The organism is Streptomyces sp. NPDC088147 (assembly GCF_044741565.1).
Taxonomy (GTDB): Bacteria; Actinomycetota; Actinomycetes; order Streptomycetales; family Streptomycetaceae; genus Streptomyces.
On the sequence record NZ_JBIUSY010000013.1, the window covers coordinates 1 to 57038 of the forward strand.

At 70.0% G+C, this 57038-nt stretch carries 47 protein-coding genes, 5 pseudogenes and 2 riboswitches (1 of these 54 running past the window's edge); of the genes and pseudogenes, 29 read left to right on the forward strand and 23 right to left on the reverse strand.

Features of this window, described 5'->3' with window-relative positions; all coding sequences use genetic code 11:
- Positions 1-205: 205 nt before the first annotated feature.
- The 10 genes from ACIOGX_RS35130 (at position 206) to ACIOGX_RS35175 (ending at position 10185) form a co-directional block, all read left to right on the forward strand.
- Positions 206-814: a CDP-alcohol phosphatidyltransferase family protein gene (locus tag ACIOGX_RS35130; RefSeq protein ID WP_129771643.1), complete on the forward strand. Its 609-nt coding sequence runs from the start codon at positions 206-208 to the stop codon at positions 812-814.
- A gap of 113 nt (positions 815-927) precedes the next feature.
- A complete protein-coding gene (locus ACIOGX_RS35135; RefSeq protein WP_356518176.1) occupies positions 928-3423 on the forward strand; it encodes a mannose-1-phosphate guanyltransferase in 2496 nt (831 codons plus the stop codon).
- A gap of 110 nt (positions 3424-3533) precedes the next feature.
- Complete coding sequence (locus tag ACIOGX_RS35140; protein WP_401762618.1) at positions 3534-4463, forward strand: DUF881 domain-containing protein; 930 nt, start codon at positions 3534-3536, stop codon at positions 4461-4463.
- On the forward strand, positions 4460-4792 hold the full coding sequence (locus tag ACIOGX_RS35145) for a small basic family protein (RefSeq protein WP_023543062.1): 333 nt from the start codon (positions 4460-4462) through the stop codon (positions 4790-4792). The genes ACIOGX_RS35140 and ACIOGX_RS35145 overlap by 4 nt, the downstream gene beginning before the upstream one ends.
- 5 nt (positions 4793-4797) lie before the next feature.
- Positions 4798-5586 (forward strand): DUF881 domain-containing protein, encoded by a 789-nt coding sequence (locus ACIOGX_RS35150; RefSeq protein ID WP_356518180.1) that lies wholly within the window; start codon positions 4798-4800, stop codon positions 5584-5586.
- 82 nt (positions 5587-5668) lie between these two features.
- Positions 5669-6553 carry an FHA domain-containing protein gene (locus tag ACIOGX_RS35155; RefSeq protein ID WP_356518283.1) on the forward strand — a complete coding sequence of 295 codons (885 nt, stop codon included), beginning with the start codon at positions 5669-5671 and terminating at the stop codon, positions 6551-6553.
- 16 nt (positions 6554-6569) lie between these two features.
- A complete protein-coding gene (locus ACIOGX_RS35160) occupies positions 6570-7307 on the forward strand; it encodes a MerR family transcriptional regulator (protein ID WP_356518182.1) in 738 nt (245 codons plus the stop codon).
- A gap of 53 nt (positions 7308-7360) precedes the next feature.
- A complete protein-coding gene (locus tag ACIOGX_RS35165; protein WP_006123076.1) occupies positions 7361-7834 on the forward strand; it encodes a bifunctional nuclease family protein in 474 nt (157 codons plus the stop codon).
- 179 nt (positions 7835-8013) lie between these two features.
- Positions 8014-8583 carry a MerR family transcriptional regulator gene (locus tag ACIOGX_RS35170; RefSeq protein WP_129771638.1) on the forward strand — a complete coding sequence of 190 codons (570 nt, stop codon included), beginning with the start codon at positions 8014-8016 and terminating at the stop codon, positions 8581-8583.
- Positions 8584-8631: 48 nt separating this feature from the next.
- The gene (locus ACIOGX_RS35175; protein WP_401918772.1) at positions 8632-10185 is read left to right on the forward strand and encodes a DNA polymerase IV; all 1554 of its coding nucleotides are present in this window, start codon (positions 8632-8634) and stop codon (positions 10183-10185) included.
- Here ACIOGX_RS35175 and ACIOGX_RS35180 read toward each other — a convergent pair.
- Complete coding sequence (locus ACIOGX_RS35180) at positions 10080-10478, reverse strand: PRC-barrel domain-containing protein (RefSeq protein ID WP_351419684.1); 399 nt, start codon at positions 10476-10478, stop codon at positions 10080-10082. The two genes, ACIOGX_RS35175 and ACIOGX_RS35180, sit on opposite strands and share 106 nt — an antisense overlap.
- A gap of 123 nt (positions 10479-10601) precedes the next feature.
- A riboswitch (glycine riboswitch) is annotated at positions 10602-10699 on the forward strand.
- Between the two features lie 177 nt (positions 10700-10876).
- Between ACIOGX_RS35180 and gcvP the strand changes: the two genes are divergently transcribed.
- Positions 10877-13762 carry an aminomethyl-transferring glycine dehydrogenase gene (gene gcvP, locus ACIOGX_RS35185; protein ID WP_356518187.1) on the forward strand — a complete coding sequence of 962 codons (2886 nt, stop codon included), beginning with the start codon at positions 10877-10879 and terminating at the stop codon, positions 13760-13762.
- A gap of 131 nt (positions 13763-13893) precedes the next feature.
- Here the strand turns inward: gcvP and ACIOGX_RS35190 are convergent, their stop codons facing one another.
- Both ACIOGX_RS35190 and ACIOGX_RS35195 read right to left on the reverse strand, forming a co-directional pair.
- A complete protein-coding gene (locus ACIOGX_RS35190) occupies positions 13894-14100 on the reverse strand; it encodes a DUF5999 family protein (RefSeq protein WP_030353035.1) in 207 nt (68 codons plus the stop codon).
- Positions 14101-14414: 314 nt separating this feature from the next.
- A complete protein-coding gene (locus ACIOGX_RS35195) occupies positions 14415-15023 on the reverse strand; it encodes a hypothetical protein (protein ID WP_356518189.1) in 609 nt (202 codons plus the stop codon).
- A gap of 503 nt (positions 15024-15526) precedes the next feature.
- Here ACIOGX_RS35195 and ACIOGX_RS35200 point away from each other — a divergent pair.
- Positions 15527-17083 (forward strand): glutamate--cysteine ligase, encoded by a 1557-nt coding sequence (locus ACIOGX_RS35200; RefSeq protein WP_401918775.1) that lies wholly within the window; start codon positions 15527-15529, stop codon positions 17081-17083.
- 84 nt (positions 17084-17167) lie between these two features.
- On the opposite strand, the gene ACIOGX_RS35205 is transcribed toward ACIOGX_RS35200, so the two are convergent.
- Positions 17168-18970, reverse strand: coding sequence for a substrate-binding domain-containing protein (locus ACIOGX_RS35205; protein WP_401918777.1), 1803 nt, complete (start codon positions 18968-18970; stop codon positions 17168-17170).
- A 182-nt stretch (positions 18971-19152) separates the two neighbouring features.
- Here ACIOGX_RS35205 and ACIOGX_RS35210 point away from each other — a divergent pair, with 182 nt between their 5' ends.
- Positions 19153-19953 (forward strand): CPBP family intramembrane glutamic endopeptidase, encoded by an 801-nt coding sequence (locus ACIOGX_RS35210; protein ID WP_401918779.1) that lies wholly within the window; start codon positions 19153-19155, stop codon positions 19951-19953.
- 166 nt (positions 19954-20119) lie between these two features.
- Here the strand turns inward: ACIOGX_RS35210 and ACIOGX_RS35215 are convergent, their stop codons facing one another.
- Both ACIOGX_RS35215 and ACIOGX_RS35220 read right to left on the reverse strand, forming a co-directional pair.
- Entirely contained in the window at positions 20120-20941 is an 822-nt protein-coding gene (locus ACIOGX_RS35215) for a PhzF family phenazine biosynthesis protein (protein WP_401918781.1), read from the reverse strand.
- 184 nt (positions 20942-21125) lie between these two features.
- Entirely contained in the window at positions 21126-21770 is a 645-nt protein-coding gene (locus ACIOGX_RS35220) for a hypothetical protein (RefSeq protein ID WP_401918783.1), read from the reverse strand.
- Between the two features lie 316 nt (positions 21771-22086).
- Here ACIOGX_RS35220 and ACIOGX_RS35225 point away from each other — a divergent pair, with 316 nt between their 5' ends.
- The 5 genes from ACIOGX_RS35225 to ACIOGX_RS35245 all read left to right on the forward strand — a co-directional run bounded on the left by ACIOGX_RS35225 (position 22087) and on the right by ACIOGX_RS35245 (position 26725).
- A complete protein-coding gene (locus tag ACIOGX_RS35225; protein WP_401918785.1) occupies positions 22087-22740 on the forward strand; it encodes a class I SAM-dependent methyltransferase in 654 nt (217 codons plus the stop codon).
- A 213-nt stretch (positions 22741-22953) separates the two neighbouring features.
- Positions 22954-23580, forward strand: a complete 627-nt coding sequence (locus ACIOGX_RS35230) for a PadR family transcriptional regulator (RefSeq protein ID WP_383973681.1) — start codon at positions 22954-22956, stop codon at positions 23578-23580.
- Positions 23581-23932: 352 nt separating this feature from the next.
- Positions 23933-24484, forward strand: a complete 552-nt coding sequence (locus ACIOGX_RS35235; RefSeq protein ID WP_401762574.1) for a Clp protease N-terminal domain-containing protein — start codon at positions 23933-23935, stop codon at positions 24482-24484.
- A gap of 106 nt (positions 24485-24590) precedes the next feature.
- The gene (locus ACIOGX_RS35240; RefSeq protein WP_401918787.1) at positions 24591-25574 is read left to right on the forward strand and encodes an EamA family transporter; all 984 of its coding nucleotides are present in this window, start codon (positions 24591-24593) and stop codon (positions 25572-25574) included.
- A 185-nt stretch (positions 25575-25759) separates the two neighbouring features.
- Positions 25760-26725 carry a DMT family transporter gene (locus ACIOGX_RS35245; protein WP_384770839.1) on the forward strand — a complete coding sequence of 322 codons (966 nt, stop codon included), beginning with the start codon at positions 25760-25762 and terminating at the stop codon, positions 26723-26725.
- A gap of 103 nt (positions 26726-26828) precedes the next feature.
- Here the strand turns inward: ACIOGX_RS35245 and ACIOGX_RS35250 are convergent, their stop codons facing one another.
- Positions 26829-27530, reverse strand: coding sequence for a pyridoxamine 5'-phosphate oxidase family protein (locus ACIOGX_RS35250; protein ID WP_401918789.1), 702 nt, complete (start codon positions 27528-27530; stop codon positions 26829-26831).
- A gap of 35 nt (positions 27531-27565) precedes the next feature.
- On the opposite strand from ACIOGX_RS35250, the gene ACIOGX_RS35255 reads away from it, so the two are divergent.
- Positions 27566-28897, forward strand: a complete 1332-nt coding sequence (locus ACIOGX_RS35255) for an aminotransferase class I/II-fold pyridoxal phosphate-dependent enzyme (RefSeq protein ID WP_401918791.1) — start codon at positions 27566-27568, stop codon at positions 28895-28897.
- Positions 28898-28986: 89 nt separating this feature from the next.
- Here the strand turns inward: ACIOGX_RS35255 and ACIOGX_RS35260 are convergent.
- Positions 28987-29444 (reverse strand): annotated as a pseudogene (locus ACIOGX_RS35260) (EamA family transporter); the annotation flags it as partial.
- Positions 29445-29600: 156 nt separating this feature from the next.
- On the opposite strand from ACIOGX_RS35260, the gene ACIOGX_RS35265 reads away from it, so the two are divergent.
- Entirely contained in the window at positions 29601-30497 is an 897-nt protein-coding gene (locus ACIOGX_RS35265) for a polysaccharide deacetylase family protein (protein ID WP_401918793.1), read from the forward strand.
- 54 nt (positions 30498-30551) lie between these two features.
- Here the strand turns inward: ACIOGX_RS35265 and ACIOGX_RS35270 are convergent.
- Positions 30552-30764: pseudogene (locus ACIOGX_RS35270) on the reverse strand (ATP-binding protein); the annotation flags it as partial.
- A gap of 193 nt (positions 30765-30957) precedes the next feature.
- The gene (locus tag ACIOGX_RS35275; protein WP_401918795.1) at positions 30958-32178 is read right to left on the reverse strand and encodes a hypothetical protein; all 1221 of its coding nucleotides are present in this window, start codon (positions 32176-32178) and stop codon (positions 30958-30960) included.
- A gap of 201 nt (positions 32179-32379) precedes the next feature.
- On the opposite strand from ACIOGX_RS35275, the gene ACIOGX_RS35280 reads away from it, so the two are divergent.
- Positions 32380-33297, forward strand: coding sequence for a LysR family transcriptional regulator (locus tag ACIOGX_RS35280; RefSeq protein ID WP_401918797.1), 918 nt, complete (start codon positions 32380-32382; stop codon positions 33295-33297).
- Between the two features lie 217 nt (positions 33298-33514).
- Here the strand turns inward: ACIOGX_RS35280 and ACIOGX_RS35285 are convergent, their stop codons facing one another.
- From ACIOGX_RS35285 to ACIOGX_RS35305, 5 genes are all read right to left on the reverse strand, one after another.
- Positions 33515-34006, reverse strand: coding sequence for a Rieske (2Fe-2S) protein (locus tag ACIOGX_RS35285; protein WP_356518221.1), 492 nt, complete (start codon positions 34004-34006; stop codon positions 33515-33517).
- An 80-nt stretch (positions 34007-34086) separates the two neighbouring features.
- A complete protein-coding gene (locus ACIOGX_RS35290; protein ID WP_401918799.1) occupies positions 34087-36192 on the reverse strand; it encodes a prolyl oligopeptidase family serine peptidase in 2106 nt (701 codons plus the stop codon).
- A 106-nt stretch (positions 36193-36298) separates the two neighbouring features.
- The gene (locus ACIOGX_RS35295; protein WP_401918801.1) at positions 36299-36991 is read right to left on the reverse strand and encodes an SDR family NAD(P)-dependent oxidoreductase; all 693 of its coding nucleotides are present in this window, start codon (positions 36989-36991) and stop codon (positions 36299-36301) included.
- Between the two features lie 179 nt (positions 36992-37170).
- The gene (locus ACIOGX_RS35300) at positions 37171-37902 is read right to left on the reverse strand and encodes an SDR family NAD(P)-dependent oxidoreductase (RefSeq protein ID WP_401918803.1); all 732 of its coding nucleotides are present in this window, start codon (positions 37900-37902) and stop codon (positions 37171-37173) included.
- 93 nt (positions 37903-37995) lie between these two features.
- Positions 37996-38835 (reverse strand): helix-turn-helix transcriptional regulator, encoded by an 840-nt coding sequence (locus tag ACIOGX_RS35305; protein WP_401918805.1) that lies wholly within the window; start codon positions 38833-38835, stop codon positions 37996-37998.
- Positions 38836-39412: 577 nt separating this feature from the next.
- Here ACIOGX_RS35305 and ACIOGX_RS35310 point away from each other — a divergent pair.
- Complete coding sequence (locus tag ACIOGX_RS35310) at positions 39413-40546, forward strand: NAD(P)/FAD-dependent oxidoreductase (protein ID WP_401918807.1); 1134 nt, start codon at positions 39413-39415, stop codon at positions 40544-40546.
- A gap of 206 nt (positions 40547-40752) precedes the next feature.
- Here ACIOGX_RS35310 and ACIOGX_RS35315 read toward each other — a convergent pair whose 3' ends face one another.
- Positions 40753-41277 (reverse strand): DUF302 domain-containing protein, encoded by a 525-nt coding sequence (locus ACIOGX_RS35315; protein ID WP_387015716.1) that lies wholly within the window; start codon positions 41275-41277, stop codon positions 40753-40755.
- 474 nt (positions 41278-41751) lie between these two features.
- Positions 41752-41887, forward strand: a riboswitch (cobalamin riboswitch).
- A gap of 435 nt (positions 41888-42322) precedes the next feature.
- Between ACIOGX_RS35315 and ACIOGX_RS35320 the strand changes: the two genes are divergently transcribed.
- Complete coding sequence (locus ACIOGX_RS35320) at positions 42323-43849, forward strand: RNA-guided endonuclease TnpB family protein (protein ID WP_401918809.1); 1527 nt, start codon at positions 42323-42325, stop codon at positions 43847-43849.
- Positions 43850-44192: 343 nt separating this feature from the next.
- On the opposite strand, the pseudogene ACIOGX_RS35325 reads toward ACIOGX_RS35320, so the two are convergent.
- Together ACIOGX_RS35325 and ACIOGX_RS35330 are read right to left on the reverse strand one after the other, a co-directional pair.
- Positions 44193-45006 (reverse strand): annotated as a pseudogene (locus ACIOGX_RS35325) (helix-turn-helix domain-containing protein).
- Positions 45007-45112: 106 nt separating this feature from the next.
- A pseudogene (locus ACIOGX_RS35330) lies at positions 45113-45923 on the reverse strand (alpha/beta fold hydrolase).
- Positions 45924-46434: 511 nt separating this feature from the next.
- On the opposite strand from ACIOGX_RS35330, the gene ACIOGX_RS35335 reads away from it, so the two are divergent.
- Together ACIOGX_RS35335 and ACIOGX_RS35340 are read left to right on the forward strand one after the other, a co-directional pair.
- Complete coding sequence (locus ACIOGX_RS35335) at positions 46435-47349, forward strand: NADP-dependent oxidoreductase (RefSeq protein WP_401918811.1); 915 nt, start codon at positions 46435-46437, stop codon at positions 47347-47349.
- 36 nt (positions 47350-47385) lie between these two features.
- Positions 47386-47865 (forward strand): MarR family winged helix-turn-helix transcriptional regulator, encoded by a 480-nt coding sequence (locus ACIOGX_RS35340; protein ID WP_401918813.1) that lies wholly within the window; start codon positions 47386-47388, stop codon positions 47863-47865.
- Positions 47866-47893: 28 nt separating this feature from the next.
- Here ACIOGX_RS35340 and ACIOGX_RS35345 read toward each other — a convergent pair.
- Positions 47894-48209: pseudogene (locus ACIOGX_RS35345) on the reverse strand (hypothetical protein); the annotation flags it as partial.
- A gap of 469 nt (positions 48210-48678) precedes the next feature.
- Here ACIOGX_RS35345 and ACIOGX_RS35350 point away from each other — a divergent pair.
- The 3 genes from ACIOGX_RS35350 to ACIOGX_RS35360 all read left to right on the forward strand — a co-directional run bounded on the left by ACIOGX_RS35350 (position 48679) and on the right by ACIOGX_RS35360 (position 52098).
- On the forward strand, positions 48679-49068 hold the full coding sequence (locus tag ACIOGX_RS35350) for a hypothetical protein (protein ID WP_401918815.1): 390 nt from the start codon (positions 48679-48681) through the stop codon (positions 49066-49068).
- 103 nt (positions 49069-49171) lie between these two features.
- Positions 49172-49849: an ABC transporter ATP-binding protein gene (locus tag ACIOGX_RS35355; protein ID WP_401918888.1), complete on the forward strand. Its 678-nt coding sequence runs from the start codon at positions 49172-49174 to the stop codon at positions 49847-49849.
- A gap of 227 nt (positions 49850-50076) precedes the next feature.
- Positions 50077-52098, forward strand: a complete 2022-nt coding sequence (locus ACIOGX_RS35360) for an ABC transporter permease (RefSeq protein WP_401918817.1) — start codon at positions 50077-50079, stop codon at positions 52096-52098.
- 619 nt (positions 52099-52717) lie between these two features.
- Here ACIOGX_RS35360 and ACIOGX_RS35365 read toward each other — a convergent pair.
- The gene (locus ACIOGX_RS35365; protein WP_401918819.1) at positions 52718-53557 is read right to left on the reverse strand and encodes a methyltransferase domain-containing protein; all 840 of its coding nucleotides are present in this window, start codon (positions 53555-53557) and stop codon (positions 52718-52720) included.
- Between the two features lie 467 nt (positions 53558-54024).
- On the opposite strand from ACIOGX_RS35365, the gene ACIOGX_RS35370 reads away from it, so the two are divergent.
- Positions 54025-54555: a hypothetical protein gene (locus ACIOGX_RS35370; protein WP_401918821.1), complete on the forward strand. Its 531-nt coding sequence runs from the start codon at positions 54025-54027 to the stop codon at positions 54553-54555.
- 69 nt (positions 54556-54624) lie between these two features.
- Here the strand turns inward: ACIOGX_RS35370 and ACIOGX_RS35375 are convergent, their stop codons facing one another.
- The 3 genes from ACIOGX_RS35375 to ACIOGX_RS35385 all read right to left on the reverse strand — a co-directional run.
- On the reverse strand, positions 54625-55299 hold the full coding sequence (locus tag ACIOGX_RS35375; RefSeq protein WP_384770881.1) for a hypothetical protein: 675 nt from the start codon (positions 55297-55299) through the stop codon (positions 54625-54627).
- 911 nt (positions 55300-56210) lie between these two features.
- Positions 56211-56381, reverse strand: coding sequence for a hypothetical protein (locus ACIOGX_RS35380; protein WP_401918823.1), 171 nt, complete (start codon positions 56379-56381; stop codon positions 56211-56213).
- A gap of 202 nt (positions 56382-56583) precedes the next feature.
- A protein-coding gene (locus ACIOGX_RS35385) for an ATP-binding cassette domain-containing protein (RefSeq protein WP_384770888.1) crosses the window boundary here: on the reverse strand, positions 56584-57038 show its 3' portion. The gene runs 1486 nt beyond the window's last position; 455 of the gene's 1941 nt are visible here — the last part of the coding sequence; its start codon lies beyond the right edge, outside the window — the gene reads right to left on this strand; it ends in the stop codon at positions 56584-56586.

Consider the following 57038-nt stretch of genomic DNA (forward strand, 5'->3'; position numbering starts at 1 on the left):
GGTACTGCAGGGGGGACCCTGTGGGAGAGTAGGACGCCGCCGAACAATTTTTGATGGGAATGCCCCGCACCTTTGGTGCGGGGCATTTCTGCGTTCGGGGGAACACTCACTTTTGCCCTTTTCCTCACCCCCCTGCGTCGGTGTGCCGGCCCTGAGGGTAGGGTCAGGAGGCATCGTTGGCACGTTCCACACAGGAGGCCCCCGGGTGGAGGTCCAGGAGACTCGCGTTCAGACGGACCGGGTGCTCACCATCCCCAACATCCTCAGCATGGCCCGCCTCGTCGGCGTACCGCTCTTCCTGTGGCTGATCCTGCGCCCCGAGTTCGGCGGGCCGAAGAGCGATGGATGGGCCTTGCTGGTGCTCATGCTGAGCGGCGTCAGCGACTATCTCGACGGCAAGCTCGCCCGCCGCTGGAACCAGATCAGCAGCCTGGGGCGACTTCTCGACCCCGCGGCCGACCGGCTCTACATCCTTTCCACCCTGGTTGGCCTCACCTGGCGGGAGATTCTTCCCCTCTGGCTCACCGCGGCCCTCGTGGCCCGGGAACTGATGCTTCTGGTCATGGTGGCCATCCTTCGCAGGCACGGCTATCCGCCTCCCCAGGTGAACTTCCTGGGCAAGGCGGCTACCTTCAACTTGATGTACGCCTTCCCGCTGCTGCTCCTCAGTGACGGAAGCGGCTGGCTTGCGTCACTCGCTGAAGTTTTCGGATGGGCGTTCGCTATTTGGGGTACAAGTCTCTATTGGTGGGCAGGGATCCTGTATGTGGTCCAGGTCCGTCGGCTTGTCAAGGCGGACAACGTGGCCGACTGAACTCGTCGATGTGGTGCCGCGCAGTGTCGCCGGCCCGCGCCCGACGTCAATGGGGCCTCTGTCCAGACGGGTGAAGTCGGCGAGACCGTCTCTTCAAGGAGGACGCTTCCGACATGAAGGCCGTCGTGATGGCCGGTGGCGAAGGTACTCGACTTCGCCCCATGACCTCAAGCATGCCCAAGCCGCTCCTGCCGGTCGTCAATCGACCGATCATGGAGCATGTGCTGCGGTTGCTCAAGCGCCATGGGCTCAGTGAGACCGTCGTAACCGTGCAATTCCTCGCCTCTCTCGTCAAGAATTATTTCGGTGACGGTGAAGAGCTGGGCATGGAACTGACCTATGCCAACGAGGAGAAGCCGCTCGGCACCGCGGGGAGTGTGAAGAACGCGGAGGAGGCACTGAAGGACGACGCCTTCCTCGTTATTTCCGGTGACGCGCTCACCGATTTCGATCTGACCGACCTCATCGCCTTCCACAAGGAAAAGGGCGCACTGGTGACGGTGTGTCTGACCCGGGTGCCGAATCCTCTGGAATTCGGCATCACGATCGTGGACGAAGAGGGAAAGGTCGAGCGCTTCCTGGAGAAGCCCACCTGGGGACAGGTCTTCTCGGACACCGTGAACACGGGCATCTACGTGATGGAGCCCGAGGTCTTCGACTATGTCGAGGCCGACGTGTCGGTGGACTGGTCCGGTGATGTCTTCCCTCAGCTGATGAAGGAGGGCAAGAAGGTCTACGGCTATATCGCCGAGGGCTACTGGGAGGACGTCGGCACGCACGAGAGCTACGTCAAGGCCCAGGCCGATGTGCTCGAAGGCAAGGTCGACGTCGATATCGACGGCTTCGAGATCTCACCGGGCGTGTGGATCGCCGAAGGCGCCGAGGTCCATCCCGACGCCGTTCTGCGCGGGCCGCTGTACATCGGTGACTACGCCAAGGTCGAGGCCGACGCGGAGATTCGCGAGCACACCGTCGTCGGATCCAATGTCGTCGTCAAGACCGGCGCGTTCCTCCATAAAGCCGTCGTCCACGACAACGTCTACATCGGGCAGCACAGCAATCTGCGCGGCTGTGTGATCGGCAAGAACACGGACATCATGCGCGCCGCCCGGATCGAGGACGGCGCGGTCATCGGCGACGAGTGTCTCGTCGGCGAGGAATCGATCATCCAGGGCAATGTGCGGGTCTACCCGTTCAAGACCATCGAAGCCGGCGCCTTCGTCAACACATCGGTGATCTGGGAGTCCAGGGGGCAGGCGCATCTCTTCGGAGCGCGCGGTGTCTCCGGCATCCTGAACGTCGAGATCACGCCAGAAGTGGCGGTACGGCTCGCGGGGGCGTACGCCACGACCCTGAAGAAGGGCTCCACCGTCACCACGGCGCGTGACCACTCACGTGGTGCCCGTGCGCTCAAGCGCGCCGTCATCTCGTCATTGCAGTCCAGCGCCATCGACGTACGGGACCTGGAGAATGTCCCGCTGCCGGTGGCCCGGCAGCAGACAGCCCGGGGCAGCGCCGGCGGCATCATGATCCGTACCACGCCCGGGGTCCCGGACTCCGTGGACATCATGTTCTTCGACGAGCGCGGCGCCGACCTGTCGCAGGGCGGTCAGCGCAAGCTGGACCGGGTGTACGCGCGACAGGAGTACCGGCGCGCGTTCCCCGGGGAGATCGGAGATCTGCACTTCCCGGCCAGCGTCTTCGACTCGTACACGGGCTCGCTGCTGCGCAATGTCGATACGACCGGGATCGCGGAGGCCGGGCTGAAGGTCGTGGTCGACGCGTCCAACGGCAGCGCCGGTCTCGTGCTGCCCAGCCTTCTGGGCCGGCTCGGCGTCGACGCGCTGACCATCAACCCCGGCCTCGACGAGTCCCGGCCGACCGAGACGGCCGAGTCGCGCCGTTCGGGCCTCGTCAGGCTCGGTGAGATCGTCGCCTCGGCGCGGGCCGCGTTCGGGGTGCGGTTCGACCCCGTCGGCGAGCGGCTGTCACTGGTCGACGAGCGGGGCAGGATCATCGAGGACGACCGCGCCCTGCTGGTCCTGCTCGATCTCGTCGCGGCCGAGCGCCGCAGCGGCCGGGTGGCGCTGCCCGTGACCACCACGAGGATCGCCGAGCAGGTCGCCGCGTACCACGGCACGCAGGTGGAGTGGACGACCACCTCGCCGGACGATCTGACCCGGGTGGGCCGTGAGGAGACCACGATCTTCGGCGGCGACGGGCGTGGAGCCTTCATCGTGCCGGAGTTCAGCAGTGTCCTGGACGGTACGGCCGCCTTCGTGCGGCTGATCGGTCTGGTGGCGCGTACGCAGCTCACGCTGAGCCAGATCGACGCCCGTATCCCGCGTGCCCATGTGCTGCGCCGGGATCTGGCGACGCCCTGGGCCGTCAAGGGGCTGGTCATGCGCAGCGTCGTCGAGGCGGCCGGAGACCGGCAGGTGGACACGACGGACGGGGTGCGTGTGGTGGAGGCCGACGGCCGCTGGGTGATGGTGCTGCCCGACCCGGCCGAGGCCGTCACTCATCTGTGGGCGGAAGGTCCCGACGACGCGTCGGCGCAGGCGCTGCTCGACGAGTGGTCGTCGGTCGTGGACAGCGCAGGTCACTAGGGCCCTACGCGGGTGTGACACCGGTGTGCCGTACGGCGTGATCGACGGCCGTACGGCGCGCCGGTGGGGCCATTCGGCGGTAGCGGCCCCGACGTGCGACGATGTGCGTCATGTCGCAGCAGCCCCCCATTCGGAGCACCGGCTCTCCGCCGCCGCGCCCCGACGCGTCGATGTCGCTGCTGAACAATGTGATGGACCACAGCCTCGACGAGGGCTACGCGGAGGCGGCGGCGCGCAGAGACGCGGAGGAAGGCGGTCTGCCGCGCACGCTCAAGGCGAAGCTCGGCCTCGCCGCGGGGCTGGTGCTGGCGGCTTTCGTGGTCACCGTCGGCGCGGCCCAGGCGCGGATCTCGGCGCCCGTGGTGGCCAAGGAGCGCGAGGAACTCATCAGCCGGATCGACGCGGAGACCGCCACGGCGGACACGCTGGAGAGCGCGGTCGAGAAGCTGCGCGCCGAGGTGGGTGAACGCCAGCGCGCGGCCCTGCGGGCTCACGGCGGCGACCAGGGCGAGCTGGTCGCTCTGCTCGCGGGTGCGACGCCGGTGCACGGTCCTGGTGTGCAGCTCGTGGTGGACGACGCCAAGGACGCCGAGTCCGGTGGTGACGGGCCGCGGGAGAGCAGCGGCTTCTCCGACACGGGCCGGGTGCGCGACCGCGATATGCAGCGCGTCGTCAACGGGCTGTGGGAGTCGGGCGCGGAAGCGATCGCGATCAATGGACAGCGGCTGACCTCGCTGTCCGCGATCCGGGCCGCGGGCGACGCCATACTGGTCGACAACAGACCGCTGGTGCCGCCGTACACGGTGCTCGCGGTGGGGGACGGGAAGAAGCTGAGCACCGCGTTCCAGGACAGCGCCGACGGTCAGTATCTGCACGCGCTCCAGGAGAACTTCGGTATTCGCACCAGCATCTCGGATCAGGAAGAGGTGCGTCTGCCTGCCGCGCCGAGCCTGATCGTACGTACAGCAGAGCCGAAGGCCGCCGACGCCGGGAAGGGCAACGGACAGGGCGCGGCCAACACCGGGAAGGGCACATCGTGATCGCCGTACTGGGCCTCGTCGTGGGAGTCGTGGTCGGATTGTTGGTCCGGCCCGAGGTGCCGGCGGTGGTCGAGCCCTATCTGCCGATTGCCGTCGTCGCCGCGCTCGACGCGGTCTTCGGGGGACTGCGCGCCATGCTCGACGGGATCTTCGTCGACAAGGTCTTCGTCGTCTCGTTCCTGTCGAACGTGGTCGTGGCCGCGCTGATCGTGTTCCTGGGCGACAAACTGGGCGTGGGCGCGCAGTTGTCCACCGGCGTGGTCGTCGTGTTCGGTATCCGTATCTTCTCCAACGCTGCCGCGATCCGCCGGCATGTGTTCCGGGCGTGAGGCCGATGAACGGCGGAGAGAACCCCAGGAACGAGAACGGTACGGGCGGCCCGTCGGAGCCGGAGAGCCAACAGCTCACGGGGCGTCAGAGGTTGGCCGCGGGGCTGTGGCCGCCGAGGGTCACCCGGGCCCAGCTGATCGTCGCCGTCCTGCTGTTCGTGCTCGGACTCGGGCTCGCCATCCAGGTCACCTCGAACAACGACGACAGCGCGCTGCGGGGCGCCCGTCAGGAGGACCTGGTGCGCATCCTCGACGAACTCGACAACCGTACGCAGCGCCTTGAGGACGAGAAGCAGCGTCTCGACGCCCAGCGCACCGAGTTGGAGACCAGCTCGGACCAGGCGGAGGAGGCGCGCAAGCAGACGCGGGAGAAGGAGCAGCAGCTGGGCATCCTGGCCGGCACGGTCGCGGCGCAGGGGCCCGGCATCACGCTGGCCATCGACGATCCCAGCGGCACGGTGGAGCCGGACATGCTGCTCGACGCGATCCAGGAGCTGCGGGCGGCGGGCGCCGAGGCCATCCAGGTCAATGACGTGCGGGTGGTCGCCGATACATACTTCTCGGGTACGGGGGGTGACGTTCAGGTGGATGGCAACCGAGTCGCCGCCCCGTACGTCTTCAAGGTCATCGGTAAGCCGCAGGATCTGGAGCCCGCCCTCAATATTCCGGGCGGAGTGGTCCAGACGCTGGAGAAGGAGCAGGCCACAGCCACGGTGACGCGTGCTGAGAAGATCATCGTGGACGCCTTGCGACCGGCGAAGCGTCCTGACTACGCTCGGTCGTCGTCGCAGTGAGGCAGGGGTGCATGGCAGCCGCCGTACGCGGGCATGAGGTTGCGGGGGGTCGGCGCACGATCAGCGTGGTGCGTGGTGGAAACTGTCCGGTGGATACGGACGTTGTCAAGATGTCCGGGTCGGCAGGTGTGTTCATTCAGGGTTCGTCCTGCCCCACGGGCGGGTCTGTTTCGGTCAAGGGGAATCGCCCGTGAAGTTGTTTGCGAAGTTGTTCGGCAAGAGCGCACGCGAGGAGAGCGGCACCGCCCGCCATCGCGCGTCGCGCCATGGCCAGAGCGAGGAGTCGGGCGGCGAGCGTCCGCTCTTCCGCGACCAGGTGGGTGGCGAGGCGCCCGGCGCGTCGTCTGTTGACCCTGCTGGTCCCGGCCGCATAGGTTTCGAGGACTCATCTGTCCCCGGGGGGCAGTCGCGGCAGGAGGATCCCTCTATGTCGGCCTTGCCTGTATGCACGAGGTGCGGACACCGGAACGCCGAAGCCAGCCGGTTCTGCTCCAACTGTGGCGCGCCACTGCGGGGCGGAGCGCCCGCGGAGCGCGCTTCGGAGACCACCTCGACGATCTCCATCTCGGGTCTTGAGGCGTATGACTCCGAGGTGACCGGTCAGACGTCGCTTCCCTCGCTCACGCCGGAGGCGCAGGCGGCGGTCGACGCGCTGCCGACGGGGTCGGCGCTCCTGGTGGTGCGCCGCGGTCCGAATTCGGGCAGCCGCTTCCTGCTGGACGGCGAGCTGACCACGGCCGGCCGTCATCCGGAGAGCGACATCTTCCTGGACGATGTGACCGTGTCGCGGCGCCATGTGGAGTTCCGCAGGGGTGCCGATGGCCGCTTCACCGTCTCGGACGTGGGCAGTCTGAACGGTACGTACGTCAATCGTGAGCGGATCGATTCGGTCCTGCTGGCGAACGGCGACGAGGTCCAGATCGGTAAGTACCGGCTGGTCTTCTACGCGAGCCAGCGGGGCGTGTGACCCTCAGGGAAGGTCCATGCTGCGCACACCGAAGGGCGGTGCCGGATCCGGTACCGCCCCCACGGGCGGGCCGCTGCTGAGCATCGGCGCGGTGCTCGCCCGGCTGCGGGACGAGTTTCCCGGCATCTCCATCTCCAAGATCCGGTTTCTGGAGGCGGAGGGCCTGGTCGAGCCGGACAGGACCCCCTCCGGTTACCGGAAGTTCAGTGACGGGGATGTCGAGCGGCTGGCCCGGGTGCTGCGGATGCAGCGCGACCACTATCTGCCCCTGAAGGTCATCAGGGAGCAGCTGGACGCCCTGGGGCGCGGCGAGCACGTCCAGCTGCCGAGTCCGCAGCGCGGGCCGCTGAGCGCCGTCCCGGAGGCGGAGCCCGGGGTTCAGACCGCCGCGCGAGTCGGCCGTGACGAGCTGCTGGCCGCCGCCGGGGTCGGTGAGAGTCTGCTCGACGAGTGGGAATCGTACGGTCTCATCACGCCGTTGCCGGACGGCGGCTACGACGCCGGGGCCGTCACCGTGGCCCGGCTCGTCTCGGATCTCGGACGATTCGGTCTGGAGCCCCGGCATCTGCGGGTCATGAAGGCGGCCGCGGAACGCGAGGCCGGACTGGTCGAACAGGTCGTGTCGCCGCTGCGCCGGCACCGTAATCCGCAGACCAGGGCCCATGCCGAGGCGACCACCAAGGAGCTGGCCGCGCTCTCCACACGGCTTCACGCGGCTCTGGTCCGGACCGCCCTCGGGGTCCTGCCGGACTGATCATGGGGGAGTCCGACTACCCAAACCTGCCGGGCACGTCCTAGGGTTGCTGTGTGAACGAGCTCGACGTTGTGGGTGTCCGGGTGGAAATGCCCTCCAACCAACCGATCGTGCTCCTGCGTGAAGTGGGAGGCGACCGGTACCTCCCCATTTGGATCGGACCGGGGGAGGCGACCGCCATTGCCTTCGCCCAGCAGGGCATGGCCCCGGCCCGGCCGCTGACCCATGACCTCTTCAAGGACGTGCTGGAAGCGGTGGGCCAGGAGCTCACCGAAGTCCGGATCACGGACCTTCGTGAAGGGGTCTTCTATGCGGAGCTGGTCTTCGCGAGCGGGGTCGAGGTGAGCGCCAGGCCGTCCGATGCCATAGCGCTCGCGCTGCGCACGGGCACGCCGATCTATGGCAGTGACGGGGTTCTGGACGATGCCGGCATCGCCATCCCGGACGAGCAGGAGGACGAGGTGGAGAAGTTCCGCGAGTTCCTCGACCAGATCTCTCCGGAGGACTTCGGGACCAACAGCCAGTGAGCGGCCGGTGAGCGCTGCGCCGGGCTCTGTCAGCGCATTCGGTCAGTCTTTCCCCGAAAAGGGGCACGCGAAACCACACTCAGGGTGATTATCACTCGGCGTGGCGAGTGTGGCGATCGTTGACGCACCCCTGGTGACTGCCTACCTTCGACAGGGCAGGTCAAGGACGGAGGGTCGGCGTGAGAAGCAGCGGCGACAGTACGGCGGCGGGCGGTCCGTATCCGCTTCACGGCAGTACCCCCGACCCCGGTGCGGAGACGGTCGGATACCGGGGTCCGACCGCGTGCGCGGCGGCGGGGATCACGTACCGCCAGTTGGACTACTGGGCACGCACGGGGCTCGTCGAGCCGAGTGTCCGCCCGGCGTACGGGTCGGGCACCCAGCGGCTCTACAGCTTCCGGGACGTGGTCGTCCTCAAGATCGTGAAGCGGTTCCTGGACACCGGGGTCGCTCTGCAGAACATCAGGGCGGCCGTCCAGCATCTGCGGGCGGGCGGCTTCCAGGATCTGGACCGGGTGACGCTCATGAGCGACGGCGCGACCGTCTACGAGTGCTCCTCGCCCGACGAGGTCGTGAGCCTGCTCCAGGGGGGCCAGGGGGTCTTCGGGATCGCGGTCGGTGTGGTGTGGCGGGATGTCGAGGCCGCGCTGTCCCAGCTCCATGGGGAGCGGATCGACACCGGCGAGACACTGATCGGCAACAACCCCGCCGATGAACTGGCCAGACGGCGGCGGGACCGGGCTGTCTGACCCGCGTCCCCGGGCCGATTGTCAGTGGCGTGAGGGAACATCGGTGGTGTGAGATCCGCGCCGACGATCCTGCATCTGGACATGGATGCCTTCTTCGCCGCCGCCGAGCAGGCGGCGAAGCCGAGTCTGCGCGGAAAGCCGGTGGTGGTCGGCGGTCTGGGGCCGCGTGGGGTGGTCTCCACGGCCTCGTACGAGGCGAGACGCTTCGGGGTGCACTCGGCGATGCCGATGGCCCAGGCGAGGCGTCTGGCGCCGAACGCCGCCTATCTCGTGCCGCGCTTCGCGCTCTACCGCGCGGTCAGCGAGCAGGTCATGGAGCTGCTGGGGAGGCTCTCGCCGCTGGTGGAGCCGCTGAGCCTGGACGAGGCGTTCGTGGACCTGGAGGCGGGCGGCTCGGCCGATGACACGGCCTCGGCGCTGGCGGCGGGTGAGCGGCTGCGCAGGGACATCAGGGCGGTGACGGGGCTCAGTGGTTCGGTGGGGCTCGCGGGGTCCAAGATGCTGGCGAAGATCGGCTCCGAGCAGGCCAAGCCGGACGGCCTCGTGCTCATAGAGCCCGGTACGGAGCGCGCGCTGCTGGGCCCCATGCCGGTGCGCACGCTGCCCGGGGTCGGGCCCGCGACCGGGGACCATCTGCGCCGGGCGGGCATGACCACGGTCGCCGAGCTGGCCGAAGCGGGTGAGGACGAGCTCGTACGGCTGCTGGGGAAGGCGCACGGCGCCTCGCTGTACCGGATGGCGCTGGGGCGTGACGACCGGGCCGTGGTGTCCGAGCGCGATGCCAAGTCCGTGTCGGTCGAGGACACCTTCGATGTCGATCTGCACGACCGGGTCCGGGTGCGTACGGAAGTGGACAGGCTCGCCGACCGGTGCGTCGAGCGGCTGCGGGCGGCCGGGCGTTCGGGGCGGACCGTCGTCCTCAAGGTGCGGCGGTACGACTTCTCGACCCTGACGCGCTCGGAGACCCTGCGCGGGCCCACGGACGACCCGGGGGTGGTGCGGGAGGCCGCGGGGCGGCTGCTGGAGTCGGTGGACACCACGGGCGGGGTGCGGCTGCTCGGAGTGGGGGTGACCGGGCTCGCGGACTTCACGCAGGAGGACCTCTTCGCCCAGGCGGCGGCCGAGGAGTCCGCCGCCGCCCCGCACGCGCCGGCGGACGAGCGGGAGCACGAGCCGGTGGGCGCGGGCGCGGCGGGGACCGCGGGCGCGGCTGGGGGAGGGGCGGTCGGCGACGGGACGGCGGTGCCCGGAGCGGCCGGGAGCGGCGGCGGGCCCGTGGAGGTACCGGAAGTGCCCGCCGAGCGGCGTTTCCCGGCGGGACACGATGTACGTCATCGGGAGTTCGGTGCGGGGTGGGTGCAGGGCAGCGGGTTGCGGAGAGTCACCGTACGGTTCGAGGAGCCGGGTTCCGCGCCGGGACGGGTGCGGACCTTCTGGGCCGACGACCCTGATCTGGAGCTGTCCGAGCCGCTGCCCCTGGTGCCGGCGGTGGCGGGTCAGTCGTCCTGGCCGGCCAGCCGTCCGAAGTCGCGTTCGGAGTCACGGTCGGACAGCGACGCGGGCCGTTCGGGTGACTCGGGGTCCGGGAGGGCCAGGCCGTAGTGGTGGTACAGCTGGAGTTCCTGGTCGGGGGAGAGATGCCGGCCGACACCGAAATCGGGGGCGTCCCGGATCAGCGCCCGCTCGAACGGGATCCGCAGACCGTCCTGGGACAGGGTGCTGGGGGCGAGGGGAACGAAGGCGTCGCGGCTGAAGAGTCCGGTACGGACGGCGGCCCACTCGGGGATTCCGGTGGCGTCGTCGAGATACACCTCGTCCACAGTCCCGAGCTTATGGCCGTTGCGGTCGAACGCCTTGCGGCCTATCAGACTGCGCGGATCAATGTCGGTCTCCACGGTCCCTCCAACTGGTCGCAACTGCTCGCAACTGCTTGTGAATACTACAAAAGTGCAGAACTCGGACGTCGGCCACTCGAAAGTTGTGCCGAAGGCCGCGCTGGTAGGCTGGCAAGCGGCTGCTGACCCCGTGCGGGAGAGTCCTCCGGAGAGAAGGCCGGAGGCGCCGAAGGAGCAAATCCTCCCCGGAATCTCTCAGGCCCCCGTACCGCACGGACGAGGTCACTCTGGAAAGCAGGGCGGGCGTCGGACGGCACCCGCTCTCACCGACGGTGAAAGCCGGGCCGCCTCAGGGCGGGCCGGTGAAGCTCTCAGGTCGAGATGACAGAGGGGGAGGCCGTTCGGGCACCCGTGTCTCGGTGCCCTTCACAGGTCGCGTCGACCAGGAGGCCTCCGCAATGACCGTCAACCGCATTCCGCTCTCCCAGCTGGAGCGAGGCACCCCCTTCGAGCAGCGCCACATCGGACCCGACGCGCCGGCGCAGGCGAAGATGCTGGCGCAGGTCGGCTACGGCTCGCTCGACGAGCTGACCGCCGCCGCGGTGCCGGACGTCATCAAGAGCACGGAGGCGCTGCGTCTTCCGGGAGCGCGCACCGAGGCCGAGGTGCTGGCCGAGCTGCGCTCCCTCGCGGACCGCAACCAGGTGCTCGCGCCGATGATCGGGCTCGGCTACTACGGCACGTACACGCCGTCGGTGATCCTGCGCAATGTCATGGAGAACCCGGCCTGGTACACCGCGTACACGCCGTACCAGCCGGAGATCTCCCAGGGCCGGCTCGAGGCGCTGCTCAACTTCCAGACGGTCGTGGCCGAGCTGACCGGTCTGCCGACCTCGGGCGCCTCGCTGCTGGACGAGGGCACCGCGGCGGCGGAGGCCATGGCGCTCGCCCGCCGGGTCGGCAAGGTCAAGGGCGGCGTCTTCCTGGTGGACGCCGACGCTCTGCCGCAGACCATCGCCGTGATCGAGACCCGCGCCGAGCCGACCGGTGTCGAGGTCGTCGTCGCGGACCTGAGCGAGGGCATCCCGGCCGAGGTGGCCGAGCGCGGGGTCTTCGGCGTGCTGCTCCAGTACCCGGGCGCCTCGGGGGCCGTACGGGACATCAGGCCCGTGGTCGAGCAGGCGCACGGCCTCGGCGCGATCGTCACCGTCGCCGCCGATCTGCTCGCGCTGACGCTCCTCACCTCACCGGGTGAGCTGGGCGCCGACATCGCGGTCGGCACCACCCAGCGCTTCGGGGTCCCGATGGGCTTCGGCGGACCGCACGCCGGATTCATGGCCGTACGCGAGAAGTTCGCGCGCAGCCTGCCGGGCCGGCTCGTCGGGGTTTCCGTCGACGCCGACGGCAACAAGGCGTACCGGCTGGCGCTCCAGACCCGCGAGCAGCACATCCGCCGCGAGAAGGCCACCAGCAACATCTGCACCGCGCAGGTGCTGCTCGCCGTCATGGCCGGGATGTACGCGGTGTACCACGGCCCCGAGGGGCTGCGGTCCATCGCGCGCCGCACCCACCGCTACGCCACGCTGCTCGCCGAGGGGCTGCGCGCCGGCGGCGTCGAGATCGTGCACGGCGCCTACTTCGACACGCTGACCGTACGCGTCCCGGGCCGCGCCGCCGAGATGGTCGCCGCCGCCCGTGAGGGCGGGGTCAACCTCCATCTGGCCGACGCCGATCATGTCTCCATCGCCTGCGACGAGACCACCGGCCGTACGCAACTGGCCGCCGTGTGGACCGCCTTCGGCGTGAGCGGGGACATCGAGGCGCTGGACGAGGCCACCGGGGAGGCGCTGCCCGACGGGCTGCTGCGGACCGACGACTATCTGACGCACCCCGTCTTCCACCAGTACCGCTCCGAGACCGCGATGCTGCGCTACCTGCGCCGGCTCGCGGACCGCGACTACGCGCTGGACCGCGGCATGATCCCGCTCGGCTCCTGCACGATGAAGCTGAACGCGACGACCGAGATGGAGCCGGTCACCTGGCCCGAGTTCGGCGCGCTGCACCCCTTCGCGCCGGCCGACCAGGCGCAGGGCTATCTGACGCTGATCAGGGAGCTGGAGGAGCGGCTCGCCGAGGTCACCGGCTACGACGCGGTCTCCCTCCAGCCCAACGCCGGTTCACAGGGCGAGCTGGCGGGCCTGCTGGCGGTACGGGCGTACCACCGGGCCAACGGCGACACCGGACGCACCGTCTGTCTCATCCCGTCCTCCGCGCACGGCACGAACGCGGCGAGCGCGGTGATGGCCGGCATGAAGGTCGTCGTCGTCAAGACCCGTGAGGACGGCGATGTCGACGTCGAGGACCTGCACGCCAAGATCGCCCAGCACGGCGCCGAGTTGGCCGTCCTGATGGTCACCTACCCGTCCACGCACGGGGTGTTCGAGGAGCACATCGGTGACATCTGCGCGGCCGTGCACGACGCGGGCGGCCAGGTGTACGTCGACGGCGCGAACCTCAACGCGCTGGTGGGTCTGGCGAAGCCGGGCAGGTTCGGTTCGGACGTGTCGCATCTGAATCTGCACAAGACGTTCTGCATCCCGCACGGCGGCGGCGGTCCCGGCGTCGGCCCGGTCGGGGTACGGGCCCACCTCGCCCCGTATCTGCCCAACCACCCGCTCCAGCCGGCGGCCGGGCCCGCGACGGGCGTCGGACCGATCTCGGCGGCTCCGTGGGGCTCGGCCGGCATTCTGCCGATCTCCTGGGCGTATGTGCGGCTGATGGGCGGCGAGGGCCTCAAGCGCGCGACGCAGGTGGCCGTGCTCGCCGCCAACTACATCGCCAAGCGCCTGGAGCCGCACTACCCGGTGCTCTACACCGGTCCGAACGGACTGGTGGCCCATGAGTGCATCGTGGATCTGCGGCCGCTCTCCAAGGCGACCGGCGTCAGCGTCGACGACATCGCGAAGCGGCTGATCGACTACGGCTTCCACGCGCCGACGATGTCGTTCCCGGTGGCGGGGACGCTGATGATCGAGCCCACCGAGAGCGAGGACCTGACCGAGATCGACCGCTTCTGCGAGGCGATGATCGCGATTCGCGCGGAGATCGAGAAGGTCGCGTCGGGCGAGTGGTCCGCGGACGACAACCCGCTGTCCAACGCCCCGCACACGGCCGCCGCGCTGGGCGGTGCGTGGGAGCACGCGTACAGCCGCGACGAGGCGGTCTTCCCCGCCGGGGTCTCGGCGGCGGACAAGTACTGGCCGCCGGTGCGCCGTATCGACGGTGCCTTCGGGGACCGCAATCTGGTCTGTTCCTGCCCGCCGTTGGACGCGTACGACAACTGACGGCCGGGCCCTGTCCGACTGACACGGAGCGGTCGGCTCGCGGGGCCGGACATGCGTCGGGGCCGGTGCGGAGGAAGGTCTCCGGGCCGGCCCCAGTCATTCCGGCGGCGTTCGGACGCCACCGGGCGGCATCAGGCCGCCGTCACCACCTGTTCGGTCCGCAGCGGCCGGTGCGGGGCGATGATCTTCCCGTCGGGCAGCAGCTCGCCGGTGTCCTCGAAGAGGAGAACGCCATTGCACAGCAGACTCCAGCCCTGCTCCGGATGGTGAGCCATCAGTCGGGCGGCGTCGCGGTCGGCGGAGTCGGCTGTGGGACAGGCTGGTTGGTGCTGGCACATGGGCGAGTTCTTTCGCTGTGTCGTAGTGAGTGTCCTGCGGCTCGATTCGGTCAAGGCCGCCCCCCGGTTTCGTCTGGTCCAGTCCTAGTGTTGCCCTACGGACGGCAATCCGCAGGGATTTCGCGACAGCGCTTCCTTCTGCTTAAGGACGTGTCACCCAGCCGGACGGTTCAGTTCAACTTGGCTGTCTTTTCGGGTGGTTCGGGGTGGCCGGACCGGGCTAGCCCGGATGAGCAGAAAGGTACCCCGCGACCATAGCGGCCGCGGGGTACGGGAGGAGTGCGCGACGCGGGCGCGCTGCCCGCGCCCCGGTTTCAGGCCGGCGTACGCAGGAGAGGCGCGGGCGCGAGCCGCAGTCCGATCATGGGCAGCAACTCGGCGACGCGGTGCGGACGGTGGGCCGCGATGCCCGGCGGGGCCGGCGCGAGAGGCACCAGGATGTCGGCCGGCGCGGGGGTCCCCGTGGAAGCGTCCGCTTCCGTGTCCCCGTGCAGCCAGAGCGTCAGCATGTAGAGCTCGGGCACCGAGAGCAGCCGGGGCTGGTACGCGATTCCCAGGGACTCCGCCTGCCGTACGGCCCGCTCCGTCGCGGTCACGTACGGCCCCTCGAAGAAGCGCGAGAAGGCCCAGCCGTCCGCGGTGAGCATCGTGTCCGCCGCCGCGACGGCGTGGTCACCGCTGCGGATCAGGAAGCGCCAGCCGGCCAGCCTGGTGCGTGGCGTACGTCCGGCCGGAGCGGTCGTCCGGGCTGCCGGGGTGACATGGTCGAGCACATGGACGGGCAGCGGGAGTTCTGGACTCAGGGGTCCCTTGACGGACTGCAGAGCGGGGGTGCGGGCATCGCGCACGGCGGTAGGGGAACCGAGTGCCGCGAGAACGCTGCGCAGGGCGGGCGCGGGGGCCGGGGGAACATGCAGCGGCATGGTGGGTTGCCTCTCACTCAGGAGACAGGGGTGACGCGTGAGGTGGAGCATGGGCGGGTGCGGACGTCGCTGTCAGCATGCGGGGTCAGAGGTGGGCGCATGGCTGTACGGCCGATGCCGACTCTCTGCCTCGTATACGGGAGTTTATACGACACGTGTTCGTGTCATGTTTCTGCTAGCTGTCCTGCATATTGCGGACAAGGCACTATTAAGTCCATCTCCTGCGTAGTTTCTGCTGATAAGCGCGGAACGCAGGCGTCTGGCCTGGGGCGTTTGATCCGCCGCGGACGGCCGAAACTCGTCGGCGTTTTTCGCGGCCGGTCGGGCAGTGGATACAGAACACCACGCCATGCCATAGGAATGTGCCGCACGACCGATGTCCACACTGTACCCGGTACACGGCGTCGGTGGGACGTTACGGATCACTCCGTGTGGGCATTATCGATCGTGACGCGAGCGCCCGGTGCCGCGGGCAGCCCACTCGATCGAGGAGGGACACTTCGATGGGTGAGAAGGTCGAGGCGGGCGGTTCCGGACTGTCCGATCGGCAGAAATACCGCAGAAAGCTGCAGCAGTGCCTGGCGGTGCTGGGGCGGCTCCTGGCGGAGGAGGGGTTCGATCGACCCAAGAATCTGATGGGTCTGGAGATCGAACTGAATCTCGCGGGGTCCGACGGGATGCCCCGGATGATGAATGCCGAGGTGCTGAAGCGTATCGCGAGCGGTGATTTCCAGACCGAACTCGGAATGTTCAACATGGAAGTGAACGTGGCTCCGCACCGGCTGGGCGGACGGGTTCTCGACCAGCTGGCCGAAGAACTCCGTACCGGCCTCGGATATGCCCACCGCAAAGCGAGCGAGGTGGACGCGGGGATCGTGATGATCGGAATTCTCCCGACCCTCACCCGGCATGACGTGGTGTCCGCGAATCTCTCCGACGTCGACCGCTACACCCTGCTCAACGAACAGATGCTGGCGGCCAGGGGCGAGGATTTCACCCTCGACATCGAAGGGGTCGAGCGGCTTACGTGCACCTCGTCGTCGATCACTCCCGAGGCCGCCTGCACCTCCGTACAGCTCCATCTCCAGGTGACGCCCGACCGGTTCGCCGATGTGTGGAACGCCGCCCAGGCGATGGCATCGGTGCAGGTGGCACTCGGTGCCAATGCGCCGTTCCTGTTCGGCCGGGAGCTGTGGCGGGAGTCCAGGCCGCCGCTCTTCGAACAGGCCACCGACACCCGGCCGCCGGAGCTGAAGGCCCAGGGGGTGCGCCCCAGAACCTGGTTCGGGGAGCGCTGGATCGAATCCGCGTACGACCTCTTCGAGGAGAATCTGCGCTACTTCCCGCCGCTGCTGCCGATCTGCGACGACGAGGACCCGCTGCGGGTGCTCGACGGCGGTGGGGTGCCGGAACTCCAGGAACTGGCGCTGCACAACGGCACGGTCTACCGCTGGAACCGGCCGGTGTACGAGGTCGCCGACGGCGTCCCGCATCTGCGGGTGGAGAACCGCGTGCTGCCCGCGGGCCCCACCGTCACCGACGTGATCGCCAACACCGCCTTCTACTACGGGCTGGTGCGTGCGCTCGCCGAGGACGCCAGGCCGGTGTGGAGCCGGCTGTCCTTCGCCGACGCGGCGGCCAACTTCGACCTCGCCTGCCGCCATGGCATCGACGCGGAGCTGCGCTGGCCGCGCCCCGGCCGGGCCACCGGTCTGACGACCGTGCCGGTGGTGAAGCTCGTACGTGACGAGCTGCTGCCGCTCGCCGCCGCCGGTCTGGACGCGTGGCAGATCGAGCCGGCCGACCGCGACTTCTATCTCGGGGTGATCGAGGAGCGCTGCAAGCGGCGGATGAACGGGGCCGCGTGGCAGGTGGACACCTTCCACCGGGCGCTGGAGGCCGGTCTCGAACGGGACGCCGCGCTGGCGGCCATGACCCGCCGCTACTGCGAGCTGATGCACCAGGGCGAGCCGGTGCACAGCTGGCCGCTGGGGTTCCCGGGGTCCTCCGGAGACGGATCGGCTGAGCGACGGGATCGGCTGAGCGACGGGATCGGCTGAGCGCGGGATCGGCTGAGCCGTGCCGCGTACGGTCCGTCGGCGCGCGGGCCGTACGCCGCTGAGCACGCCCCCCGCGGGCCGTGCTCAGCGGCGGTCGGCCGCCGTCGCGTCGGGCCCGGTCAGTCCGGCCGACAGCATGACCGCCCGGAGCATCACGGTCTGGATCTCGGCGGGATCGCTCACCTCGTAGCCCGCGCCCCCGGTGGCCCTGGCGATCGTGTCGACCTCGTTCCGGTCGGCGTCGGGGCCCACCGCGATCGCGATCAGCGGCACCGGACGGCGGGGGTCCACGACGGTCTTCAGCCGTTTGATCAGCTCGGCCCGTGAGATCGAGTCGTCGTCCTTGTTGGAGCCGTCGGTGAGGATGACGAGCGCGTTGAACTTCCCGCCGACGTATGTGGCCACGGCTTCCCGGTAGGCGGCCAGCGTCGTGTCGTACAGACCGGTGTCGCCGCCCGGCACGGGTTCGAGCGCGGTGAAGGCGTCCGAGAGCCGGTCCCGGTGGGTGGCGCCGTCCTTCACCGGCTTGCCCAGCCGGGCCGTTCGCTCCAGCTCGCGGTAGTCCTTGGCGCCGTCCAGCCGGGTGGAGAACTCCCACAGACCGATCTCGTCCTCGGGCGTGAACCCCGCGAGAGCCCGGAGCAGCGAGGCTTTCGTGACGTCCATCCGGCTCTGGCCGTCCCGGCCGGGCACGGCCGCCGCCATGGAACCCGAGGTGTCCACGACCGTCGTCAGCCGCGCGCTCTGCACCGTCACCGTCCACAGGCCGAGCGCGCGCTGAAGTGCCTCCGAGGACGGCGGCCCCGCGTCCTTCCCGTCGTACGGCTGGGGCGCGAGGCCGCCCGCCGTACGCACCAGGGCGGAGTCCAGCGCCGTGTCCGCCCCCCGGAAGCCGTGCTCCCGGAGCGTGCGGTACGCGGCCTCGTCGCCGAGCAGCGCCATGAACCGCATGGCGGCGCGGCTCTGGTCGGTGGTCAGCTCGGTCTCGTCGACGATGCTGTACGGGTAGTCGAGTACGGGCGCGCCGTCCGTGGGGTAGAAGAGATGGAGGCCCGCGGAGCCGTTGCCTTCGGAGTTGTGGGTGAACGCGGCCTGTTCGGAGAGCAGCACCGCCTCGTTGCGGCGGGGATTGCCCTTCTCCGCGCCCGAGTCGTCGCGCGCCAGCGTCTCCAGCACCCGCGTGTCGGTGTCGGAGACGCGCTGCGTGAGGAGTTCGGCGGTGGCGGCGGTACGGGTGTCGCCGTCGGCGCCCTCCTGCCGCGAGGACTCGGCGATGCTGCTGAGCGCGAGCAGCCCCGTGGCACTGCGGGCGGGGTCGCCCGAGCCGAGCAGCAGCCCGTCGTCGCCGGTCGCGGTCGCGGCCAGTTCGGCCCATGTATAGCGCTCGCGGGGCCAGCCCAGGGCACGCGCGGCCGTGGGTACGGTGGCCAGTGTCACCGGAGAGAGGGCGACCGTCCCGGCCGGGGTCAGCGAGATGCCGTCGCCCAGTCCCTTGGCCCGCTCCACCCAGACGTCGGAGTCGGGCACCCATACCTGGTAGCCGGGCGGCCCGGAGCCGTCGGCGAGCGCGGCGGCGACCTGGTAGTTCTCGCGTGCCTCGACCCGTACGTCGAGACAGTGGCCGTCGGTGGTCACCCGGTCCTGCCGCGCGCGGTCCGCGATGGCGCGCAGCGCGGGGGCGATATCGGGGGAGGCCGCCAGATCCAGCCGTACCGGGGCGTCCGCGCAGGGGTCCGCGAAGGAGAGGAGACCGCTCTGTGCCACCACCCCTGTCCCCGCCGCCACGGCCAGGACCAGCCCGGTGGCGATGGAGACGGTGCGACGGCGCGGAGAACGGGCCCTGCCCGTGCCGGTCGCCTTCGCATCGGGCAAGCTGTGACGTCCCATGACGGTGGCGCCCCTCCTTCATGAAGGGTGTACAAGGGCTGGCAGAGTGGACGAGAACGAGCCTCGCCACGCGAACGGCGAATTGCTCCCCCGGCCTGTCGCGCGCGATCTTCGTACCTGCATTCGAGACCCTAGCGGCACCGCGTGGGGCATGAGGCGGGATTACCCAACTGGAGGCAGGTGTGCAGGCGGAGGCGGGCCTGGAGGACGGTTCCCATCCCCGGGAGGCCATCTCACGCGGGACATTGCGGTCCGAGACCGTACTCGTACTGGCGCTCTCGCTCGGCGCGAGCGGAGTGTCGGCGCTGATCAGCTTCATCGGCTCGCTGACCAGACCGGAGGCGCTGAGCGACCAGGCGGCGAAGCTCAACGCATCGGCGGCGCCCGGCCGGCCGTGGCTCGACCTCACCTGGCAGCTCTTCGGGATCTGCACGGCGCTGGTGCCCGTCCTGCTGGTCGCGCATCTGCTGACGCGGGAGGGCAGCGGGCTGCGCGCCATCGGCTTCGACGGCTGGCGGCCCTGGCCCGACCTGGGGCGCGGCACACTGATCGCGGCCGGTATCGGGAGCGCCGGGCTCGCGTTCTATCTGGCGATGCAGGAGGCGGGCTTCAACCTGACCGTGGAGCCGGAATCGCTGCCCGATGTGTGGTGGAAGTTTCCGGTGCTGATCCTCTCCGCGGCGCAGAACTCCGTGCTGGAGGAGGTCATCGTCGTCGGCTATCTGCTGCGCAGACTCGGTCAGCTGGGGTGGACGCCGATGGCCGCGCTGGTGGCCAGCTCCGTGCTGCGCGGCTCGTACCACCTGTACCAGGGGATCGGCGGCTTCATCGGCAACATGGTGATGGGCGTCGTGTTCGTCCTGCTGTACCGGCGCTGGGGGCGGGTCGGGCCGCTGGTGGTGGCCCACACACTGCTCGACATCGGGGCGTTCGTCGGGTACGCGCTGCTGGCCGGGAAGGTGGGCTGGCTGCCCACGGTGTAGCCGCGCGTGGCGGTGGTTCGCGTCGGGCGTCGGTGTCCGGCGGACGAGGTGGTGAGGGATGGGGCGTACGGGCATCTCGTGCCCGTACGCCCTGTAGGCCCCGTACACCCCGTCCCCCCCCGTACGCCCCGTATGCCCCGTACGCCGTGGTCGGGGGGAGCTGTGGTCAGGGGGAACTGAGCAGCTCGCCGTCGATGACCGTCACGGCACGCCCGGTGAGCAGGGTTCGTTCTCCGCGCAGTGCGGTGTGGACGAGGCCGGTACGGGCGGAGGCCTGGAGGCCGGTCAGTTCGGTACGGCCCAGGCGCGCCGACCAGAACGGGGCGAGCGCCGTATGGGCGCTGCCGGTCACCGGGTCCTCGTCGATCCCGACAGCGGGGAAGAAGCCGCGAGAGACGAAGTCGTAGCCCCGGCCCCGGTCCTCGGCGGCGGCGGTGGCGATGACGCCGCGCCGGGAGAGCGCGGCGAGCGAGGCGTGGTCGGGGGTGAGCGCACGTACGGCCCGCTCGTCGGCCAGCTCGACCAGCAGATCGCCGATGTGCTCCGAGGTGTTGTGGACCGCGACCGGCTCGGCGCCCAGCGCGTCCGCGAGCCCGTCCGGGACCGGTACGGGCGTCAGCGCGGACGTCGGGAAGTCGAGGGTGAGCGAGCCGTCCTCGTGCGCGACGGCGCCGAGGACCCCGGAGCGGGTGGCGAAGCGCAGGGCGCCGCTCGCGCGTCCGGTGGAGCGCAGTACGTGCGCGGTGGCCAGGGTCGCGTGGCCGCACAGATCCACCTCGGTGGCCGGGGTGAACCAGCGCAGCGCCCAGTCGGCGTCGCCGCCCGGCGGCAGGGGATGGGCGTAGGCGGTCTCCGACAGGTTCACCTCGGCGGCGACCCGCTGGAGCCAGCCGTCGTCCGGGAAGCGGGCGGAGTCCAGGAGCAGGACCCCGGCGGGGTTGCCCGTGAAGGGGCGGTCGGCGAAGGCGTCGACGATTCGAATACGCATGGACGGAGCGTAGAAGGTACGGAAAGACCGGCGGCGGTGTGTTCTCGAAGAACCCAGGTCGCCGGACCCGGGGCGCGGAACCCAGGTCGCCAGGGGCCGGCGGAGTGCCACCCGCGCGTACGACGCCACGCCGGAGGGCGCCGCGTCGCGTACCGCGCGGTGCCCTCCGGCGGATCCGTCCGGATCAGGCGCTGAGCAGGAGCCAGCCCCCGCGACCGCCGCACATGCTCGCGTTGTACGCGTCGGTACGGAAGCCGGGCGGTATGGGCACGCCGGGACAGATGTACTGGCCGACACGGGCCACTTGCTGGAACCAGATACCGATGTTGCCGCAGCCTGTGCTGATGTAGCCGGTGAGCACGTACCCGGTGGGGATCGGCGAGCCCGCACAGACCCACTGGCCGTCCCGGGCCAGCTGCATGAACCAGGTGTCGATGTTGCTGTTACAGCCGTTGGCGGTGTGCAGGGTGAGCACGTAGCCGGGAGGGATCGGCGAGGTGGCACAGATCCAGATCCCGTCCTGCGCGGGCTGCATGTACCAGGAGCCGGCGCCGTTGCACCCGTTCGCCGCGCGGCTGGTGATCACGTAACCCGGCGGTATGGGGGTACCGGGGCAGACCCACCCGGGGGCCGCCTCGGCGGCGGCGACCGGCGCCGCCTGGGGCGCCTGGGGAGCCTTGGACGTCTGGGGAGCCGCACTGGCCGTGCCGGCGGCCGTGCCGGTGAGGACGGCCGCCAGCAGCGCGACCACCCCCATCGCGGCGGTGAGCCGCTTCCGGAGCGCCACCACTAAGGAACGACCGAGCGGATGGCGATACACGATCTTCACTTCACACCAGTCCAATCAACGAGTCGGCGAGGCGCCGCACGACGGTCGTGTGGCGCCGGGCTGTGGAGCAGCCATGACCTTAGTGGGAACCGAATCGCCGGGAGGGAAACTGGCTCGTCTCAGTGACGTTGGACCGTTCTCACCGACACTTGACGGGTCGCCGGCCCTGGATACCTCGTGCGAATCGTCGGGGTAGTGGCCTCCGGAGAGGGCGAACTCCGGGGCGACGGCGATGAAGGCCGACAGTGTCAGTGGCGACCAAGCCGACGAGCCGAGCGCACGTGGCTCCGACCGAACCCGGACGAGAGGAACCCGCATGAACGACGACGCTCTCCTGGCAGAGCAAATGGCCTACTACAAGGCCGGTGCGGCCGAGTACGACCGGCCCTACGCGGAGTGCGAAGACCTCCAGAAATTACTGGCCGCCGTCGACGACCTCCCGATTGCCGGCGATGTGCTGGAACTGGCCTGCGGAACGGGCCAATGGACGCCGAGGCTCGCCGCGCGGGCGCAGTCCGTGACGGCTGTCGACGCGTCACCCGAAGTGCTGGCCCTCGCCCGTGCGCGCACCGCATCCCCCACCGTCCAGTTCGTCGAGGCGGACCTGTTCGACTGGCAGCCACCACGACGCTACGACACCGTGTTCTTCGCCTTCTGGCTCTCCCATGTCCCGCCGACACGGTTGGCCGGCTTCTGGAACACCGTCGCCACCGCGCTCGCGCCGGGCGGCAGAGCGATCTTCATCGACGACGGCCCCGCCGCAGCCGCCTACGAGGAAGTCCTCGCGGACCAGCCGACCCCGACCGCGCTTCGCCGACTCGACGACGGCAGCCAGTACCGCATCGTGAAGGTGTTCCACGATGGCCGGACGCTCACGGACGACCTCACAGCTCAGGGGTGGTCGGTCCGCATCCGGCCCATGGCCGGGAACTTCATCGGCATCGCGGAACCGCCGACCACCGCCGGCTGAGACGCGGCCCTGTCACACCGACCCGCACCGCGCGGCCGCCGCAGGCGAACCAGGTCACCTGAGACACAGACCGGATCGACAGAGACCGGATCGGCAGCGACCAGATCGACAGAGACGGGACAAGAAACTGAGAAGCTTCCTGCTTGCCGAGCGACCTGTTCCGATATATCGTTGACGCATCGCGACAGATCAACGATGCAAGGAGTGAGAGCGATGCGTTCACATGGACATGACCATGGACACGAGCACGGGCGCGGACACGGTCCGGGGCCCGGCGGCTGCGGACCCGGCCAGCCGGGCCGCGGTGACTTCGAGGGGCGGCGCGGGGCCTTCGGGCCGTTCGGGCCCGGCTTCGGGGGGCCCTTCGGCGGTGGCCGCGGGCGCGGCGGTGGCAGGGGGCGGGCGCGGCGCGGTGATGTGCGCGCGTCGATCCTGGCCCTGCTGAAGGACCGGCCCATGCACGGTTACGAGATGATCCAGGAGATCGGCGAGCGCAGCGGCGGGGCCTGGCGCCCCAGCCCCGGCTCGGTGTACCCGACGCTCCAGCTGCTGGAGGACGAGGGGCTGATCACCAGCCAGAGCGAGGGCGGCAAGAAGCTGTTCACGCTCACCGAGACCGGGCGCGCGGAAGCCGAATCGGGGCCCGAGGCTCCGTGGGAAGAGGCCGGCCGGGGCATCGACTGGGACACGATGAACGAGATCCGTCAGGCCGGCTTCGGGCTGATGGAGGCGTTCGGGCAGGTCTGGAAGACCGGTACGCCCGAGCAGCGCCAGAAGGCTCTGGCGGTCATCACCGAATCGCGCAAGAAGCTCTATCTGATCCTCGCCGATGAGGACTGAGCGCGCTTCGGTGCGTAGCGGAGGCCCCGCGGCCATGCCTGTACCCGAGGCGCCGCGGGGCCTCTTCGTGTTCCCGCCCGCCGCGTCTCCGTCAGTCGCGTCTCCGCCCGCCGCGTCTCCGTCAGTCGCGTCTCCGCCCGGCGATTCCCCGCCCGCCGTGCCCCTGTCCGTCGCGCGCCCGTGTCCCTGTCCGTCGCGCGGAAGCAAGGCGGCGCGCTTCCCCGGGGGAGATGAGGGGGGCGATCTCATTCGCAAGGAGGACGACCGGTCCGGAGGTGCCCAACTCCGGTGGGACGCGGAAATGCTCCCCGGCGGGGATGTTCCGGGACCCTGGGACTGATGGGGTGAGAGGGTGCAGAGCCCATCTCCGGGGGTGCCGGAACAGTCCGCACCGAACCGACCCGATACCGCGTCCGCACGCGCCGATGTCGAGGCCCGGCTGACCCCGGAGCTGGCGTCCGTCGTCTCGGGCGCGCGCAGAAGGGCGCACCGCGACGGTGACCGGCAGATCGACACCGCCCATCTGCTGCACTCACTGCTGGAGACGGACCCCGAGGTACGGGCTGTGTTCGGCGGTGGCCGCCAACTGGCGCGGGTGCTGGGCTATCTCGTCCAGCGGAGCATCGGCTACGGGCTGCGCTGGCAGGGAACCGTGGAGGACTCCGGGGCCGTGCCCGTGATACCGGGCCGTCCGGTGACGGGCTGGTCGCCCCCGGCCGTCACCGCCATGGCGGGCGCGCTGGAACGCGCCGAGCGGCGTGGTGAGCCACGGGCCGGCGGACTCGATCTGCTCGCCGCGCTCTCCGCCGACCGGGAGTGCCGCGCGGTCGACGTCCTCGAACGGGCCGGAGTGGACGCGCGGTCGCTGTCCGGCCGACTGTCCGGTACGTCACGGTCGGTCTGACCACGGGCGATTCGGCCCGTCGCGTCATGCCGTCCCGGCGGACCTCGTCTGTCTCGACAGGTGTCATGAAGGTGACGCTCCTGACGTCGGCTGTCATGATGACGTCATGCGCATGTCTCAGGGGAGGAGCGTCGGCCTGGGCCTTGCCCTGGCGTCGGCGTTCGCGTTCGGCGGTTCGGGCGTGGCGGCCAAGCCGCTGATCGAGGCGGGGCTCGACCCGCTCCATGTCGTGTGGCTACGGGTCACCGGCGCCGCCCTGGTCATGCTTCCGGTGGCCTGGCGCCATCGGGCGCTGGTACGGCAACGGCCCGTGCTGCTCGCCGGATTCGGCCTGCTGGCCGTCGCGGGCGTACAGGCCTGCTACTTCGCCGCGATCTCCCGTATCCCCGTCGGGGTCGCGCTGCTCATCGAGTATCTGGCCCCCGCGCTCGTCCTCCTCTGGGTGCGGTTCGTCCAGCGGCGGCCCGTGACCCGCGCCGCCGCGGTCGGGGTCGTTCTCGCTGTGGGCGGACTCGCCTGTGTGGTCGAGGTCTGGGCCGGGCTGGGGTTCGACCCGGTGGGCGTACTTCTCGCGCTCGCCGCCGCCTGCTGTCAGGTCGGCTACTTCGTCCTCTCCGACCAGGGCGCCGACGGGGAGAACGCGGCCGATCCGCTGGGCGTGATCGCGTACGGACTGCTCGTCGGGGCCGTCGTGCTGACGGTGGTCGCCCGGCCCTGGGGCATGGACTGGTCGCTGCTCAGCGGGAGCGCGGACATGGGCGGATCGAGCGTGGCCGCGGCCCTGCTGCTCGGCTGGATCGTGCTGATCGCCACGGTGCTCGCGTACGTGACCGGAGTGATCTCCGTACGCCGGCTCTCGCCGCAGGTGGCGGGCGTGGTGGCGTGCCTGGAGGCGGTCGTCGCGACCGTACTGGCCTGGGTGCTGCTGCGGGAGCATCTCTCCGCGCCGCAGATCATCGGCGGCGTCGTGGTGCTGATCGGCGCGTTCATCGCCCAGTCGTCGACGCCGAAGGCGCCTTCCGGGCCGATGGCGAGCGGTACGGGGACGGGCGACCCGGCGCGGTTGTCCACCGGACACACCACGACGTAGGGTGCCGATCATGCACTTGACCGTTCTTCCGCCTCCCGCGTCGTAACGCGGGCGGCCATCCGCTGACGAAGACCGGGCTCGGACAGGGCACGCCGTACCGGCGGCCTGTCCCGAGCGGTTCGTCGCTGCCCGCGTGTCGGAGCTGAGCGACCCACACCATCCCGCTCTTCACACGGAGACGTCACGTGTCCTCTTCTGTTTCCTCCGCTCCTTCCGGCCTGCCCGTCGGACGGAGTCTGTTCTTCCTGATCGTCGCCGGGGTCGCCTGGGGGACCGCGGGCGCCGCCGCCTCGCTGGTCTACCGGGTCAGCGACCTCGGCCCCCTCGCGCTCTCCTTCTGGCGCTGCCTGGGAGGTCTCGTCCTGCTGCTCGGCGCGCTCGCGCTGCGGCGGCGCCGGGAGCCCGCGCCCGCGGAACCGCGTCGGCGGCGGCTGCTCCGGATCCTCGGTACCGGTATCGGCCTCACCGTCTTCCAGAGCGCCTACTTCGCGGCCGTGGAGGCGACCGGTCTCGCGGTCGGTACGGTCGTCACGCTCGGCGCCGGTCCCGTCCTCATCGCGCTCGGCGCCCGCGTCACCATGGGCGAGCGGCTGGGCACCGGCGGTCTGGTCGCGGTGACGGGCGCCCTCGCCGGGCTCGGAGTGCTGGTGCTCGGCGGTGAGGGCGGCTCCGTACGCCCCGCCGGTGTGGCGCTCGCGATCCTGTCCGCCGCCGGGTACGCGGGGATCACCCTGCTCACCCGGTGGCTGGGGCGCGAGGGCGGCGGTGGCGACTCGATGGCCACCACCGCCTGGGCGTTCGCCATCGGTGCCGTCCTGCTGCTGCCGGTCGCCTGGGGTGAGGGACTGCTGCCGCACACCGTGGAACCGGCCCGGGTGGTCTGGCTGCTGGTGTACGTCGCGGCCGTGCCGACCGCGCTCGCCTACGCCCTCTACTTCGCCGGGGCGGCGGTGGTGCGGGCCGCGACCGTCTCGGTGATCATGCTGCTCGAACCGGTGAGCGCGGCAGTGATCGCGGTCGCACTGCTCGGCGAACGGCTGACCGTCGCGACCCTGCTGGGTACGGTCCTGCTGCTCGCGGCGGTGACCGGTCTCGCGGTGGCCGAGGCCCGGCTCGCGGCGGTACGGCGCCGGGCGGCGGCGGTCGTCTGACGCCGCCGCCCGCACTCCGCGTGGTGCCCGTGCGCCGCCGCGTTCGTGGCCGGCGCGTGGTCCGGTGCGCGGTGCCGTCCGTGGTGTCGTCCGTGCGTGCGTTTCAGGGCACGGAGAGATAGTCGGGGAGCGCGATGGCCGGGTCGAGATCGTCGGACGGGACGGGCGCGCCGTACCCGCGTGCGAGCGGCACGACCCCGGCCCAGTGCGGCAGCGTCAGGTCCTCGGGATCGTCGTTGGGGCCGCCCGTGCGGACCTTGGCGGAGACCTCGTCGAGATCGAGCCGGATCACGGCGGTCGCGGCCAGCTCACGGGCGTTGGCCGGGCGCGAGTCGCGGGAGCGGCCCGGTACGACATGGTCGACGATCGCGTCGAGCGCGGTGCGCCGTTCCCCGGGGTCGGTGACCTGACGGGCGACGCCGTGGACCACGACGGAGCGGTAGTTGATCGAGTGGTGGAAGGCGGAGCGCGCCAGTACCAGACCGTCGACATGGGTCACGGTCAGACAGACGGCGAGGCCGGGATCGGCCCCGTTCTCGCCGTCCGCACGCTCCGTACCGCCGCCGGCCGCCGTCATGCGCAGCGGACGCGAACCGGTCGAGCCGTGGACGTACAGCCGCTCGTCCACCCGGGCGTAGAGCGTCGGCAGGACGACCGGAGCGCCGTCGCGGACGAAGCCGAGGTGGCAGACGTACGCCTCGTCGAGTATCCCGTGCACGAGCTCGCGGTCGTAGGCCGCCCGCTCCCGAGAACGGGTGGGGATGGTGCGTGGTGTGGGCTGGTAGGCGGCGGTGCTCTCCGGCATTGCGTTCTCCGTTGCACTAGTGCATAATCTTCTTTGTGCTAGGAGAGTATCGGATTTCGGGTCGGCGCGCGGCGGAAATCTCCGCCGACGTGGAGCGCGCGGTGGGTTCCGGAGAGCTGGCCCCGGGCCAACTCCTCCCGCCGATGCGGGAGTTGGCGACGGAGCTGGGCGTCAATCCGAACACGGTCGCCGCCGCCTACCGCAGCCTGCGGGAGCGCGGGGTGATCGAGACGGCGGGACGCCGGGGGAGCAGGGTGCGTGCCCGCCCCGCCAGTACGGCGCGCGGCTCGATCCGGGTCGACGCGCCCCCCGGCGTACGCGATGTGTCGGAGGGCAACCCCGATCCGGCGCTGCTGCCCCCGCTGCACGACGCCCTCGCCGCCGCCGCGCGGCACCACGCGGAACATCCGGGGCTCTACGGACAGGCGCCCGTCGACCCGGAGTTCGCGCGGCTCGCCCGCGCGGGCTTCGACGCCGACGGGGTGCCGGCCGGACCGCTCGCCGTGACCTCCGGAGCGCTGGACGCGATCGAACGCGTACTGGCGGCCCATCTGCGCCCGGGTGACGCGGTCGCCGTCGAGGACCCGGGCTGGGGCGGGCTGCTGGATCTGGTGCCCGCGCTCGGGCTGCGGCCCGAACCGATGGGCGTCGACGACCAGGGGCCGCTCCCCGCCGGGCTGGCGCGGGCGCTGCGGGCCGGCGTCCGCGCGGTCGTCGTCACCGACCGCGCGCAGAATCCCACCGGCGCCTCGGTGGGCGCGGCCCGCGCCAGGGAACTGCGCGCCCTGCTCGCCGACCGTCCCGAGGTGCTGCTCATTGAGGACGACCACGGCCATGGCATGGTCGATCTGCCACTGCACCCGCTCGCCGGGGCCACGAGCAGCTGGGTGTTCGTACGCTCCACGGCGAAGGCGTACGGACCGGATCTGCGGATCGCGGTACTCACCGGGGACGCCCTGACCGTGGACCGGGTGGCGGGGCGTCAGCGGCTCGGCCCCGGCTGGGTCAGCCGGCTGCTCCAGCGCACCGTCGTGGAGCTGTGGTCCTCGGGCGCCGTGGACGTGCCGGCCGTGGCGCGGTCGTACGGCGAGCGGCGCGACGCGCTCGTACGGGCCCTGGCGGAGCGGGGCGTCGAGGCGTACGGACGCAGCGGCATGAATGTCTGGGTGCCGTTGGCCGACGAGACCGGGGCGGTGGCGCGGCTGCTGCACGCGGGCTGGGCGGTCGCGCCGGGAGCGCGCTTCCGGATGGCCACACCGCCCGGCGTACGGCTGACGGTGTCGGAGATGACCGGTGACGACATCGGGCCGGTCGCCGACGCGGTGGCATCGGCGGCCGGCCCGGCGCCCGCGCGCAGCTACGGCTGAGGCGCGCACCGGGACGCATACGGCCACGGCTGGGACGCGGCGCGGGGGCGAGTCCGTCCGTGGCCGCGGCTCGGTGGGGGCGTGTGCGGCTACGGCTGAGGCGCGGGCCGCTTCCTGGGCCTGCTCTGCGTGAGCGCGGCCCCGGCCAGGACGACCAGGGCGCCGACGGGGGTGTTCCAGCTCAGCTGTTGGCCGAGGAGCGTGCCCCCGCCCGCCGTGGCGATGACCGGGATGACGTACGTGACCATCTGGCCCGTCGTCGGGCCCACCTCGGCGACCACTCCGCACTGGAGCAGGATCGCCAGACCGGTGCCCAGCGCGCCGAGCACGAGCACGGCGAGCAGCGGACCCGCCGGGAACGAGGTCGGCATGGTGGTGAACAGCGGGGTCACCAGTGCGAGTTGCAGCGTGGCGAGGAAGAGCTGCGCGCCGGTCAGGGCGAGATGGGAGCTGCTCTCGCCGCCAGGGTCCGGCGTACGTAGATCCAGCCGACCGGATAGCTGAGCGAGGCGAGCAGCGCCATCGCCGTACCCGTGACATCCAGACCTGGCTTCGTTCACGTTCAGCACCAGCGTTTGTTCACTGGTTGCGGCAGCAGTTGGTGATCAGCACGCTCGTAGATGTTCACGAGAAATGACGGCGCTGCCGCTCCGCGGCGTCACATTGCCGTGCGGAGGTCCGGGCCAAGTCTCACACTGCGGGCATGGATGAAGTCAGCGTTCCCACGGCCGTCGTATCGTCAGACCAGTCGAGTGAGTTACTGGGGTATCCGCCTGATGCACGGCTGCTGATCGTCAACTGCGATGACTTCGGGATGTACCCAGCGATCAACGCCGCGGTGATCGAGTCGGTCGAAGAAGGCATCGCCAGTTCGTGCAGCCTGATGGTCCCGTGTCCTGGAGCCCCGCAGGCCATGGAACTGCTCGGCCGACGGCCGCAGATCCCGTTCGGCATCCACCTCACTCTGGTATGCGAGATGCCCCACATCCCGTGGGGGCCGCTGATCGCCAAAGAACGAGTTCCCTCCCTGCTGGACCCTGCAGGCGAACTGTTCTCGCCCACGCCTGTCGGCCGGGCGGCCTTGCTCGCCCAGGCTCGGCTCGATGAGATCGAACTTGAGTTCCGCGCCCAGATCGATGCCGTCGCCGACGCTGGGCTCACGCCGACCCATCTGGACTTCCATTGCCTGGCTGATGGCGGCCGCGACGACATCCTCGACCTGACCGTGGTGCTGGCGGCGGAGTACGGCCTCGCGGTCCGGGTCTGGCTCGAACCCGGGCGCCAGGCGATGCGGAGACGCGGACTGCCGGTCACTGACAACGACTTTCTGGACAGCTTCTCCCTCGACATTGAAGGCAAGGCGGCCCGATACGCTCAGATGCTGTGCGACCTGCCTGCCGGGCTCAATGAATGGGCGGTGCATCCCAGTCTGGGGGACAAGGAGTCGCAGGCCGTCGACGGTGGCTGGCCCGTGCGCCGGACGGACTACGAGTTCCTGACATCGCCGCAGGCCCGTGAGGTTCTCCAACAGGAGGACATAGCCGTGATCGATTATCGAACGATTCAGCGAGTCTGGTCCAAGAGTGTGAGCCCTCGGTGACTGACCGGGCCCGTCGTCCCTGCGGACGACGGGCCGCTGAGCTGACTATGGAGGTCAGCCTGCGACGGCCGGTTGTTCGGCCCGCGCGCGGGTGGTGGCCAGGCGGTAGGAGTCGGTGCCGGTCTCGATGATCGTGCCGTTGAAGGTGAGACGGTCGACGATCGCGGCGCGGAGACGGGGATCGGTGAAGGTCTTCGTCCACCCTCGGAACGACTCGTTGGAGGCGATCGCGACGCTGTTCTTCTCCTCGCGCTCGGTGAGAGCCTGTGTCACATCCTCTTTCCGCAGGTCATGACGTATGAGAGTGGAGGGTGATCGGGGTTGCCGTTCGGTTCGGCGTCCTGTGGACGCCGAACCGAACGGCAGGTGAGGGGTTCTCAGGTGGTTGCCGTGGGGGATGTCGCAGACGGCGACCCCATCGGGACGGAGCGATGCGACGGAGGTCGGGAATGGCCGCGACCTACAATCGTAGTGAGGGCGAAGCGCCAGGCCGAGATTCCGGCACCGGTGTGAGGGAGGGGCCAGGATGTTCGGTTGGAAGAAGAAGCTCAACGGTCTGTTCGGTTTGGGCCAGTTCAACGATCTGACGGCGCAGCACAGGCCCGACCTGAGTCGGGAATCGCTCGGCGTCGGGCCCGACTTCCCTGGCGTCGCCCCGAACCCGCTCATGAGCAGTGATGCACGGAAGCGCAATGCGGAACTGCGTACGGGGGCGCTTGCGCTCGGCGTTCTCGTCGACTGGCGAGAGGTCAACAGCAATCCACGCGTGGTCCTGATGTTCGACGTGGAGACCGCTGGCGGCCGCTCGTTCCGCGGTATCGCAGACGAAGGCCTCACGATCACCGAGCTCACCCGACTCGCCCCAGGACAGACGTTGCCCGTGCGCTACCGACCGGCCGTCATGGACCACTACGTCGCCCTTGCCCGGGACGCGGACCCCGCCCACGTGCAGCAGCTCTCTGACGAGATCGCGAGCCGTAAGCGGACCTGACCCGAAGGCATTTTTCGCAGATCGGCGACTTGACGTTTCGGGCCGGTCGGCCCGAAACGTGGGCTGGGCGTGCCGGGTTGGCGGTCGTACGGTGCTCTCATGGGCAGGGACGGGGTGCCTCGGCTGCGGCTGACCGTCGTCGAGCCCGGCCAGACGCACGGTCACGTCACCGAAGTGGACCTCCGCCTCGTGACCGGGCAGGTGGGTCTGCGGCACGAAGGCTTCAACGGGGGCTTTGCCCGAGGCCGCGAGAATCTCCGGCTTCCGGTCGGAGACGTAGCGCCGGACCATCTGGTGGGACACATCGGCGCCGTGCTCCTCGACGAGCCGGTGGAAGATCCGTGTGATCGTGTGCCGCTGTTTGCGCGGCGCGTCGAGGTCCGTCCGCAGCATCTCGTCGATCACCGTCTTGTACGGATCCAGCGCAGTTGGCCGGGGCGGCAGTTTCTTCCGGGGCTCCGGCCAGACGGAGTCCACGGCCTTCTTGACCGTCCTCCACGAGACGTTGTACTTGCGCTCAAGCTCGCGCATTTTCATGCCGGCACGGTGGTCACGCCGGATCGCCGTGCCGAAGAACAGCCGGCCGAAGGTGACCTGGAAGGGGGCGAAGCCATGCGTGCCCACCTTGATGAGCAGAAAGCTGAAGCCCCAGATGAGCGCGAGCACCGCGAACCGGATGCGCCAGTCCACGGCGGGAAAGGCGGGAAAGGTGCGGCCGGTGCCCGGAAGCGCCGGAGCGACGGCGGCGGACGTGGCCGGAATCGAGGGGACGGGGAGGCGGGGTCCGGCCCGGGACGGGGCGGCGTGGCGGTGCTCATACGGACAGCCAGGCGTGGACCATCTCGTAGAACAAGCGAGATTATATCCACCATTCTGATTAGTATCGCTTACATGTTGAATCTGGAGCGCCTGCGTACGCTGGATGCCCTGGCCCGCCACGGCTCGGTGAGCGGCGCCGCCGAGGGACTGCATGTCACCACCTCCGCCGTCTCCCAGCAGATGGCCAAACTGGAGCGTGAGGTGGGTCAGCAGCTGCTGGCCAGGAACGGGCGCGGCGTACGGCTCACCGACGCCGGGCGGCTGCTCGCCGACCACGCCGCGCGGATCCTCTCCCAGGTCGAGGTCGCCCAGTCGGACATCGAGGCACAGCGCGGCCGGGTGGTCGGGGAAGTGCGGATCTCGGCCTTCCCGACGGCCGCACGCGGGCTCTTCCCGCTGGCGATCCGCGCGCTGCGCGAGGGCCATCCGGAGCTGCGGGTCCGGTCGCGGGAGCTGGAGCCGGAGGCCGGGATCCGCGGGGTCGTCAGGGGCGATCTCGATCTCGCCGTGGTGCTGGACTGGAGCAACAAGCGGCTGCCGGTGCCGGGCGGCCTGGCGACGGCGCATCTGCTCGACGACGTCCCCGATGTGGCCATGCCCGCGGACCATCCGCTCGCGGACCGGTCGGAAGTGGACCTGGAGGAGTTCGCGGACGACCCCTGGGTCTCCTGGCCGGAAGGCGAATTCTGCTACGAGTGGCTGATGTTCACGCTGCGCTCGAAGGGGTTCGAGCCGCGGATCGCGCATCTCGCGGGGGAGTACCACACCCAGCTCGCGCTGATCGCGGAGGGACTCGGGGTGTGTGTCGCGCCCCGGCTGGGACGCGGCGCCGTGCCGGAGGGCGTGGCGGTCGTGCCCGTACGGCAGCGGATGCGCCGGCATGTCTACGCCGTGTGGCGGACGGACGCGGACCGCCGTCCGTCGATCCGGGCCGCGGTCGAGGCGCTGCGGGAAGCGGCCGGGGCCGCGAACCAGGTGGTCAGCGGCTGACCGAGGACGGAACAGGGCGGGGTGGGGCGGCCGGAGGCTTCACCTTCTGCCGACGAAAAGTGAAGCCCGCCGACCGCCGGTCATGGATACGAGCGTCCGGGCCACGGACGCCCGGGGCACGAACGCCCGGGGCACGGGCATCCGGTGCGCGGGCATCCGGTGCGCGGGCATGTGTGGCACGGGCATGTGTGGCACGGGTGCCCGGACACGCGTCAGGTCATGCGAGCGTGATCGAGTCCCCGGTGACCTTGATCGGTGTCGCCGGCAGCGGCTGCGTCGCGGGTCCGGCCTTCACACTGCCGTCCGCCGCGCTGAACTGGCTGCCGTGACAGGGACAGTGGATGATCCCGTCCGAGATGTCCTTCACGGCGCAGCCCGCGTGGGTGCACTTCGAGGAGAACGCCTTGAACTCGCCCGCCGTCGGCTGGGTGACCACCACGCCCTGGTCGGCGAAGACCATCCCGCCGCCCTCCGGGATCTCGCTGGTCTTCGCGAGGGCGTCGGCCGGGCCCGCGCCGCCGCCCGCGCTGTCGTCGGGTGTGGTGGACCCGGCAGCGGACCCCGACTCCGACTCCGACCCCGCCCCCGACTCCGCCGGAGCGTCCGAGCCGCCGCACGCGACCAGCGCCGCGGCCAGCCCCGTCGCGCCCGCCGCCGCGACCACGGTCCGGCGTGTGACGATCCGTGCGGTCCCCTGCGTTCCCGTCATACCGAGCTCCGATCCCTGATGGGCTCCGCGTCGGCCGGTCGGCCGCTCAGCGGTAGGTACGGCTATACCCGCCGCGATGTTCAGATGCCGAGAGACTTCCTGAGAAAGCCGAGTTCGTGGCCCAGAAGAGTGTCCGCCTGCCCCACCCGGGTGACGAGATGCCCGGCCCCCGGCAGCGGCAGCACGGTATGTGGCCGGCCCGCGGCGAGCAGCGCGGCGGAGAGCCGCAGCGTATGGGCGGGGAACACATTGTCGTCGGCGAGCCCGTGGACGAGCATCAGCGGCCGGGTCAGCCGGTCCGCGTACGGGATCAGCGAACAGCGGTCGTAGTTCTCCGGCTGGATGTCCGGATGGCCGAGATAGCGCTCCTCCCAGTACGTGTCGTACAGCCGCCGGTCGCTCGCCGCCGCGCCGGCGACCGCCGCGTGGAACACCTCGGGACGGTGCAGTACGGCCGCCGCCGCCAGGTATCCGCTGAACGACCAGCCCCGGATCCCCACCCGCGCCAGGTCCAGCGCGTCGTACCGCTCGGCCGCCGCGTGCAGCGCGTCGACCTGGTCGGTCAGGACGGGCGTCAGCCGGTCCCCGACGATGGCCCGCTGCCACGCCACGCCGCGCCCGGGGGTGCCGCGCCCGTCCGTGGCCAGTACGGCGAACCCGTGCTCCGCGAACCACTGGCACACGGCGGTGTACCAGCCGCCGCCCTTCGTCACCACCTGCATACCGGGGCCCGCGTACGGGCTGAGCAGTACGGGAAGCTTGCCCGCGTCCGGTGTGTACCAGGACGGCAGATGCAGTCGGCTGCGCAACTTCCGCTCGCCGAGGGCGAGATGGACCGGCCTGGGGGTGATGGGCGACCGTTCGGCGAGGACCGCGATCCGGCCCGACGGGGCGCCGCCGCGCACCACCGTGACCGTGTGCCCGTCCGGGGTCCTGCTGTCGAGCACGACGGTGTCACCGCCCGCCGAGGCGGTGTGCACCCCCGGCTCGTCCGTCAGCCTGACGAACCCGGTGTCGGGGGCGTACGACCAGACATGGGTCTCCGTCGGCTCCTCGCTCGCGGTGAAGAAGACCCGCTCGCCCACCGCGCCGAGCACCTCGCGGACCTGGAGCCCGTCCGGAGCGAGGGTGTCACCGATCCGCAGGGAAAAGGCGTCGCCGCGTACACACGGCAGCACCGCCGTCCCCGACGCGGTGTGCACGGGAGCGCCCGGCAGCCACTCCACCCAGTGCTCGTCGGTCCGCCGGAAGAGCCGCTCGACCTCGCCGTCGGCCGGGTCGACACGCAGGACCCACAGTGTGCGCTGGTCGCGGGTCTGGAGGCCGACCACGGGACCGGCACTCTCCCAGCCGGCGCCGACGACGTATTCGAAGGCCGGGTCCCGCCAGACACCCGCCGGGGCTTCGTCCTCGGGGGCGCGCTCCGGCAGCCGTACGGGGGTGTGCCGGCCGTCGAGCGTCACAACGCGCAGCGAGGTCCGCGCGTTGGCGGTGCCCGCCGCCGGATACGGCACCGAGCGCGGCGCCCGCGCGGGATCGGACGGGTCGCCGAGGTACCAGCGGCGCACCATCGACGTGTCGACCCGGGCCACCAGCAGGGCGTCCCCGTCCGGCGACCACCAGTAGCCGCGCGCCCTGCCGATGGACTCCGCGGCGGTGTGATCGGCCAGCCCATAGGTCACGTCGGGGCTCTCGGGCCCGGCGAGCGGCCGGTCGTCCGTGCCGTCGGTCCGTACGACGCGCAGCGCCCCGCCACTGACATAGGCGACATGGGCGCCGTCCGGCGAGGGGCGCGGATCGACGACCGGGCCCTCGGTGCGGATCCGCCACGGAGCGCCCCCGTCCGTCCGTACGAGCCAGAGTGCGCCGCCCAGCGCGTACGCCACGACGCGCGCCTCCCGGTCGGTGGCGTACCCCACCACCCCCACCGAGGTCTCGCGGGCCCGTTCGCGCCGTATCCGTTCCGCGTCGGAGACGGACTCGTCGCCGACGGCGGCCGAGGGGCCGGCGAGGATCCGCTCCTCGCCGTTCTCGTACAGCCACAACGGGCTGCGCGGATCCACGCCGGACACGGACCGTACGAACAGGACGCGCTCGCCGTCCGGTGACACGGTGAACTGCCGGGGGACACCCAGCGAGAAGCGACGGGTGCGGGCGAATCGCAGCGGAAAGTCGGTGGTGTTCATGGTCACCGGATATCTCGCGCGGGCACGCCGAGGGAACCCCCCGGACTGATCGCAATGGTCGAACGCCTGTGAGTGCCCGGTCGCAGCCTCGCGTCAGGGGGGGGCGTCACCAGGGGATGGGGCCGTCGGCTTCGAGGAAGGCGCCGGTGGGGCCGTCGGGGCCGATGGCGGCCATGCGGACGATGAACTCGGCGCACTCCGCGGCGCTCCGCTCGCCGCGCGGGTTGAAATCGGTGGCGATGCTTCCCGGGTGGACCGCGTTGATCCGCATCTGGGGGAAGGCGTTGGCGTACTGGACGGTGATCATGTTGACGGCGCTCTTGGAGGAGCAGTAGGCGACCATCGGGAAGGTCGCTTCGAGGCCGGCGGGGTCGCCGCAGCGTGTGAGGGATCCGCCGGTGCTGCTGACGTTGACGATGACGGGGTGGCCGCTGGTGCCCAGGAGGGGCAGGAAGGCGTGGGTGACGCGGACCAGGCCGAAGACGTTGGTGGCGTAGACGGTTTCCATGTCGGCGGCGGTGATCTCGGCGGGCGGATCCCAAGTGCCCGAGATGGCGGCGTTGTTGACGAGGACGTCGAGCGTTCCGGCTTCCTCGCGGACCAGTTTGGCGGCGGCCTGTACCGACTCGTCGTCGGTGACGTCGAGTTGTATCGCGCGGGCGCCGGTCTGCTGGGCGGCTTCCTGGCCGCGTTTCAGGTCGCGTGCGCCGAGGTAGACGGTGTGTCCGGCCGCGGTCAGCCGGCGGGCGGTCTCCAGGCCGAGCCCGCGGGTGGCTCCGGTGATCAGTGTGGTGGTCATGGCTGGTGAAGGCGCCGGGGCTCCCGTCCCGGGGTCCGTCGCCTCCGACTCCTTTCCGGATGTGTGCGCATGGTCTCGCCGTGCGCTTCTGCTGTTCTGCGATGCGTGGGGGAGGCCCCGCCGGGCGTTGCCGTACCCCGGCCGGATCTCTCCCCGCCGGGCTCAGCGGTGGGCCGCTCTCACCAGGGGGCGGGGCCGCCGGCTTCGAAGAAGCCTCCGGTGGGGCCGTCGGGCCCGGTCGTGGCCATACGGATGATGATCTCGGCACCCTCTTCGACGCTCTGGATGCCCAGTTCGCCGAAGTCGACGGGGGTGGGCCCGGGGCTGGCGATATCGCTGAAATCGGTGGCGGTGAGCCCGGGACTGACGGCGTTGATCCGCATGTGGGGGAAGGCGTTGGCGTACTGGACGGTGATCATGTTGACGGCGCTCTTGGAGGAGGCGTAGGTCAGCACGGGCATCTTGTACTCGACACTGGTGGGGTCGGCGTTGCGTGTGAGGGATCCGCCGGTGCTGCTGACGTTGACGATGACGGGGTGGCCGCTGGTGCCCAGGAGGGGCAGGAAGGCGTGGGTGACGCGCACGAGGCCGAAGACGTTGGTGGCGTAGACGGTTTCCATGTCGGGGGCGGTGTACTCGCCGGCCAGCTTCCAAGCGCCCGAGATACCGGCGTTGTTGACGAGGACGTCGAGCGTTCCGGCTTCCTCGCGGACCAGTTTGGCGGCGGCCTGTACCGACTCGTCGTCGGTGACGTCGAGTTGTATCGCGCGGGCGCCGGTCTGCTGGGCGGCTTCCTGGCCGCGTTTCAGGTCGCGTGCGCCGAGGTAGACGGTGTGTCCGGCCGCGGTCAGCCGGCGGGCGGTCTCCAGGCCGAGCCCGCGGGTGGCTCCGGTGATCAGTGTGGTGGTCATGGCTGGTGAAGGCGCCGGGCCCCAGGCGTTCCGGGGGCCTCGCGCCTCGGCCTCCTTCCAGAGGTGCGGCGCATGGTCGTGCCATGCGCGTTCTTACGGTGTGTTCAGGGCCCTGAGCCGTTGTCTGCTGTCCTCGTCGGAGGCGGGCATGACCACGAGGGACTGGTCGCGTTCCTGGGCGATGGGGAAGACCTGCCAGTCCAGCCGGATCTCGCCGGCCGTCGGATGCAGGATCCGCTTGCTGCCGAAGCTCCTGCCGGAGACCCGGTGGGTGGCCCACCAGTGCTGGAACTCCGAGTCCGCGGTGCTGAGCTGTTCCACCAGTTCGTCGAGACGGGGATCGCTCGGGTGGCGGCCGGCGTCCATCCGCAGATAGGCCACGCATTCACCCGCCGACAGATGCCAGTCCGGAAGCCGCTCGCGCATGCGCGGGTCGAGGAACGTCAGCCAGAGGAAGTTGCGCCGCGCTTCGGGGACGGCGTCGAAATCACACAGCAGCTCGGCCGCGAGCGGGTTCCAGGCCAGGATGTCCGTGAACCGGCCCAGGACCATGGCGGGCGTGGTGCCCAGATCGGCGAGCACGGCCCGTACCGGCTCCGGCACCACCTGCGGCCGGGTGCGCCGACGGCGCGCGGCAGGGGCCAGGTCGGCCAGCCGGCGCAGGTAGTCGCGCTGGTCGTCGTCGAGCAGTAGAGCGTGGGCGAGCGCGTCCAGGACGCTCCCGGAGGGTGTGGGCAGCCGGCCCTGTTCCAGGCGGGTGTAGTAGTCCACGCTGATCCCGGCCCGGCCCGCCACCTCCTCCCGGCGCAGCCCGGCCACCTTCCGTGACTGTTCCCGCACGGCCAGCCCGGCCTGCCGGGGGGAGACCTCACCGCGGCGAGCACGCAGGAACGCGGCAAGCTCGCGGCTTTTATCCTCCTTCGCACCCTTCATGTCCTCCACGGTGCCAGGTCCGCCGCGTGGACGGGAGAGTCACGATCTTCCTGGGAAGAAAATGACCCCCCTGGCCGCCCCGGGCAGCGCCAGGCACATACGGGCTCAGCGGAGGAAGGCGCTGTTCCGTGGGGTGTGTCAGCGGTTTGTCGGGCCGCGAATTGCCGGGCGGATCGTCTGCCGGCAGGCGTGTGCTCCGCGGAGTTCGAGGCGGGCCCGGCTTGCATCCTGACCGGGCCCGGCCAGGCCCGGCCCGGCCCCGCGTACCGGACCGGCGCGTCCGGGCCGTAGGCGGTCACCGGCGGGGCAGGGGGCGGGCAGGGGGCGCCGTCGCGAGCGCTGTGGCGACGACTGGCCGCCCGGCCCGGTCGTCTCGGCGCGGCTGTCTCGGCTCGGTACGGCACTTCCGTCGGCCGCCGTCGTTGAACCGGGCGACCGCCCCGAGGAGGAACGACGTGAACGGCACCTGTCCCCTGAAGACCGTCTCCGACCTCGACCGGCGGCACCTCGACGAGAGACCCGCGACCGCCGTCACGGGGCACCACGTCCCGATGGGCCCGACATGGATGGGCCCGACATGTACGACGTGATCGTGGTGGGCGCGCGCTGCGCCGGAGCGGCCGTCTCCCTGCTGCTGGCCCGTGCCGGCCGCAGGGTCCTGCTGCTGGACCGCGCCCGCTTCCCCAGCGACACCCTGTCCACTCTCTACATCCACCAGCCCGGACTGGCCCGCCTGCAACGGTGGGGCCTCCTGGGCGAGGTACTCGCCACAGGCGCGCCGCTGCTGACCCGCCTGTCCCTCAGCTTTCCCGGCGCCCGCTTCACGGGCCCCGCCCCCGCCCTCGGGCCAATCACCGGGGGCTGCGCTCCCCGCCGTTACGCCCTGGACCACCTTCTGGTGCAGGCGGCTATCCGCGCGGGCGTCGAGTTCCGTCCCCGCACCACGGTCGCGGATCTGCAGTGGGAGGACGGGAAGGTGACCGGTGTGCGCCACGGCACCCCGCGCGGCTCCACAACCCTGGCGCGCGCCCACCTGGTCATCGGCGCCGACGGCCGGAACTCCACCGTGGCCCGCCTGGTCCACGCGCCCTTCGTGCGGCAGGATCCCCGCAGCACCCGTGTCTACTACTCCTACTGGAGCGGCATCCCCGACCCCGGTGTCCAGATCTACACCGGACACGGCATGGGCGCCGGCTGCATTCCCACGCAGGACGGGCTGACCCTCGTATCCGTGCAGGTCTCCCGTACGATCCCCGCCCACGACGACCGGCAGCACACCTACCGGGAGATGGCCAGGCGATCGTCGGCGGAGCTGGACGGACAACTCACCGAAGGAAAGCAGGAAGACCGTCTGTACTGCTGTTCGGACCTTCCCAACTTCTTCCGTCGGCCACACGGCCCCGGATGGGCGCTGGTCGGTGACGCCGCACACAACAAGGACCCCACACCCGGGCGGGGGATCAGCGACGCCTTCATCCAGGCCGAAATGCTCGCCGAGCGCCTGGACTTCCCCCTCGACGACACCCAGCAGGCGGACGCCGCCTTGTCGAAATACGCCCAACAACTGCGTGAGGAGTTCACACCGGCCTACGAAAGCACCCTGACCACAGCGCGCCTGGACCCCAGCGGGTACATCCAGCACCTGGTCGACAACCAACACGACCCTGCCTTCGCCGAACACCTCTTCCGCTCCTTCGCCGGCCTCAACTGACTGACCCCGCCGGTCGGTTGTGGAGAGCGAACGGTGCGGCAGATCGCGGGGGCAGCCGGTGGACTGGGCGTGGCTCTGTTCCTTGCGGGCCGCGTCCTTGTTATGGATGGAAGGGCGGGGCTGGATCTAATGGCGTAAACAGAAGGGTTTGTCGTCCATCGGCCTCGACTTCGAACGACGCTCTGGAGGTGGCCCGCTCTCTGAACTTACTCCGAGTGCCGGGCGAATTCCTGCGAAGCATCGACACCGCAAACCCGCAGCAGATTGACCACGATGCGATCCAGATCCTCCCCGACTTTCGTCACCTCTGGAATTCCGAGACTGCCGAATTCGTCGCTTGGTCGATGCATGCTGAACACCGCATTGCCGTCGCCGTCGCTGTACACCAGCATCCGCAAGGGCGCATAGAGGAGCGCCTTCGGATCATGACGGAACATGGTCTCGGCGATGACGTGATTGCCGGTCAAGTACTCCATCGACCTGGTGTTGTGTCCTGCGATACTGAACAGTGAGGTGCCATTGATCCGGGCGTAGCGGACCAGGTCATTGGGCGCGCTCACGGCCATCGCGGCGCGAACGTCGTCCCAACTGCCCCCGGTTTCGGCAATGCGTTCCATCGATCCCGGATCGAACGCGGGCGCCGCTTTCTCGAATGCGTTCACGAAGTCGTCGTAGGAAATTCCCGTGGAAACGTCTACCCGGGTCACGGTGTGGCTGTGTCGGCTGGCCATGCGATAGCTCCCTGATTTTGGGATCAATGCTTCAAGGCAGCCCACGTAACCGGCCGGCGGAGCCTGCGGGAATGACACGGGAATGCCCGGCTACCACGATCTCCCCCTGATTGAAATTTACGATATGACGGGCTCACCGCCGGGGCAAATCGAGCGAAGCGACGTGCCCGGCGTGAGCTGCGCGGCCGGGCTGGAGTCAGAATGCGGGGATAGCGGCCGGGACGACACGTCAGGCCCTCGGTGAGGACGGGCCCGAAGGAGTGCGCTGCCGGCGCGGTGGAGGTGACCGCCCCTCGCCGGGGTGGGACCAGCGACTCTGGAACGGTACCCGGACAGTGTCGCGGCGGAACGGTACCCGGACAGCGTCGCGGCCCAGTGGCGCGCGAAGATGTACGAGGCCCTCTTCCCCCTCCGGGGCCTGCCCTCCCGCGATTGGGTCTGGTGGTAATCCGTCAACCAGCCGTAGCATGCGGTGACTTCGGTATCCGGAGCGACAACTGAATGCGTGCGTGACTGGGGGAAGCCGGTGGGAATCCGGCGCTGACCTGCAACCGTATGCGGCCCGTCCGGGCCGTGAGTCGGAACACCCGGCGCGTGACGTGCACCGCTTCCCACTGTCATGGTCTGCAGCGCGAAGCCCGCAGCTCCGGTCTGCTGCGCCCCGCCGCGCGGTTTGCGCATGGACGGTGGCGGCGGACTGTCGGGTGCGGTCTGGGCGGCAGACGTCCCACACCAGGAAGGCACTTCCGTGCACCTGATATCTGTCCGCCGTACTCTCGCGGCCACGGCCGCCCTCGGTCTGGCTCTCACCCCGTTGTGTGTGATCACCGCTCCGGCCGTTTCCGGTGCGCGATCTACGCCGACACCTCGGCGCCGCGCACGAACCTGAGGACCGGGGCGGCTGAAGCAGCCCGGTCCGTCCGGGCCCCACACGCTCCCTGTCGACAGCCGGTCATCTTCCCGGCCGGGCACTGACCACATCCGCATCCCGCAGCGTGCGGTTCGCGCGGAAAACCGCAGGACAGGACGGACAAGGAGGTTTCTCATGCCGGTCGAACGTTGCGTTGTCCAGCAAGCGTACAAATACGCCCTGGACCCGACTCCCAGGCAGGAGCGTGCCTTCCTCTCCCATGCGGGCGGCGCCCGCTTCGCCTACAACTGGGGCATCGCCCGCACCGCTGACGCGCTCGACGCCTACGCCGCCGAAAAGGCCGCGGGAGTCGGAGAACCAGCTACCCGCATCCCCGGACACTTCGATCTGTGCAAGGCGTGGACGGTATGGAAGGACACCACCGAGTGGACCGACCGGGCAACCGGCACCACCACGGTCGGCGTCGCCTGGGTCGCGGACAACTACTCCGGTACGTACCAGGCCGCCCTGCGGGACGCGGCCGAAGCCTGGAAGAGGTTCTTCAAGGCCCGCAAGAGCGGAGCACGCCGTGTCGGCCGTCCCCGCTTCAAACGGAAAGGCCGCGTCCGCGACTCCTTCCAGCTCCACGGAGGTGGACTGCAGATCGTCGACGGCAAGCACATCAGGCTTCCCAGGATCGGCACGGTGAAGACGTTCGAGTCCACCCGCAAGATCGGCCGCCTTCTGCGCAAGGACGAGGTGCCCTGCCCCGCCTGCGACACGATGGGCAGGGTCCCGGCCGCCGCCGCGGGAAGGTCCGACAGGTGCTCGGCCTGCAAAGCAACCGGCGCGGTCCCGGCGGCCCGTATCGTACGCGGAAGCGTCTCCCGTGACTCGTCCGGCCGCTGGTTCGTCTCCCTGACTGTCGCACGCGTCCGTGAGATCCGTACCGCCCCGTCCGTGCGGCAGCGCTCCGGCGGCCCGCTCGGCATCGACTTCGGTGTCCGCGACATCGCCACCCTCTCCACCGGCACCACCATCCCCAACCCCCGTAGCCTCGAAGCTCACTTGAAGCGTCTGAAGGGCGCGCAGCAGGCCCTCGCCCGCTCCCGGAAAGGATCAGTCCGCCGGGACGGAATCACCCGCCGTATCGGCCGCCTCCACGCCCGCGTCCGGAACCTGCGCGCGGACTTCATCGCCAAGGCCACCACACGCCTGATCCACGCCCACTCCGTCATCGCGGTCGAAGGCTGGGACGTCCAGCAAACCGCACAGCACGGATCCCCCCAGCTTCCGGCGAAGGTCCGGAGCACCCGCAACCGCGCCCTCGCCGACACGGGAGTCGGCGCTGCCCGGTGGCAGCTCCAGTGCAAGGCGGCCTGGTACGGAGGCACCGTCGTGACCACCGACCGGCACGCACCCACCGGACGGCAGTGCTCCGCGTGCGGAACGGTAAAAACCACACCGCTCCGGCCCACGCAGGACGAGTACCGCTGCGCCGCCTGCGGCATCCGCCTCGACCGGCGACTCAACACCGCACGTGTCCTGGCCGCGATCGCCGCACAGTACGCCACAGGCGCCCCGAGTGGCGGGGAGCCTCAAAACGATCGCAGAGGGAACGTAGGTCCCCTCACGCTCCGGCGTGGTGGGCGGTCCCCGATGAAGCGAGAAGCCCGCACCCAGCCACCCGGCAGGGGTCAGTCGGGCACCCCCGGAACGTAAGGTCCGGGCATCCCCCGTCCGCGCGACTCAGCAGTGAACATACGCGTATACGGGATCACGGCGGGCCGGGAAGGGCCGGCCCCTGCGCGGTGGGGATGACGGGCGGGTGATGTTCTGGTCGGCGACGCTCTCGGCGTACGTACGCGTGGAGGTGACGGCCGGCATGGCTTGGTCAGACGGTGAGCGGACGGAATTGAGGGGCTCGTCCACCAGAACGAAGCGGTTGAGCTGCATCTCGGACACGGCGGTGCAGCCGCGGGGGTTGATGGCGGAGCCGGTTCTGGGGCAGGTGCCGGGTTTGAGGCCTTCGGGGTCGATCCGGCTCCGTTCGTAGCACCTGTACTCACTTCGCCGGGACCTGACGAAACGCAGACGGCGACGGCGACGGCGGCAGGTCGGCGAACGAAGTCGGCCACGCGACGTCGTCGATCGCCAGCCATGGCGCAGCGGCCAGGGCGGTGGGCGTCACCCCGGTAAACGCCTTGACCTCGCAGTGCAAGTGGGACTGGTCGACGTAGCCGCTTGCGGCCGCTACCCGAGCGGTGGCCTCGCCCGCCGCGAGACGGTGAGCGGCGTGGTCGAAGCGCCCCAACTGGGCGGCGCGCTTGGGAGTGAGGACGATCTGGGACCGGAAGCGGGACCACAGGCGCTTACGGCTCCATCCCACCTCGTTCGCCAGGCCGTCGACCCGCACTCGTCCCCGGCTGGTGAGCATCCGCCACCAGGCGGCAGCGATCTCCGGATCGAGCGGTGGCCGGGCGTCCAGCCGTCGGCCAAGGACATCCGCCGCGATCGTGAACCGTTCGTCCCATGACGTGGCGGCGCGCAGCCTGCCCTCGGTTCGCCCGGCGTCGTGACCCCAGACGTCTTCCAGGGAGACCACCGTCCCGACAAGCTCGGTCGATGCGCTGAGCATTGCGCCCGCGACGACCGGCGACAACCGAATGCTGGAGGCACTGGTCTCCCTCGGCCGTCCGGCCGCTGACCCGAAGGTCGCCCGGGATCAGTCCTACGACCACGCTGCCGCGTTGACGCCGGCCGTGGACGTCGTAGACGAGGCCGTCTCCTTCGCTCAGGTCCACCAACACGGTGACCGACGGGTGCGCGACCATGGCAATGTCCGCGAGCGCCGGGACACGTTGACCGAACCCGGCCATGCTGGTCCCGGGCAGCCGCTGTGGCTGCCGCGGGACCGCGACCTCCACCGACGTCCAGTCAGGTGATGACTCCGGGGCCTACACAGCACCAGGGTAGCGATCGGTGTCAGCGGCCTGTCCTCGCGAAGGCCAGAAGCAACTTGCCGGATTCCTCCGGCGCTTCGAGCATGGGGATGTGACCGACACCGGGCAACTGCTCGACGCGCGCGTTCGGCACCGTGTCGTATCGGTGTGCCGACGACGGATCCCAGCGGCGGTCGGCAGCGCCGAAGATCACCAGGATCGGGACGTCAAGGGCGGTGAGACGCTCGGGCACGCTCCGCTCGGCGATGTACGCGGTGTTTCGGCGCAGCACCGTCCTGAACGTGCGATAGCCGATGCTCCGGACCTCGGCGACCAGGTCGTTCCGGGACGTCCACCGGGCGGTCGCATACCGCGGTCACTCCCCTGCGGAGCATCGCGTCCGAACGGATCGACCAGAGGAGCGGGCCCAGCGGCGGTGCAATCAGCACCCGAAGGAGGACGGGCTGCGGAAGAAGTGCGTCGGGACTCGGGCCGCTGCTGATCAGTGCGAGCGAACCGACCAGGTCAGGGCGTTGTTCGGCAAGCGCGGTGGCGATGTATCCACCGCTGGAGTGCCCGACCGCGGTAACCGGACGAAGGCCCAGACCGTCGAGTACCGCGGCCAAGCGGCCCGCCTGCCCGGGCACGTCGTACGACGGCGCGGGGGAGGACTGGCCGTGACCCGGGAGGTCGACTCGGATGACGTGATACTGGTCGGCGAGGGTCGGCACCACCGGGTTCCAGGAGCCGCCCGAGGATCCCGATCCGTGGATGAGCACCAGCGGCGGCGCCTGCCGCGGGCCGTAGTGGACCACGTGCATCCCGTGCACGTGCGTGACGTTGTCGTGTGCCATGTACGAGACGATGCCTGCGCCGCCGGCTGTCAGTCTTGTACAAATGTCGTCGCGAGGCTGACGCTCGCCGGACACCTCTGTCTCCGCGTGGAGCGGGACTTCCGCGAAGGCCGGGCCGTTTGAGGACGTCGGCCATCGGAACGCAACCCTCCAACCGTCTGGCATTCATACAGGTCGACGAATCGCTACATGCCACCTAGACCGCGACGGGACAGCCGAGGTCACAGGCCCGGCAGTCCGGTACCCCTGGCCGCTGAGCCGTAATGACAGGGGCGCCATGGAGGACATCGAGCACGTCGAGGATGTGTCCCGTCCGGGTACGAGGCGGAGCATCTCGGAGATGTGATGTGCACGGTGTCGCCTGGCCGTTCATGAACACGTCGGCTGCCCGCCGGCCCGCCTCTGGGGTCCCCTCAAGCAATTACTTGGCTAGCCACGTAATCGCTGTTACTTTTATGTGGCTAGCCACATAAAGTGGTCGGTGCAGCGTCCCCCTGTGAGGAGAGCAGTCATGAAGGCCATCACTTTCGACACGTTCGGCGGCACCGAGGTCCTGCACGAGGCGGACATCGACGTCCCGCAGCCCGGCCCCGGCCAGGTCCGCGTGCGCGTTCAGGCTGTCGGCGTCAACCCGGTGGACGGCAAGATCCGCTCCGGCGGCATGGAGGCCATCTTCCCCACCACCCTCCCCGCCGTGCCCGGCGGGGAGATCACCGGTGTGGTCGACGCCGTCGGCGAGGGCGTCGACCACCTGAAGGCCGGCGACGAGGTGCTCGGGTGGTCCGACACAGGCTCTTACGCCCAGTACGCCCTGGCCTCCGCGGCTGTCCTCGCTCCCAAGCCCGCCGGTCTGGACTGGACGCACGCCGCGGCGCTGCCCGTGGCGAGCGACGGCGCGGAACGCGTACTGGACCTGCTGGGCGTCACCTCCGGTGAGACGCTGCTGATCCATGGTGCGTCCGGGGCGCTGGGCACCATCGCCGTCCAGCTGGCCGTCGCCCGCGGCGCCCGCGTCATCGGCACCGCCGGCCCGGCCAACCAGGAGTATGTCGCCTCCCTCGGAGCGACCGCGCTGGTCTACGGGGACGACCTGGTCGAGCGGGTCCGCGCGCTCGCCCCCGAAGGAGTGGACGCCGTCTTCGACGCCGCGGGCAAGGGTGCGCTGGAGGACTCCGTCACCCTGCGCGGCGGTACCGACCGGATCGTCACCACGGCCGACTTCCGCGCCGCGGAGCTCGGTATCGTCTTCGCCGAAGGTCCCCAGCGCCGCTCCGCCACCCGCCTCGCCGAGCTGGCCCAGCAGGCCGCCGACGGCACCCTGGTCACCACGATCAGTGCCACCTACCCCCTCGCCGAGGCCGCCAAGGCACAGCAGGCCAGCGACGCCGGCCACAACCGCGGCAAGATCGTCCTCACCGTCAACTGACCCGCCAATCGCCCTCCTCGAGATGAGAGAACAGCCATGTCGGACACCACCTCGTCGGAGCTGCCGAGCACGGCGGGAGAAGGGCCGCTGAGCTACGCCATCTTCCAGCTCGCCCGCGCCCACCGCGGCCATGCCGCCGCCATGTTGCGCGCCATGAACCTGCACCCGGGGCAGGAACTGCTGCTGATGCAGCTCTTCGACCACGACGGCCGGACCCAGGCGGAACTGCTGGAGCGGGCCGGTCTCGACCACTCCACCGTTTCCAAGTCCCTGCGCCGTATGCAGGAGGCGGGACTGCTCACCCGGGAGCCGGCCCCCCACGACCGGCGGGTCATGGTGGTCCACCTCACCGACGCCGGCCGTGCCCTCAGGAAGCCCATCGCGGACATGTGGCGCACTCTGGAGCAGATTTCCGTGCACGACCTGACACCTGACCAGATCCAGGCGTTCATCACGTTCGCGCACATCATCGAGAAGTCGGTCAGGGACCACAGCCAACAGCCATCTGCCGAGTAAGCGGGCACGGAGAGATGGCCGGCCTGCCGGTCATGTTGTCGATGCCGGGGTCCCGGACGATCAGACCATCCGGGACCCGGAAGTACCGGCCCCGAGGGCCTCGTCGGTCCCTGCCCAGAGTTTCATCAGACGCTCGACTTCCGCAGCGGTGAACACGGTCGCGGTCCAACGAGATCCAACTTTCAGAGTCACGAAGACATCGACGTTGCAGACGCGTCCAAGTCCTCGCCCTCGCTGGGCAGGAACGACGCCTCGAAAGCCTTTTCACGAACCCGATACCAAGGTCCGTCCCAGCCTCGCTCCAGCGACCATTCCGTCGAACTTCCTCCTGCTCCGCAGTTCACGGTGGGCACAGTCGGCCCCGGCTGCCGCGTATTCAGCGCCCCGCGATCCCGGACCGGTTGTCCCGAGCTCGCTCGCGTTCGCGCCGTTCCTCTTTGTCCTGGCGTGCGGCCCGACGATTCCACGAGTTCAACCTCGGTAGCCGGCTAGGACTTTTCCGGCCCCGTGGACTCAGGATCAAGCTTTGTGCACTCTCCGCCAAAGACGGACTGAGAGCAAGCGACGAGACTGGGGCACGAGCGGAAAGATATGAAAGGTGCGGCAGAGTACGCGGTTTCCGAGGTATCGACAATATTCGGGGCCCGCAATGGAAGTGCCTTCCGGTGGCAATTCATACTCTGTCTGGAGCACCGGCCGAAATGCAGGTGTTCCATGCACCTACGGAAGGCGCAAACAGCTGTGCTCAGAAACAGGATCGGGTTTCCTGTTTTCATCCACCAGGGCAATCCTGGTGACAGAACGGAGAAGAACATGAGGGCTATTCCCTCCGGGGCAACGGTCGTCAAGACCATGGTCGCGGCCACGGCCATAACGGCGATGATGGGCGTCGGCCAGGCGTTCGGCGCGGGTGCGGGAGAGAGTCTGGACTCGCGCTACCAGGACGCCGTCTATGCCTACAGCCATGGCACCAACGGCCAAGTGGCAGTCGCCGACACCGCTGGGGACAGCCATGCGGTCTACACGCTGTATGACCGCAGGGACACCACGGGCCTGCGGCTCGACAACTCCAGCGGCAACGGTTCGACGAAGAAGAGCGGCATGAACGAGACGAACTACGTGCGCAAGGTCACCGCGTGCCTGAATGTCCAGCTCAACCCGGACCGGTGCGGGCCCGACGACCGCCCGGGCGACGGGCGCTAGAGCCCTCCGCGGTGGAGCGGTCCGGACCGCTCCACCGCAGCGTCATCCCCGACCGCCGGCACAGTGAGGACAGCAAGTGGGCACGGAACACGACACGGAGACCATGCGACCCGTCCTGGAGATCGAGGAACTGACCCACTCGCTCGGCGCGCGGAAACTGTTCACCGATCTCTCCCTGACGGTGCGGGCCGGTGAGTCCGTCGCCGTGACCGGCCCGAGCGGATCGGGCAAGAGCACGCTGCTGTCCTGCGTACTGGGACTGATCAAACCGACAGCGGGCTCGGTGAAGGTGACGGGCATCGACATCGTCGGGCTGCGACCCGCACGCCTGGCCCCACTACGTGCTCGGGCAGTCGGCATGGTCTTCCAGTTCGGCGAACTTCTGCCGGAACTCAGTCCGTTGGACAACGTGATGCTCGCGGCACTTCTGGCCCGCACCAACCTTCACGGCGTGAGAGACAGGGCGCAGACGCTCCTCGATGACCTCGGCGTACCGCGGGCGACGACGAGCGACGAGCTGTCCGGCGGAGAGCGGCAGCGTACCGCGGTGGCCCGTGCCCTTATCAACGAACCTGCCCTACTGCTCGCCGACGAACCGACCGGCGCGCTGGACGCGGAAACGCGCGACCGCACGGCCGAGCTGCTCTTCGGCCTGCCCCGACGCCACGCATGCGGGCTACTCGTGGTGACCCACGATCCAGGCATCGCCGCACGAGCCGACCGCACACTGCACCTTGAGGCGGGCGCACTGAAGCCGATCCCCTCCGGTGTATCCGCATGACGCCCGTCAGGGACACCCTGAAGCTTGCGCGTCGGCTCCTCGCCATCGGGCGCGTGGCGGGCCGCCGCGCCGAAGCGGGAGGCGTTCGCTTCGTCGCTCTGCTCCTCGCAACACTGGTCCTCGCGCTCAGTCTGGGCAGCCTCGTCGCCGTCCACGCTGTGTACGCGGGCAAGGAGGAGCGCCGAACAGCCAGGACTCCCGTAGCCCCCGACAGGGCCCGGGAACACGTGGCCAACGCGACGGCATGGCTCGTGGGGTCCGACTCGCTCGACGGCGAACGCCGATTCAGCGTCGTGTACTTGGCCCCTCACAAGGGGGACGCACCACTGCCTCCCGGACTGGACCGCTGGCCGGGTCCGGGTGAAGCGGCCCTGTCGCCGGCGCTACGGAAGGCGGGCGTCGGCGAGGACATCGATCGCCGCTATGGGAAACTGGCCGGCACCATCGGTGAGCGAGGACTGGACGAGCCGTCCGAATGGCTTGCCTATGTTCGCCCGCGCGACGGCCTGAGCGCTCAGCGGCCCACCGATATCGTTACCGGGTTCGGCCCGACGGCCGGGCATGTGTCGGCTGCCCTGGAGCCGGGCTCGGGCCGGCTGGACGACAAACCCGAGTCAATGTTCCAGACCGCGGTCATCGGGATGCTCGTCGTGCCGGCCGTCGCTCTGCTGGTCGTAGCGGCGCGCACCGGTGCACATTCCCGTGACCGCAGGACCGCGCTCATCGCCGCGCTCGGCGGACGACGTCTGGACCGTGCCCTGGTGGCCACCGGTGAGGCCGTGTTCCCGGCCATCCTCGGCGCGGTTGTCGGGGCTGCGGCGGTTGCCGCAGCCGTACTGCACGACATCCGCATCCCCTACACCGACTACATCCTCTCCTCCTCCCACCTTCGCCACTACGGCTGGGCCGCCGCGCTCGCCCCGCTCACAGCGTTCCTGATCATTTTGATGACCACGGTGGTCGCGGACTTCGCACCCCGGCGGGGCGCGTCCGGAACTCGGCCACGCAGCACGTCCCCCCACACCTGGCTGCCTCGGCTGGCCGTACTGTGCCCCATCGCGATCATCCTGGCGGTACGTGGCCCGGACTTCTTCGCACCGGACTCCGTATCGCGCACGCTCGCCAGTTGGGCAGGCATCGCCGGCACGATCCTGACCCTTCCGGCCGCCATCGCGACCCTCACCGCCAAGGCCGGAAACCTGCTCACCCGCCGGGGGCGAGCGCACGGTTTGCCCGGAACGCTGGTAGCGGGCCGACGTACCAGCACACATCCCGGCGCGACGGCCCGCCTCGTCACCGGCGTCTCGATCGCCCTCATCGTGCTCATGCAGGCCATCGCATGGCAAGGACTGTTCGGAGCACAGACCACCGCAGCACGACAAACCATCGACCGCATCGGCCGCAGCGTCGTCACCGTGGGCACCCGCGGCCACGTGTCCGCATCCGCCATGGCCGAATTCTTCTCTGGTGTACCGGCGGCGGAGGCTGTCCTGCTGACCCCTCCGGACGGCAACCAGGACACATCCCTGACCCTGTACGGCGACTGTGCCGCTCTCGCCGCGTTGCATCTGCCCTGCCCGGCACGCGAGACACGCGTCGACAGGTTCCCGGAGGACCCGAGGCTGCGTGAACTGATCCGGTGGACCCCCCACATGGATCCGACGCTGCTGATCCGCCGGGTCGATGCCCGGACACTGACGGAACGCGCCGCTTCCTCCAGTGACAGTGCGACTGTCGCCGTTCTGCGGCCGGACGGGAAGCCGCTGTCCGTGCCTGCCCTCAAGCGGTTGTCGTACGAGACGTTCCCGCGCGGCGCAACCGTCAGCGCCCCTGGCGAGGACCAGCTCACCGCAGGCGTCCCCAACCGCGACCAGGGCCGCTGGAGTGTCCTCTTCGGAATAGCCGGCATCGCGGTACTCGCCACCACCGCGGGCATCAGCACCATGGCAGAGTTCCTGCGTCAAGGCCGCGCGCTCGCACCACTGTCCGTACTCACCGGTGGGCTGCGTGTCTTCCGCACCAGCGCGGCATGGTCGGTTCTCGGCCCGCTGGTCCTCGCCGGAGCGGCGGGCAGCGCGGTCGGAGCCGCACTCGCTGCGCCGGTCACCGTCAGCGGCGAGTCCTACATCACCGGATGGCTGCTTCTGTCAACAACCGGCGTCGTACTCGTGATCAGTACGCTCCTGTGGGGCTGGGCGTCCCACGTCGCCATCCGACAGGCACAGACGTGGCGGCCCAGCGGAGACTGAGTCGGCTACCCGACTAAACGTTCCGTAGCGCGTTGGGGCGGCTGGGGCGGACCGAGGAAGCCGAGGAGGAGGCCCGCCGGGCGTACCGGACCGAGCAGGCCGCGGCCGCGCCGTGGCGATTCGACGCGGACACCGGCCGCTTGGACGTCGTCCCCGACGCCCAGGCCCGTGGGACGAAGCTGCGCCGGAGCACGCCGAAGCTGATCGCCGCGGCCAACGCGAAGTCCGGCGCGAACCTGGCGCCCGTACCCATAAAGCCCGGCCCCGCCCCGGCGGCCGCCGCCCCCGGCCCGAAGCCGCCCGCGCCCGCCGTGCCGGTGGAGCGTCGGACGCCGCCGCCAGGCCGCAGCTACCGGGGCGCCGCCGTGCGCCGGGTCCCGTGCCGAGCGGTCCCGCGGTGCTCCGGCGTCGGGTGCTGTGCCACTTCGGCAACGGAAACCGGTCGGCGAAGTGGTGTGAGCGGCTCAGGAGATCGCCGCACGCGGCCGAAGCGAGGGCCTGGACGCAGCGCACGAGTCGGGCCTGACCCATCGGGACATCAAGCCGTCCGACCTCATCGTCCGCCCCAACGGCGGGCACGGGGAACGCGGCCTCCAGCCGGGCCTGGTGGCCGTCGCGGTCAGGGTTTGCGGGCCCGTGCCTGGACGAGGAGGCTTTCGCGGACGGTGGTGTGGGGCCGGGCGAGGTGGTCGTGGAGCGTGGTGGTGAGGGAGTCGAGTTCCTCGGATGTGAGCGGGGTGTGGCGTAGGAGGCGGTCGCGGAAGAGGTGTGCGAAGGAGAGGAGCAGGGTCTGATAGCGGTCGCCCGGCTGCCAGAAGTAGGCGTGTGCGGTGGTCCGGACGTCCGTGAGGCCTGCTTCGCGCAGGAGGCCGGGCAGCCGGGCGCCGATGTGGACGTCGCCTCCGAAGACCGTGGCGAGCAGGTCTCTGAGACGGCTCCACGCGGGGTGGGGCGGGTCGCACTGCCAGGTCGCCCAGTCGAATTCCTGGACCGCGACCCAGCCGCCGGGCCTGACGGCGGCTGCCATCGAGTCCAGGATCCGGCGCGGACGGGTTGTGTTGATGAGCAGCAGCCGGCAGTGGGTCAGGTCGTACAGGGCCTCGGCGGCGGTGGCGGGCGGCAGGGCTTCGTGGCGGACTTCGACGTTGCCGAGGGCGAGTTCGGTGACGGACTCCCGGGCCCAGCCGATCATCCGGTGATCGGTGTCGAGACCGGTGACCGATCCGGCGGGGCCGACTCGTTCGCTGAGAAGGTCGAGGATGCCCAGCGGACCGCAGCCCAGGTCGAGCACATCCGCGTTCCGCGGCAGGGGGATCGTGTCCAGGAGGGCGACGGAGGCCGGCCGCAGGAACTCGCACTGGGCGAGGAGACGCTCCCGCTCGGCACACGAGGACCCGAGCAGATACTCGGCGTCCGCCGGAGAACCCATGTCCCGCACAGGGACCGGTGCCTTGCTCACGTGTCCTCGATTCGCCTCGTACCTACCACCACCGTAAGCAACGGATGGTGACCTTCGTGTCACCGGAAGTGGTATCCCGACGGCTGAGGCCCTGGCAAACCCGCCGGCAGCAACAGCCCCGAACACCCTTCTGACGCAGGGCACTTTCGAGTGGGCACAAGCCGGGCCCCGGACACCGCCGGCGCTCCCAGAGCCACGCCCCCCGGCAGGGACAAGCCTCCGACCAGCAACGATCCAATCCACCGGCCCAGGACGGGTGTCTCGAAGCCGCACATGACTCACCACCCCAGCCGTCGCACAACGACTAACCTGACGCACACGCCACAACAGGTGGCTCGCAGGATCGCCGCTGCTCCCTCCTTTGGGCTGCCGATATCCAGCCGTCGACCAGACCGAGGACGCTCGTGGCCCCCCATACTCTCCAGCCTGGCCCTGAGCCCGTGCCGCATGGCCTGGACCCTGCCGTGATGGCCTTCTCCTCCGCGGCGACACGCATACTCCTGACCAGCGATGGCCTGACCACCCCTCTCCTCCAGGCGCTCGTGCACAGCCCCCTGCGGGCTCGGGCCAGCGACGTGCGGACGGTCGGCCCGGCCGCCCTCCCGCCCGGCATCCGGGAGGCACTCCGCCCCGACAGCACCGACGACTGCCTGCTCCGCCGGGCCCGCTTGCTGACGGTGACAGGGCGGCCCGTGTCGGACAACACGGTCGCGGCCCGCTCCGGAATGGATCCGCGAGTCGACAGAGCCGTCGCCGACCCCTCACAACCGGTGGGATTCGCGCTCGCCGAAGCAGGGGTGGCCCTGCGCCGACGTATCGTGCACGTCGGCCGGGCCACATGGCCGGACGGCACTCCCTGCGCGGTCAAGACCTACACCCTCGACAGCAACGGGCGGCCACTCCTCTGCATCCGGGAACTGTTCAATCCCTCCATCGTCGACGCGTCCTTACGCGCGCACAGAGAACCGGCCGGGCCGAGCGTGCCAGTCGCTCGGTGACAGCGAGCGTTTCCGACTGTCGAGGTCCTCTGGGCACGGACCGGGGAAGCGGCACCGGACGAGCCCGGGTCACCCGTTGCAGTCGAACGTGCTCTGATCATGATCGGCTGGCGGGATGGAGTGGGCGGGCCAGCCTTGCAGCTCGTAGCCGAACACGTAGCAGTGGCTGTACGTCGACTGGCGAACGGGGCCGCCCACTCCGCTCCCCGGAGTGAAGCAACGCACGTTCATGCTCGGCGCCGACAACGCCTCCTTGGCCGCCTGGAAGATGAACGGCGGACCGAAGACGGCCCAGTCCACGTAGTGGTTCCAGTTCATCGGACCGACCTGGGCGGGGACGGGCAGACCGGCTTGCTTGCACTCGTTGATCGCCTTGTCCACGCTCGGCTCGTTGAGCAGGGTGAGGAAGAGCCAGAGGTTGTACAGGAACCACAGGACGTGATGGTCCGGGTCGTCGGGCATCACCGCGCCGACCACCGCCGTGAAGCGGCCGGACTTGATCGCTTCCTTCAGCGCCGCGCGGGCGGCGGCGCCACCGTCCTCGGCGAGAACCACTCGCAGGGCCGATGTGACGGGGTCGTACTTGTTCCCCAGCACCCACGCATACGTCGGCGTGATGGCCTGCCGCATTCTGGGCGCGTACTCGTTGTAGTTGGCCAGGGCGTACTGCTTGATCCAGTTCGACGGCGCGTCGTGGACCTTGCCGGGATCGTCCGCGCGCCCGCGTCCTTGGCCACCTCGCACACGAAGGCGGTCCGGTACTGTGCGTAGAAGCCGACCTCGGCGCCCACCTCGCCCATCAGCCCGGCGCCGGACCGGTGGCCGGGGGCGAGCCGCATGCGCCCGCCGCCGTACGCGCCGTGCCAGGTCACCACCCGCTCGAACTCGTCAACCGACCAGGCGTCGCGCGCCAGCGGCACGCGGTCGAGGAACAGCAGGTCCTCGGCCCGGTTGTTCGGAGTCGGACGCAGGAGTGTCAGTGTCCGCGGCGCCCCGTCCTTCGGCGCCTCACCGGAGCGGGTGTCCACGGTGATCTCGTAGGTCAGCGCGCTCGGCCAGTCCCACGCGTGCCGGGGGTACTGGTCATCGGTCATTTCCCGCGCGTGAAGCTCCTGTTGGACGACGGTCATGGAGAACTCCTCAACTTTCGCTGGACGCCGTGATCCGAACACCCGGCCCGCACGGGGCCGGAGTCCGTCGCCACGGCTTCGTGATGGACGGCCTGTGATGCCGTGACCGGCGTCGGCGGACGAAGCACTTGGGAGCGGACGCACCTCTCCCCGGTGTCCTGTCCGAATCGATCGCGCGGCGACATCGCTGAATGGCGTGGCGCTCGAGCAGGCGTCACACGCCGGTTGAGCGGTCTTCAGCGGGGACAGGTGCGTATGGCTCTCGTGCCTTCCGTGGCACCGTCTTCGCCGGATCGTGCGGCCACACCACCGTTGTCTCCCATGACAGGCATGTGAGCGCCCTTCTTCATGACCCCGGACCCGGAGCCGCGCCTCTCGGACGGCTATAGCTCTATCGCGAGTGGTCACCACTCCAGTGCATCGAACCTCTGAAGACCGCCTTCAGTGTGAAGACGAAACGATTGGTCTCTTCCCGTCCATGCCTGAGCTCCCCCGGCTACGAACGCATCACTTGTCGGCGCTGGGTCATCGCAGTGTCCGCCCGGCCCCGTAGTGGTGCACCCCGCGTCCGCCCTCCAGGGCCCACACCCGGGAGCGGTCCCAGTCCCGCGAGGCGTCGCGGACGGACACGACGGGGCCGATCCGCTGTTCCGCCCAGCGTTGTAGCGCCGCGGGCAGCGGCTTCGTCCGGCTCATCCGCAGCCCTCGCGCCCGGGTGCGGGATGGCGGAGCGGCAGGGCACACCGCCATCAGGTTCGGTGCGGTCGGGGAATACGGCTCCTCCCGGGGGGTCGGTCGAGTTGGTCACCGGGGTGCCGGATCTGCCGGCCAGGTCGGCGGACCGACGGACCCCGGCCGTTGCCGGACGGTCGGGGGCGACTCGGAACCGCGGCGGGCCTCAGGTGGGACCGGGCGCACCGCCGGTGCGCTGCTCCAGTTCCCACAGGGTCCGAAAGAGCCCGGGGGCGCGGGTGAGCTGCGCGTACGTTCCCTCCTGGACCAGGCGGCCTTGGTCGAGGACGACGATCCGGTCGGCCACGGCGACATTGGCGAGCCGGTGCGTGATCAGAAGGATGGCCCTGTCCTTGGCCAGGTCCCGCAGGCCGGTGAACACATGGTGCTCAGCTCGGGCATCGAGGGCGGCCGTGGGCTCATCCATCACCAGAAGGCTGGCCTTCCGGTGAAATGCCCTGGTCAGGATGACGCGTTGCCACTGCCCGCCGGACAGCTGGTGGCCGCCGAACCATTCGGAGGTCAGGAGGGTGTCCAGGCCCGAACGGAGGGCGGGCAGCATGTCCGCGGCTCCGGACGCCTCGCAGGCCGCCATGAGCGCGGCATCGCTGGTGTCGCCCT

What these genes read in the sequence shown, in the direction of transcription:
- ACIOGX_RS35135 (WP_356518176.1), top strand. Translation starts at nt 928, where the DNA reads ATGAAGGCCGTCGTGATGGCCGGTGGCGAAGGTACTCGACTTCGCCCC.
- ACIOGX_RS35140 (WP_401762618.1), top strand. Translation starts at nt 3,534, where the DNA reads ATGTCGCAGCAGCCCCCCATTCGGAGCACCGGCTCTCCGCCGCCGCGC.
- ACIOGX_RS35150 (WP_356518180.1), top strand. Translation starts at nt 4,798, where the DNA reads ATGAACGGCGGAGAGAACCCCAGGAACGAGAACGGTACGGGCGGCCCG.
- ACIOGX_RS35160 (WP_356518182.1), top strand. Translation starts at nt 6,570, where the DNA reads ATGCTGCGCACACCGAAGGGCGGTGCCGGATCCGGTACCGCCCCCACG.
- gcvP (WP_356518187.1), top strand. Translation starts at nt 10,877, where the DNA reads ATGACCGTCAACCGCATTCCGCTCTCCCAGCTGGAGCGAGGCACCCCC.
- ACIOGX_RS35190 (WP_030353035.1), bottom strand. Translation starts at nt 14,100, where the DNA reads ATGTGCCAGCACCAACCAGCCTGTCCCACAGCCGACTCCGCCGACCGC.
- ACIOGX_RS35195 (WP_356518189.1), bottom strand. Translation starts at nt 15,023, where the DNA reads ATGCCGCTGCATGTTCCCCCGGCCCCCGCGCCCGCCCTGCGCAGCGTT.
- ACIOGX_RS35200 (WP_401918775.1), top strand. Translation starts at nt 15,527, where the DNA reads ATGGGTGAGAAGGTCGAGGCGGGCGGTTCCGGACTGTCCGATCGGCAG.
- ACIOGX_RS35205 (WP_401918777.1), bottom strand. Translation starts at nt 18,970, where the DNA reads ATGGGACGTCACAGCTTGCCCGATGCGAAGGCGACCGGCACGGGCAGG.
- ACIOGX_RS35215 (WP_401918781.1), bottom strand. Translation starts at nt 20,941, where the DNA reads ATGCGTATTCGAATCGTCGACGCCTTCGCCGACCGCCCCTTCACGGGC.
- ACIOGX_RS35225 (WP_401918785.1), top strand. Translation starts at nt 22,087, where the DNA reads ATGAACGACGACGCTCTCCTGGCAGAGCAAATGGCCTACTACAAGGCC.
- ACIOGX_RS35230 (WP_383973681.1), top strand. Translation starts at nt 22,954, where the DNA reads ATGCGTTCACATGGACATGACCATGGACACGAGCACGGGCGCGGACAC.
- ACIOGX_RS35240 (WP_401918787.1), top strand. Translation starts at nt 24,591, where the DNA reads ATGCGCATGTCTCAGGGGAGGAGCGTCGGCCTGGGCCTTGCCCTGGCG.
- ACIOGX_RS35250 (WP_401918789.1), bottom strand. Translation starts at nt 27,530, where the DNA reads ATGCCGGAGAGCACCGCCGCCTACCAGCCCACACCACGCACCATCCCC.
- ACIOGX_RS35265 (WP_401918793.1), top strand. Translation starts at nt 29,601, where the DNA reads ATGGATGAAGTCAGCGTTCCCACGGCCGTCGTATCGTCAGACCAGTCG.
- ACIOGX_RS35280 (WP_401918797.1), top strand. Translation starts at nt 32,380, where the DNA reads ATGTTGAATCTGGAGCGCCTGCGTACGCTGGATGCCCTGGCCCGCCAC.
- ACIOGX_RS35285 (WP_356518221.1), bottom strand. Translation starts at nt 34,006, where the DNA reads ATGACGGGAACGCAGGGGACCGCACGGATCGTCACACGCCGGACCGTG.
- ACIOGX_RS35290 (WP_401918799.1), bottom strand. Translation starts at nt 36,192, where the DNA reads ATGAACACCACCGACTTTCCGCTGCGATTCGCCCGCACCCGTCGCTTC.
- ACIOGX_RS35295 (WP_401918801.1), bottom strand. Translation starts at nt 36,991, where the DNA reads ATGACCACCACACTGATCACCGGAGCCACCCGCGGGCTCGGCCTGGAG.
- ACIOGX_RS35300 (WP_401918803.1), bottom strand. Translation starts at nt 37,902, where the DNA reads ATGACCACCACACTGATCACCGGAGCCACCCGCGGGCTCGGCCTGGAG.
- ACIOGX_RS35305 (WP_401918805.1), bottom strand. Translation starts at nt 38,835, where the DNA reads ATGAAGGGTGCGAAGGAGGATAAAAGCCGCGAGCTTGCCGCGTTCCTG.
- ACIOGX_RS35310 (WP_401918807.1), top strand. Translation starts at nt 39,413, where the DNA reads ATGTACGACGTGATCGTGGTGGGCGCGCGCTGCGCCGGAGCGGCCGTC.
- ACIOGX_RS35315 (WP_387015716.1), bottom strand. Translation starts at nt 41,277, where the DNA reads ATGGCCAGCCGACACAGCCACACCGTGACCCGGGTAGACGTTTCCACG.
- ACIOGX_RS35320 (WP_401918809.1), top strand. Translation starts at nt 42,323, where the DNA reads ATGCCGGTCGAACGTTGCGTTGTCCAGCAAGCGTACAAATACGCCCTG.
- ACIOGX_RS35335 (WP_401918811.1), top strand. Translation starts at nt 46,435, where the DNA reads ATGAAGGCCATCACTTTCGACACGTTCGGCGGCACCGAGGTCCTGCAC.
- ACIOGX_RS35340 (WP_401918813.1), top strand. Translation starts at nt 47,386, where the DNA reads ATGTCGGACACCACCTCGTCGGAGCTGCCGAGCACGGCGGGAGAAGGG.
- ACIOGX_RS35350 (WP_401918815.1), top strand. Translation starts at nt 48,679, where the DNA reads ATGAGGGCTATTCCCTCCGGGGCAACGGTCGTCAAGACCATGGTCGCG.
- ACIOGX_RS35355 (WP_401918888.1), top strand. Translation starts at nt 49,172, where the DNA reads ATGCGACCCGTCCTGGAGATCGAGGAACTGACCCACTCGCTCGGCGCG.
- ACIOGX_RS35370 (WP_401918821.1), top strand. Translation starts at nt 54,025, where the DNA reads ATGGCCTTCTCCTCCGCGGCGACACGCATACTCCTGACCAGCGATGGC.
- ACIOGX_RS35380 (WP_401918823.1), bottom strand. Translation starts at nt 56,381, where the DNA reads ATGAGCCGGACGAAGCCGCTGCCCGCGGCGCTACAACGCTGGGCGGAA.